Source organism: Paenibacillus thalictri (assembly GCF_004307995.1).
GTDB classification, from domain to species: domain Bacteria; phylum Bacillota; class Bacilli; order Paenibacillales; family NBRC-103111; genus Paenibacillus_AF; species Paenibacillus_AF thalictri.
In genome coordinates, this window is record NZ_SIRE01000036.1 from 1 (window position 1) to 57,671 (window position 57,671).

The following is a 57,671-nucleotide window of genomic DNA, read 5'->3' on the forward strand; positions in this document are numbered from 1 at the left end:
TCCCTTTCCTCCTGTATCCCTTGTTGTCTCAGCAACTCCAAGGTTACAGGAAAGTGATGCTCAGGTGGTCATTTTTTTGATGAGCGAACCCCTGCAGGGTGGTCACAATTTAGATTAGCATTCACACTAATGCAAACAAATCCATTGTCGGTTTTGGATCGGGATTCAATTGGAACTGCTCTGGGGCAGAAAAACCAAAGTTGGCCAATCGATCCTTCTTTTCAGTTTTAACTAGACGTTCATAGTGGTTTGGGTCAAACCAAGATATACCAAAATCGCTAACTACAATATCGTTGTTCTCATCTACTAGAATGTTTTGAGGCTTAATGTCTCTATGAACGATGTTGTTCTGATGAATGACCTCTATACAATAAATTAGCTGCTCAATCACATTAGTTAGCTCATTTAATTCAGACAAGTCGTTATGCTTCTTCCATTCGTTTAAAGTGCAAGGGTATTTCTTCATAACCATATATGGAAATGTGCTTTCTTCTATTGTTATCTCTCCGACATGATAAATGGGGACAACAGCTCGTGTTTGGGACAATTTGATAATCTCTCTAACCTCTGTAATGAATCTCAAATATCTTGAGGATTTCTTAGTAGAATCTTCAGCTAGCACCTTAACCGCAACCTCACCACTTCCCCAAACTGCATTGAATACTAATGCATTACCACCCTGACCTATCTCTTTACCAATCTCTATATTGCCTAGAAGCGTTTCAATAACACTATTGCTTTTGAGGAATCTTCGAACACTATTCTTATAGTCATCAGTTGTATCAGCCACACGTATCCCCCCACTCACTTCCAAAGTTTTTGAAGACAATCTCATATATGCTCTCCACGTTTCCTTGATTCAGTTCAATACCAAGGATGTACGATGATCTATTCTTCGTGAACAAATTCATGCCTTCTTACTTAGCTAAAATACTGATCAGTATCCTTCATTATTACTCCGACTTCAGCTTCACTGAATAACTCCCACACCCCAACAGAAGGCTTCAGTTCGCGTACCGTAGCCGAGACAACATTTATGATTCAGCTTTTTTTATTTTCATTCGCAATCTGCAAGCCGCTGGTAATAGCATTCACGTTAATTTGTACACGTAGCAACGTACACTTTGTTCCCCTCGGTTAGCACATATTCTATGATTAGGAGATATACAGCGATCACGCCGACTCCGTCCCCTCAAGTAACTCTAATTGGACTGGTTCGTTGAGTACTTTTTGTACTAAAGTTGAATCCGTATACTCTTTATATCTGTCGCCCAATTGTTCCTTAAGTCGGAATAAGCGTTGTTTCGCAGTCCGTACCAGTTGTCCATATGTCGTTGCTTCAACTCTACCCGTTTCGGGGTTCTCCCCTACTTTGCGTATTCGAGTGTTAGCAATCTTATTATCAATTTTGTGCCCTACAACGAAAGCATTAATAAATGGATTGCCGTCAAGGTAACCTGAATTCAACAAGTCCTCTACATAGTTAAAAGCTTGTGACATCTCATCGCGACCAATGGGAAACCCGCCGCGCTTTAACTCTATAATCAAAATACGCTTCATCTTAAGTAGGGCGCTATTGTCGTCAAATTCTTCTGAGCATACAGCAGATAGTGTAGAGTAGTCCTCAATTACTATAATGTCTGGACGATTGCGTGCATTATAAAAGGCATCTTTACTTGCCTTCTTGTTGAAAAGTTGTTTCATAGCTGTAGTCAAAGAAACATTCGATGTATACAGAGGCGAATCGAATTCAGGACCAAATAACCATCTCGCTTGGAGAACTAGAGGATGGAGTGTCTTTAGCTCATCTGTTGCTGAATCTTCTGAAAATCGCGACAATGCTTCTACCACCAGGAGTCTTTTATCGATCTCATCAAGTACAAACAATGCATCTTTGACGCTCCAATCATCTAACAATTGGTTTAAACCATCGATATCTTCTTCAGACAGCATCGATAGCTTGTGAATCAAACTTGCACCACTACGAGACTTCTCAAGTTGAATGACTGCATGAACAGCTGCGGATAGATGTTCAAGTTGAATTGTTGGATGTTCATCAGTCAGCTGTTCGACAAAATGTGAAACCTCAGATTGACCAAGTGCAGGCAATTGTGATAACTCTGTTCTGTGCTTTTGTAAGACAGCATACCGTGTTTCCGCTATTCTTTCCTTCATTGATTGTCTAAAGTAGGATTCTATATTGGAAGCGACTATCCTGTATACCTCATCGATGATGGGCAACCTCTTAAATGCAGACCAATCTGGTAATACTGCATTAAACAAATCATTCGTTTTTACAACAACAGTATGCCGCTTTGCGAAAGAAGTCCGCCCATCTATAGAATAGTCACCTAGTGTCCAACTTGGTTCACCAACAAGTCTATTACCTACCCAAAAGGCAACTCCATGTTGACGTGATGTTTTAGCCGCCTTAGATGAGTCGATTACCACGATCTCAAGAGAGACTTCTTCGGCTACTATTATTCTTTTAGTATCAATCAGTCCCTTATGTTCCATCATCTCGATAGAACAACCGTTGACTGTGATCTGGAATCTTGGGTCCTGAAGGAATCGAGCTGAGAGCAATTCACGAACCTTTCTAGCGTCAGGTAAATTGCGCTCTACTTTCGTTCTTAATATCGTCCCATGTCCATGTCTGTGTATACGCTCCTCTTTTTTAAGAGTAAAAGGTTGTTGTCCGCTTGAAACTGAAACAACAAACCCAGAACCAACACCACTTTCATGAACAGTTTCAACTAGATACTCATCCGAAAAGCAAAGCATCCCATGCCTGCCGACACCATTTCTTCCGAATGCGCGTCTGAATATCACATCAGCAGATTGTGGGAATTTCACTTGATCTCCCTGATACTTAAGACGATTGTATCCTAGAGTCATCCATCGCTTTCGAAATTCTTCTGGAGTGAGCCCACTGCCATTATCTTCAACACTAATCTCATCAAATAGTTCATTGGGTATCGTTATGTTTACTCGCGATGCACCCGCATCCCATGCATTAGCTACAAGCTCAGTAAGTGCAATATCTGGAGAGTTGGCAAGCGCCCCTAAAGTGCGCACTAAATAATCTTCTTCAAAGAGTGAACCATACAAATAGCTCATCTATTGACCACCACCCCATTTCTAATTATATTGCCCTAGTGTATCTGCATCTAGGATAGTTGCTACAACCCAGAAACTCGTCACCCTGCCTACTTTTCCTCTTTAGCTTTTTTGTACCACACTTACATGTCACAGTTCTGGTGGCCGCGATCTCCTGCTTGATTTTTGCTACCTTTGACTTTGCTGCTGTCTCAGCTCTTTTTTCTATGGAGCATGGTTTATTACTCATCTGCCATTTACCCCATGCTCTTAGCTTTTGCTCAACTAAAGCCCCATGCCAGTAATCAATCTTAAATTGCTTTGCTTCCTTCTTTGCGAGATTCGTTAGATCGGAAGTAGTGACTAAACAGCGTAAGATTGCAATCATGGTTCCTCTTCGCCACTAGAAGCTCATGTACAGTCCACTGTACTAGTTACGACTAACTTCAGACCAACTTCCTCATGCCCAGTATCATTTCTTCAGCTTAATAACTTTGAGAATCACTGCATCAGATCTAGATTCCATGAAACCCCGCTATATGCCCTCAGCCAATTTTCTTAATTTGAGTATTGCGGATTGAGTATTACTCTCTACAAAGGATTCAATATCGGTTACGTCCTCCCTATTGAACTCCCTTGTCTTTACAAAAATAAAAGCTTTTCCCTTATGTATATCAGCGAGTTCAGTACTACCAATAAATATTCTGTGATAAAAAGTACTGCCGTCCTCATAAAGCAATACTCGATGTTCATTACTCCCAGGCATGTTTATTACACAACTTGTATACATCAATCTAATGTCTTCAATTGTCTTAGAATTGTTCAATGCTAATGCTGCCGCTTCGGTATAGAAACCCATAACTTATCTTCTCCCTCATTTGCGTCTTAAATGGCAGCCTCTTGAATCATGTCATCTTAGTTGAAACTCTGCGATCAGTGCTGGCCTCTTAGCTAGCAGATTCTCAAGATGGCTCTCTGGCCACATTTCTATCGCAAGAGCAGAGTCTGATTGATTGTGTCTCTCAATTGAAGCAACGGCATCCGCTGTGAACCTTCCAGAAGTAGCAAACACAACCACATCTATACGCGGTGGCTCCCAAAGTTTGATCTGATCCTTGAGCAAAGCAACGTCGGTAGGAGTAATGCTTTTTGTAAGGTAATGCTTACACTGTAACAGCACTCTGCGTCTAATAACACCGCTCAAACCATCTTTAAGGACTCGTGTTACAGATAAGTCACGTCCTCGATCAGGTGCATTGGTGTGCATTAACCAGTCTGGGTTTTCGTAGCCGTCTTCAGAACTGATAAGGGAATATATCAATCTTTCAAACTCATCTGGAAGTAGCCTATCCCAATTTAGTTTTGTGACAACTGTGCCACTTGGTTTTTCTGCAACAAGATTGGATAGATCTTCAATACCTGTTGGGATTGGATCATTCTGATCGTAAAGACTCTTCATTAACGAGTCTTTTACAGTAGGCCAATCATGTCGGATAATATCTTTTAAGCCACCTAGTTCACCAGTAGAAAGATGTTTTAATAAGTCATTCCAGCGTTGTGGACGGGATACACTACTTCCAAGAAGAGTGTTAAGTTCCCTGACTCTATCATTAAGCTGATTCCATTCATGAGTATCATTAAGCTTTATGTAATCCTCTTCGTTTCCATAAGTCTCCTTTAGCTCAGCCAGAATAACATTTATCTCGTTAAACATCTTAGACACAGCATCTCGTATGAGTTTCCTTCTCTTAAGGTCAAACCTAAACCGATATTCTTTCAGCTCAGTCCCTGGCTCCTCAATCCATTGTTCAATTGAATAAATGGCACTTATCTCATCAATTTCCCTAGCATCAATTCGGTTCTGCAAAATACTGAAAAGATCATATGGCTCCGCGCTTGGTTTCCAATCATCGATCTTAGGAAGATGGCTTAATATATGACTGTAAGAACGGCGAAGATCATCATATTCCATGGGTGATGAATTAATCACCAGACCATCAGATATTATCCCGCGTACTTGTTCCCATATCCGCTCAAGCTTACCTAAGTTAGCTTCTGCCGCTTCAAAAGTACGGATAGCCCTATCTAATGAACTTGAAGATTGACCAACCATCTTTTCCCCCTTGTTTAATCATGATCTAAGTCTTTGCTCTACTGCGTCTTTCTTAGAAGGAAGTGCTAGATCAGATGTAGTGACACGCAACGACAATATGCAATCATGATCGTCTTGGCGACCCCAAGCTCACGCACAGTCATCACTGAAATTAAGTTATGGTCCACCTAGTTCCTAGCTTGAGCAGCGATTTTCTTGCCGCTGCCTCAATAATTACAAGTTCTACTTCACCATTATCGTCTACAACAACTTCTCTCACGTACAACCCTGATCACGAAAGTAAAGTACAATAATCCTCTACAATGCCTTACGATCAACATCAGCTTGAGCCAATCTATTAGCACTGTTCACCAATTCAGGCCAAATGGCATTTCTTCTAACCTTGATTTGATTTGAAATTTGCGTCAACTGTGACTGGCCTGCAAGCAATTCTTGTTCTAGCTTTTTTCTCTTCGCAGCAATTTCACGATCTACGTTAGCTATATCCGATTGAGGTATACCTAGCTTAGGATCAAACACAAAATTTCGTTCTACCCTATTGCGCCACTCGCTTAGCTTCCTTGTATACGATGGTCCAAACCCAGGTACTTGTCTTATCGCATTGACATTAATATCAGCTGCTGTTTCTATACCAAACGATTCAAGCGTGGCTTTTCTACTAGGACCGATACCTTCTATTTTGGCATCTTCAATTCTGAACCGCTGAAGATATGCATACAATTGTCTGTTCTTCTGCGTCGATTCGAGTTTCTTTATCCTCTCGTTCCTCTGACTGACAAGCCCTTGATATTCTCGCCTCGCATTCTCCAGTTCACTCATCTTTTTAGAAAATGCCTCGTATCCTGCTTCCCTCGCCCATCTTGTTGATAACTGATTCCAAGCTTGCTCTGCCTCTTTATACTTTTGGTTTAGTTCTTGCTTCAACTGACTACCGTCACTGTCTCTTAATGCTATTGTAAAAATAAAGCTTGCTAACACTATGAAAATCCATCCAGCAGGGTATAAGAATAACAGCGTTACACCTAGAATCGAAGGAACGACAGATAAGTATTTCTTTCTCTTCCTAGTTCTCGCTTGCACAACTACTGTTTGAGATGGATTTATACCTTTTATCGACACTATAGGTAAAGCAGGAGCCACACCTGGCGAAGAAACTGCTACAATTTGAGCCCATACCGTTTCCAATCTAAACGTACTGAGAGATTGATTGCTCAATGCTACAAGCGTTGGAAAAAGAACCACACCTGTCTTCCCTTCGAGTTCGCACCAAGGACACGAACCTAATATGTTAGGAAAGCTATGCTCTTCTTTGTGAGGGCATCTTTTTATCTGATCAGCCATACTACTAAGGGCTGCAACCCATTCTTTAGCGCTTGGCCTGCGCCCCTGCCCTGTACCTTCTGTAGAGAACGCTCTCTCAAATAAGGTTCCAATATTCGAGGGCATTGCTTTTAATGTGAGTGTGCCTGGAGGAGGCTGCATCATCTTTGCCGCGGCAGAGTTACTGTATGCAAATCTGAATTCCTTAATTGCTTTTTCAATCGGCATATCTCCTGGACCCAGATACCTACCTGAGAACGGATGCCTGCCCATGAATAACAGTAGAAATATAAATACTGCCAAGCCAAAATTATCATGATTGTACGTTCGGTCAACATCCCTAAACGAAGAGATACTCTGAAACTCAGGTGGTTGATACATTGGGATACCAACTTCACACTTGTATTGAGTCCCGTGAGATACAATCTGGAAACTATCGCAATCAACGATCATAACTGTACCCTTATCAGTTACATAAAAGTTCCCGTGATTGACATCACCAATAACATGACCACTTTCATGTACAGTTGCGAATGCACGAGCTAAATTGGCCGCAGTATGAATAAGGAACGGAAACGTCGCCTTAGGAAATTCATTCAGTCTAGTTTTTGGACTATACAAACTATGTATTGCTTTTCCTGCCAACCTAGGCATCAAGAATCCAATGATCTGATTGTTACTATTCCGAAGAACATCTACTGGCCAGGTGGTAAAGCCGAGTAGTGATTCATTCTTCAAGCCAACCATTGTCTTTATTTTCTCTTGCTTTAGCACGCTAATTGATTGATGATAAACTTTTGCAACAACTGTTGAGTCCGATTTCACTTCGTATACGGAGCCTTCTCCACCTCTGCCCAGTTCATCTCCTAGATAGACAGCTCTTCCGTTACCAATGATCGCGCTTGTGACTATCTTCATATATCAACTTTATTCGAAGAGAGGCTTCTTCGTGTAGCCAAAATAAGTGTTTTATCATCATCAGTACGATCATTAATTAGGTTTGACGAAAGGTACGCAGCTAATGATGTCACGAACTTGTCCATTTTCGCTTCTGTTTGTGTCCTAAGCGCATTAAAAAAAGGACGAAAGAATGGTGTATGAGCGCTCTGAGACTGATAATGGAGTGCTAAGCGTTGCAAGCCATCGGTGAAAAGCGAAACCTCATCAGTTACTTTTCCAGTATGGATACTGAACTGCAGCTTTTCTTTTGCCCTTGTTTCCGTTACAAAGTAAGTTGTATTTTCGTATTCACCCTGCTGGGGCCAAAACTCCCAAGTATACGTATCGATATCATCGGGTGAAGCTACAACAATTGCCCCGTCGCCAATCTGGGCAAACACAGCTGTCTCATTAGAAATTACTGTGGAGATAAAAGTACAGGCAAATTCACGGACTGGTAGTTCCATTGCCGTTGCTCTGGCATGTATTTCACTTTGGAACCTCAGTATCCATTCTTCATAAAATTCTTTCGTCAGTTTCTTTATCTCGTTCCCTGTCTCCAAATATGCTCGTAGCTCGTCCACAAACAAAGAACAGGCCAGAGCTGATCCAATGTTTGAGCATTGAGCACTTCCCGCACCATCAGAGGCTATGGCTACCAATACTTGTTCTCCATTCGAGTCATTCAGTACCTCACAAGCAGATGAGTCTTGGCAAGGTTTTCCGCTTTTTTCGTGAGAGGTCCCAATGACAGATACGTTGGCATACCTCCATGTTGCCACTAGATAGTCCCCCAGCCTTCTGGTGTAACTGGATTTTGAAGCTGGACCTGATCTCCTGGTGCTGAATGAGAAACAGAACTCAGTGAATTTGACAACCACGAGAACAAATCTCGGAATCTTAAACCTTTTAGCTTGATTGGATCTCTGACAGAAATTTTACTTAATGTACTAATGTCTGCGTTTTCCACGCCAACTGCAAAGAACATAAATGATTTCGAAGCTTCTCCTTCCTTCACTAATGAAGCAGCTCTTTGCCAATTATCCGTAGGTGCCCCATCTGTGATTAAAAATATCCAAGGGCGGTAGTAAGACACACCATTTTGCTTATATACTTCTTTACGATAATTCAACATGTCTACTGCTTGTTCAATTGCGCCGCCCATAGGTGTATTTCCATTAGCAATTAGTGTGGGTGGATAGTACAAGTCAGGACTTTGAAAATCCGATATAACCTGTACAGGACCAAATCCAACTACAGCTACCTCAACTCTTTTGACTGCCATACTATCTGCCATTAGTTCATCTTTAAATGCGACGAGTCCATTATTTAGCTCGTTTATAGGATTACCATTCATTGAGGCTGATGTATCTAAGAGAAGTATACAAGGGCATCTTGGCTCAGGGTTCTCAGCAAATTCTGCCGCAAAAGGTATTTGATCAAAATCAGACATAGGAGTGACCACCTTTATCAAATATTTATTAGTCTCAACTGGATGAACCTTGACTATGAAATAGATCGTCTGAGCTTATACACATTTACAAAAAGAAGAGTGCGCCATCAGGCAACACCCTTCCTTATGCCTATATTTGATTATAGGTCAAAATGCTTAATATTGGAATATCCTGCCGATTGTTGTTGAAAATCCCTAAAAATACATAGAGATCCGCCAACGGGGCGATTTTGGTCTGGTTTCACGGGTATACTGCCTGCCAAAATCATGCCGACTGTAATGCGGTCTTTCATCTGGTCTTATCTCATCACTGCCAGTGTGGTATGCGCGGTGTCCTGCAATGTACCGAAGTGTCCGAAAGCTTACTGCCATGCGGGTTTTCGGACTTCGGTCTGTCTTTTTGTATCTTTGAATATCCGTCAATAATCTAGGATTCGTGATCATGGATGTGATCACTAGCATTCCTACTGTATGGCTTATTCAGTCTTTCTTAAAGAAAGAACCTATCGAGACTAGATCAGCTAAACTTCTCATTCAATTTAAATACGATTTCACGTAACAACGGCTCAGTTGCACCCAGAACTTCTTGATCTCGCGGAAGTTCTGGTGTTTTAAACCCATGGAAGAGATTACATCTAATAACGTAAAGAAAATCAATCAATGCTTCTAAAAGTTCAATACCAAAACAATCGTTATTGTTGCTTCTAGCGATTGCAATAGAATCAACAAGCTTACTGTATTCTGTTATATTTATCTTGGCCTCCCGTATCCAATCTCGTTCATTGAATATTGGAGCAATACTGAGTAGTTTATCCAACTTAGTAGTATTAAACAATCGAGACCAAGTAGCATACTCAAGCTTCTTAGCACAGTACTTAGCCATACTGCGCTCAGATAAATCTTTGGATTTTTTGCCACTGCTAATCATCTCTGGTCGTAGCGCTTCGTACATAACGTTAAACGCCGACCATAGAGCAGTATAAGAATCAAACAAATCGTTCTGCGGCCGCTCAGCCCTGTTCAGATGCGAGTGAATACGCTGCTGGTCCTCTTCATTCAATAGTACGACCATTTGACACCTCCAATCAATGAAGATACCTACCATCATCTTCGGTAGCTACTAATTCTCGTTTCATACTCCATAAGCTTTTGTTCTGTAACATCCGCACCGCAACCTTGTGCAAAATACCTGATTAATTTATTTATGACCTCAACTGGATCGATCAGTTCTTCAACCTTGGTATCAACCCATGTAAGGATATGATCTCTTTTGTACTTCCATTGATAATTATATCCCCACTCCAAGCCGACTTGAATATTGTCATAAATGAGACCACGGGTCTCCAACCATATACGTAAAGGCCCATAGTAGCCATATTTTTCGTATAATTCATCAAAATATCTTAATGCTGAATACCACAGTTGATATAGTTCGAATATATGAATGGTATACTTGGCCGAAGTCGGGAATGTTTCTGACAATAGAAACTCACCATTTCGAAACAATCTGGTTAGAACCTCTATATTCTGGCCCATCCTTCGTTCTTCAAAGTAATCTACATTTGGTTGAAGAATGTTGGAACCACCGAACATACTAATGTACTTTGAAGTCGTAAGATCTTGTCCACGAATAGTAAGCGTATTTAACAACTCAATCCCAGGGACTACAGGCATTGATAACACTTTCCAACAAGGATATTGTCCATTATTCGTATCCAAGTCCATGTAACGTTGTTTTAGTGTCAGTTGACTATTAGAAGCATCACGGTACATATCCCTTACCTCTGATTCAGTCATTGGGAAGTTGTCCTGATTACGCCGAATGTAGTAGTCCAAGCGCTTTTCCCACACAATAGCATGCGGCCTAAATATACTCTGAGGTACATACACCAACAGATAATATCCACCATCTGTTGCAGGAATGGAATGAAAGTAAACTTCAAGTGCTGGAGAGATATGTGTTCTGACAACTCGATTGGCTATATCGATTAAGGCTGCGTCCCTAATGGGATTAAGACTTGAACCAATAGAACCTAAATCAGGATGTTTGCTTTCCTCTATACCATAAATAATAATACCGCCTGATGAATTTGCTAATGACGTCACATCCTTTAATAGTTCACGACGTTCACGCGGCGGATCGAGCTTTAGTTCTTTTTTATAATCTAGCCTTTGCGTTTCCGCAATTCGTTCGGAACAAAGGTATCGTAAGTCTTCTTCATTCCATACCTCGTACGGCTTTGATATTGGCAGTTGCACTCGAGTTCAATACCTTCCCTTTATATTCCTATTCAATGATTCGTTCAAACAATGATTTTTACAGTCCGTCTTGGGATTCGCTCTACCTAAGCTTTCAAATACATTTCCTTGATTCTATTTTCAGTAAACTTCCAGTTATCAGGTATCTTATCAGTTGTTCCCGCGCCGAACGCCCTATCAGTCCATTCCTTATACTCATACAGAATGGTCTCTCCACGACCATTTGCACTCTTCTTTAGATGGTCTGCAATATCTTGAGGAATAGCAAGATACACTCTCGGCATCTTCTCTATCGGAACATCTTTGAACTGAACGAGACAAACTATCGTGCGCGGCTTATGTTTTCTGCACCAGGCGTCTGCTGCCGCGTAGTAGTTCTTATCAGACATATAAGATTGTGTAAGCCCCCAACCGCCATCTTGACTGCCTTTAACAGAAACCTTAAGCATCTTGTCGCCTTTAGCTACCATCAAGTCGTATTCAGGTTGGTTTGCACCATACTGTACAGAAACATCATATCCAGCTCTTGCAAATAATGCTGCTGCTATAGCCTCCGCTGCTACACTCACCTGCCACTGATTCATACCAATAACTGTTTCAATCTTACCTATGTAAAGCGGTATATCTTTGGAAACAAACTTTCCACCTGGAAGATACAGTGGACCGATAAGCTCTCTAGTCGTAAGTGGATTACCCGTTAGCAAGTTTACAAATGACTGTAATGCTTCTTCATTTTGTTTTGCTTTCTTCGATGGTTTACCAAATGGTACAAACTCATGAATGATAAATATCGCTTGTGCTGCATTCTGATTCTTTGCTTCTATCAGCGTTCCTGCAACCGCATGGATAAGCTGATATCGAAGCAATCTTATATCAGTAGTTCCAAATATCGCAGAAGATAGTTGCTTGATGCGATCAGGTACTTTAGAGTTCGGATTGGATTTTATGCTTTTGGTAACATAATCATCCACGATGTCTCCAAACGTCTCATCGACTTTCGCTTCGACGGCAACTAGCGTTTTCTTCCCGTTCGCATTTCCTATGACAATCATATCGTGATTACGACCGCTGCCTTTGAAATCATCCAGCTTTGTCTCATATTCTGGAACGGCCCATTCTGGTTGAAAGCCATCAACATCTGGCTGTGACATAAACAGATCGGATAAGTCCAAGGGTATCCTCGGCCCATTAGTAGTCATCCATGCTTTAGCGAGTTCCTTTGCGCTGCGCCCATCCTTCCAGTGCAGTTCACCACGGGCTGGTGGTGCAAATGTAAACCAGTCGTCGAGAGAGAGTATAGGATTCCCATTGCTACTAGTAACCTTCATTCGACCACTCCTAACATAATGATTAAAGATTACTCTGGTTGTAAATCCCTCCACATATAACAGGCGATTTCATCAAGCATTTCCTCAGTATTCCATCTAGCGTCAACGAACGGTATGTATTTGATTTCGTCTGTTCCAACTGCTTTCCGAATTCTTTCATGTTCTGCGGATGGAGCGATTACAGCAAATACAGAACTTAAATTGAACCTTATTTTTCGTCTTACACGCCATTCCCTTTCCCAATGAAAGTCATGGCCTTTTTTAACGATATTGATAATTGCTCCCAAGGTAAAGAAATGTCCTAGGTCACCTTCATCGTTATAAGCCCTGATAAATTCGTCGTATTGCTGGTGCAGGTAATTAATCATAAGCGTGTTTTCATCATATACATACAACACTGGATTACCACGGGATTCTCTGATCTTATTTTTTTTGAACACAAGACCATATGCTTCCAGATCAACCTTCCTTCCTGATATGCTGGTCAATAAATGAATCTTATCCAAAGGTGTTTCCGTAAAGCACACGACGTTGAACCGATCTTGAAGAGCGATATCTTCTCTTCTAAGCTTTGGAGAGAAGAGACAATGATGGTTATAGCCATGAATAATCTCATCTTTGATAATTGACACAAGGTTTTGCCTAGCGCTTTTCCCGTCTCTAGCTTTTGTTAGATGGACTACATATTTAGAAATATCAGTTCTATGAGAAAGGATTTCTTCAATGCTACGCGACAAACATCTCACCTCCTATTTCGAACCTATCTTTCCTATGGTTTCAAGCTTTTTTTCCTTCTGAATGACTCTACAATAAATTCCTTTGCATAACTTAAGTCGCACTTAATAGCGTGCCTATATGGTTTTTGTATGTCTACAAGACGGAAACTTACTACATCCAAGAAACTCCTCACCCTGTTTGCTCAACCTTTTAACCATGAGAGCACCACATTTGCATGTCATCGAGGTGGCTGCCGCGGCCACTTCCTTATGAGCCTTCATAATATCCGATCTAGCTATAGACGCTTGCCGCGGAACCTTCTTCCCAGGTTGCCACTTCCCCCATGCCCTAAGCTTCTGCTCTACAAGCCCTCCATGCCAATAATCCACTTTGAATTGCTCTGCTTCCTTCTTCGCTGGCCTTGTCAAATCTGAAGTTGTTACCAACAGCGATAGAATACAGTCATGATTCCTTTTCGCCGCGACCAGTTCACGCACAGTTTGAACAGGAACGGAGTTATGATCGGCATAACACTTAGCTTGTACTGCTGTCTTCTCGCCGCGTCTATCAATAATGACCAAATCCACACCGCCGTCATTGCCACCGACTCCAACCTCATGAACCGTGTACCCTTGATCACGGAAGTATAGAGCAAGAAGCCGTTCAAATTCAGCTCCAGACAAGTCAGAAAGCTTGCTTGCTAGGATAGCTTCATCAGTTTTTGGATTTCTTAAAGTACGCCTTGGTACAGTTATCTTCTTAGTCGTTGATCTGCGCTTCTTTCGCTGCTGCTTCTTCCCTATAGTCGTTTGTTCCAAGATGGATACAATCACACTAAGAACAAGAATGCCTGTAAGCATCCAACCTACGGAGCCGAAGGGAAGCTTAGGAAACTGTATAGGACCAGAAGAAAGCCAATGAATAGAATGGTTAATCATATGCCACCTACCTAAATAAAAAAGGGATGCGCCGCCAGGCAACACCCTTCCTTATGCCTATATACGATTATAGGACAAAAATACCATTTTTGGAATCCTTGCTTCATTATTCCCTATGATTCAGCAAATTTCTTCCTTGGAAGAACAACTGGCGATATAGATACTCATCCATTCAATATCATTTCCTCGATCTCCTACACTCTCTTGATCGTTACGCCCCGCCGTTGTTTCACACCTAGATATGCTCGACTGATTGACCTATTTGCTTCTGCCCAGCATCATGTCTGTTCCCATATCGCTGGTGAAGCGAATACGGTTATCGTCCAGAAAGCGAATGATAGCTGGTACGCTTTTGTTACCATCCTTGTACTCAAAGAAAATGCTTGTATCATCGAAGGACAGAACCTTAAAGTCCATGCTTTCCGTACCGAATAGATTGGCACTGACCATAACTCCATTCTTCTTATCGCTTAGTTTAAATTCAATAGATACGTCCTGTAATAATTCGCTTTTGCTTGGCGGAGTATTCCACTTTCCTTTCAGTCGCGTCAACGTATCCACTTTATTGGCGTCAGAATACGTAAGCTTGTCAATCTTCCAGCCATACTTCGTTTTCACGAGAACCACCGTTGCTTGAACTGTATAGATTCTTCCTTCCACATTGCGTTCGATAGACTGAGTGATTGTAGCTGTCGTTTTATCATCCGATAGCTGCAAATCAGCTTTTGTATATGAAGGCAGTAGCCAGCGTGTGTCATCGCTTTGGCTGTACTTGGGAATAATGCCTTTACTGCCAGATGATTTGCCCATGTTATCATTCAGAAACTCATAGGTAAAATTATTAGAGAAGAATGGTCGCATGAACTTCCTCGCCTCCTGTTCGGACTTAGGCCCTGTCCATGACAATTGAAGTTTATATGCGGTCTGTAATATCTGTAGAGCCTTTTCAGGTGCCAATTCAGAAGTTTGGCCGCGTTGTGTATCCTGCATGCCATCCTCGCCAAACGTACTGGCATTGTATTTTTTACTTTTCTCGTCCCATTTAAAAACAATCTCATTGACGAAGCCTGCTGAGAGGGGAACCCTGTTTGAGCCGTTATCACTTTCATTTTCAAATCCTTTGAATTCCTCGTATCCATCCTGATCCACATCAGCTATCACGTTAGTGTCGTGAAATTGAGATGCTACGTGATCAATACTAACAATCTCATTCTTCTTAACCGTAAAGACCTCAGCCAGATAGCCACCATTTCCGTACATTACGACAGCAAGAGCCTTCTTGTACGAAGGATTGTTTATTTTGAATACCGATACTGCCGAACCGTTATCATCAAACTTTTTGGAAACAGTTCTGACTCCTGTCTGCGGATTATATACAGACACGTAGACATCTGCTTTATCCATCAACGTCTTCTTGACGGTGTATATGATGATCTCATCCTGACCGTCATTGTTCAAATCATAGAGGAGAGGTTCACCCACATTTGCTTCTGGAACCTTAAATTCCGATATGAAATCTTCTTTGGCCTTTTGCACGGCGATGATCTTTTCCTGCTCCGAAAGCTGCTTGCCTTGCTGGATAGAAGCTTGATTGGACAAACTCCCCTTTTGATCCGTCTCCTGACTGCATCCAGCAGCGACAGCCAAAATGACAAGCCCAATAAATACCTGTTTCAAACGTAATCCCTCCTGGTTCGCCTATTGTTTATTATTTTATTTAACGTCCCATAAGGGATAACATGATAACAACCACTATGGATATGAGCAACAGCAACCCAAAAAAAGCACAACCACAGCCACTCTTGAATTTCCCCATGGCATCATCTTCTTTAATGAAGACAATGAAGCATACTATGAATATCACAATGAGTCCAGATACCGTTAGCAGATGCCTGAAAACTCAGTGGTAGCAAGGCTTCAGCAACCACAACGTAGTAAGAAAACAAAAGGGGATGCCCTCAGCGGACATCCCTTCTGGTACTACTTATGGAGACGAGGGGAGTCGAACCCCTGTCCGAAGATAACGCCACACAGGCTTCTACGGGTGTAGTCACGGTTTTGATGTCACCCTAGAGACGCCCCGTAACCGGCTCCCCTTCAGGTCAGCCTGATTGTCTTCTTCCGGTAGACCCCAGGCGGAGACCTACCGGCGTATCCCACTAAAGTTGAGCCCCTATCCTAGCACATGGGCGATGCTAGGCAGAAGCACGCTCACAGGTTATTAAGCTGCTAAAGCGTAGTTTGTTGTTGTTTTCCATTTAATAGGCGTTAGCGTTGATGAAGCGGATGCTCCCCACTAATCATGTTCATATTTAATGCTCAAATTTTTAATTGTAATCTTCTCCATAAAACATAAACGAAATATCCTGGTCGTCATTTATTTTACAGCTAATCACATTGTATTCGTTTTCGTCAGATATATTAAAATCAATTTGAACTATCACAGGTATTAAAACATCGGTCTCGACTTCAAGTTCAACCTCCTTTTCAAAAAGATATTTCCCTTCTTCTTTATCAAAAATAGAGTTCTCATAATCTGTATAGGTCACTTCTGCCTCAAAGTTAACTCTTACTTCAAATTGAAGGGTTGCCTTATTTTTTCCCAATTCAATAACATTCACGTCATCTTCTAATTCAACACCCAAAACTTCAATATTTTCAACATAACCATCCTCATTTTCCACGGAGAATCCCCGATCAGGAAAATCACGACTAATAATTTCTTCAATATTTTCAAAGTGTTTTCCCACTAAATTCACAACAAAATTATGTCTGAACTCGTCAGTACTTGTCACTAGATTTAAAAATAAGTCAACAGTTTCTATATGATGCAAGTTTGAATTATTTTCGCAATAATTCGCCAAATCATTGTCTGAAGAAATTACATACATTTGTTCAGAGTTAATATTGCACCAACTATCTAGTGCCATTAAATTGATGGCATCAGGAAACTCCGATTTCTTTTTATCGCTGAATGGAGCAGTCCCTTGGAAATAACTATTCAATAGCTTACTTATCGACACAGAATCAACTGAAACAGTTGATATTTTTGAAATTTCCCTAAAATCATCAAAATTCTTTTCAATGACTGAGTTAATCGAGTTACTTAAAACACTGTTAAAGATTGCGTTATATTGTGATACATGACGAAGAATCATACCTTTTTTACGAAGTGATTCTAACGCTAATTTAACTTCTCTAGATTTTTCGTTTATTTTGTTCATTAATTCATTCACGACTATTTCTGTAATAAAGAGTCTTATATGATTTTCATTTGCCAACTTTGCTATTTGTCCAAGCAGTTGATCTTTGAAATTAAAGTTTCTTGAAATGTAAATCGATGAATCGATAAAAACATTAATTGGCTTCAACCCTTCCAACTCTCAACCTCCTACTATAATTCAACCGCTACCGTTGCACATCATAAAATAACATTCAACGAGTTACCTATTTACTCTTTCCAATCCACTAATAAATTGTTTACTTTTAGCATTTTTCAACAAAATTCCTTTTAGCGAATTCCAATAGCTAGAACCAACTGAACTCGCAATTGCGTTGCAAATGGCGAATGCCAATTGCTCCTCAAATTCATACCATTTATCGCTATATATTACTTGTGTTCTTGATGAGTTTAAATCAAGGTCTCTAATACCGCAAACATCAATCACTAATAGTACTGTTAATGGCCACTCTATTCGCACCTGATTTTTTTGTACTCTCCATGAATCAGGAAACAGCGTTGTTGGAATTTCGATTCCGTGCAAAGAAAGTCTAGACTTAGATTCTACTACACTTCTATAATTTGAGGTTTGCTTAATCTCATTTTCTGAATTCACTCCAATGGACGTCGAATGCATATCAATATCATTGCTACCCATAGAGTATGATTTTTTTAATTCATATGATTTTTCGTCTATTATTACTTTCTTTGTTAACAATTCTATTTGCTCTACTGGCTTTCCTTGATCCTCCAGAAGGTAGACTACAACAAGACCCACAATACCTATGTTGTCCTTATCGTCTATTGTAAACTCTATTCTCCGTATATTCTCATGCTCTTGCCAATCATCGTCTTCTATGGAGTCTACTTTTATATCTTTAAAGCTATTTTCGTCACGAGATTCTACTTTACTATTGCTCTGAATTATTATTTTAAATGGTGGATTCGGGACTACATTTACTACGGAATTTATAAATTCCTCATCGGTCATTCTATCCCATGGATTCTTATTTTTTCTTAAAACTAATTTAGTTGAAGTACCTGGAGTACGTCTCTCACCTTTCTTGATTAAAAAAATGCTTTCTTGTCCTTCAACAGTTAAACTAATCGGCTCACTAGAATCATGAGGTCCATAAATCCTTCTGGTATCAACAATAAGAGTATCACTGACCATAAAACACGACAATATCCCAATACCGAATCTTGAGGTAGGATTAAAATCCGCTTTCGTTTCAGCCTTCAAGTCGTAAAAATCTGATGATTTATAAAAGGATGAACCAACTCTTGAATAATATCTATCAATAATATCCTGATCCATACCAGTACCGTTATCTATTACTTCAAGTACATCTTGATGTTCTTCCTCGCTGTATTTTACGATTATCTCAGGAGAATAAAAATTCCCCCAACGTTTTTCTAATGCTTGTCTCAACAAACATGCATCAATAGAGTTTTGTATTAGTTCTCTTAGGGCAACTTCTGGATCGCCGTATAGTTTAGTTCCCATCAGTAAATCAATTACCTGGCTTTTACTAAGATTAAATTGAGTGTCTCTATACAAGTAGAGCGGCTTACCATAAATATCTTTTTTAGTTGTGATTTTAGTCCTATCAACACTAAATGGTATTTGCATCATTAGATCTCTATGCACACCACGATGAAACTCATTAATAGTAGATACGATATTATTACTTACGCTAAGCTCAAAATCTATTACATTGCAAAATGCATGTATCGAAGCTTCAATAGCAGGATGCGTGCACTTTGCATGGAATTGAATACATGTATTACTTATCAGCCAAGACTCGATTGCCCTGTGTTTATTCCATTCTTCTAAAGATACAGGGTGTTTAACTGCTAAGTGCGAATATAAAACTGCTGGAGTACGCTTAGCATCGAAATCTAATATATCAGCCAGTCTCAAGATAACTGCAACTAAAGGCAGGCATGCGTAAGCACCTTGTCCACACAAAAGCCACCTATCTAATTCCAGTAAAGACAAAGCATTTTCATTATGACTGAAGCATATCTCTGAGATTTCCCACGTTAAATCTGTATCCTTATACTTAATTTTGCCCGCCCAATCCCGAGCAATTATTTCTTTCGAACGAAACGAATGCGTTTCTCTAATATAATCAGATATTAAATAACCTTTTAATAAGTCTGCTTTACTGTAGTCTCCTTGGCCAACAAGTTCCTCTACTGTTTCCATTCTATCTGGTCTAGCCAAGGTAAATCTTTTAAACTGAGAATATTCTTTTTCTTCGCAATCGTTTTCAAACTTAGGGTTAACGTCCCATACTTTTCGCCATGAAATAACATGCTTTTCATCCGGTGCCATACCAATATCATGAAGAAACGCACTTAAAATGAGCAATAGCAACTCTGGAGTTGATAACTTAACGATGTTTTCTTCTGAGATAAGTTTCTCCATTAAACCTAAAACCCTAAATAGATGATCTCCATCGTGAAGTGTAAATTCACCCATATATCTGAGAATTGTTTTTGTTTTTTGATAAGAGTAGTGACAAACATCATCTACGAGGACGACAACATGATCCGTATCTTCGCTTCGGCACTTTGAAACTAGTGCTTGGTACAAGGCAGAATTTTTCAATCTCAATTTTGTCTCTTCACGCCAATCGTCTTGCATACAATATCCCGCCCTTGTTTACACATTCTTTTCAAAATACTACTTCATCCTTGAAATAGCCGTATTAAGCACAGACGCCAACCACAGCAATTCACCTGATCCAAATATAAGATGTGCCAGTGGCAGCTCGCCTTGATATCCCCGTCGATGGGACTCCGCGATCTCCAAATAAGCCTTGCCAACGCTTTCAGGAATATCCTTCGACTGCATCAGTGTACCTGCAACTATCTGGTCAACAATACGATTATTCTCTGCTATCGCTTCTTCAACCGTAAGCTGGAGTTGTTCCCATTCGAGCTCAATTCCTGAAATCCGCAGAAATCCATCATCTATCTTTGCTACCCACTGCTCGCCGTGCTCATTCTCGTAATATGAAAAGTATGATCCGCTTTGATCGCCTATTGCCCATACAGGCGGGTTTTTACCTTGAATATTTATACGAAGCTCAGCCGACAACCTTACCAGCCCCTCCATTATGAGATGCTTGACTCAATGATATGTTCTCATATCGATAGCTGGCTGTCAAAACGATTGTCGACTGAACAGCTTACAATTTATCTAAATTCTGTAACCAATATCTTTTCGTATAGTACAATATCACTTACCTTAAATTGAATCGTTAAAAACAGCTTTCCTGTCTCTCGCTGTATATATACAGTCGAAACATACTTCCCAACAATCGGATGCAACAACGCGGGATTCTGCACATCTGCATCCAGCAAACCAATCAGTGTCTGAATATCATATTTCACCGACGTAACATAATTCTCTGGCAAATTCACATGCTCAACCTGTGATGCCAGTACCTCACGCTCAATATGCTTATCCGCAAGCTCCTGGTTCATCTCCGCAAGCATTTCCTGATGGTACGGCTTCCCTTTGCCGGCCTGAACGTCCTGTTCCACTGATTGGATCCGCCGAGTTAGAAATGCAATTTCAGCATCGACATTAGAGAGCCTGACAACGACATGTTTGTTCTTCTCATTGTGATAATGTAGAATCTCTTCTTCAAGCTGGTTATCCATTGATAAACGAAGAAGCGTCGTACGCAACTTGTTCGTAACTATCTCTTCAACTCGTTCTTTTCGCCACGATACATAGGAACAGAACTCTTTACCCTTTCGTTGGAAACCGCCGCATACATAGTATCTATGACCGCCCGTTTTTGCTGATGTAACATTGCCGATCATCTTAGAACCGCACTTATCACATACCATGATTCCACGGAGCCAGTAGGGTGATACCGATGCAGTTCCAACTGCCGTATGAACCACGCCGCCTCCATTATGCCGTTTCTTCGACTTCTCCTGACATTCTTCAAATAGATCGACGGTAATAATCGCTGGATGGGCATTTTCCGTTACAACCCATTCTGAGCGATCACGCCACTTTACACCCTTCGTTTGATACTCTTGTTTGTTCCATACTCTCCTGCCGATGTACGATTCATTATGAATAATGGCTCGAATCGTAGAGGTTGACCACATTCGTCCTTTCTGCGTCGGCACTTTAAGCTCATTCAATGCGGAAGCAATCTTATGATAGCCCTTATCCTCAAGAGCGTATTGATTGAATATAAAACGAACAATATCTATCTCTTCACGCGGGCCGGGAACCCATACTGCCTTTGTCTTCTGATTTCCTAATGCAATATGTTCTGTTCGATAGCCATACGGAGGTGTGCCGCCGTTGCTATAGCCCTTCTTCGCATTCTGAGTCATTCCTTTACGAACTTCAACAGCCAGATTCGCATTGAAGAACTCCGATACGATTTCAAGCATTCCTTCAAGCAGCACATTTTGCGGCGTATTATCCTCTGTCTGCTCTGTCATTGAAATCACTTTAACCCCAATCTGACCAAGCAATGCTTTATAAAAAACATGGTCGTCGCGTTTCCGAGAGAACCTGTCGAACTTATGGACGACGATAGCGTCGAAATTACGATTGGCACGTTTAGCCATCGCAATCATCTTTTGAAACTCTGGACGATCATCCGTCTTAGCTGATTGTCCTTTCTCTACAAACTCATGAACGATAGTCCAGCCTTTTTCGCGGCAATACTGCTGAATAGCTTTCAATTGAGCGGGGATTGATAACTCCTTTTCTGCTTGACGATCAGATGAAACCCTAACATAACAAACTACTTTCATAGTAAACAACTCCTTCGTATTATGGTTTTTGGACATAAAAAAAGCAGGCATACCGTTAGGCATACCTGCGTCGAACATCATGCTACTCATTTCATGATCTTACGAGACTTCACTGCTGACTGTGCTGCAATCCATAACTTTTCATCAATAATCGCTGGATGACCATTTTTCTTGATAATCCAATCCTCCTTGGGATTCTTCGTTTTCGTTACCTCGCACTTCTTGTTCCAAATACGATGACCGCAGTAAGCGTAGTTATCAATAATTGAAAGCACAGTAGATGGTCGCCAAACCTTTACACCGGATTCATCTTGCTCGTTCAAGATACGTGCTATCTTCTTGCCTCCATTGCCCGCGGCCGCTAACTGAAATATTTGCTTTACGATACTTACCTCGATGTCCGGGCCAAGAATATAGTTCACTTTGCTGCCATTACGATGCAGACGATAACCGAACGGAGCTCTGCCGCCGCAATGGAAACCTTGTTCTGCATTCTCTCGCATGCCCTTTAGCGTTTCGAATTTCAAGTTGACGTTATACCACTCACTGATAACCTCAAGCATTCCTTCAAGAAGAACGCCGTGCGGAGTTTCAGGCTCAGTTGGTTCTGTTGCCGAAAAAACAAAAACACCCAACTTCTTCAGGAGGGCTTTGTAAACAACGTGATCTTCACGGCTTCGACTGAACCTATCAAATTTATGAACTAGGACGGCTTGAAACGTTCTGTCGGTTTTTTGGGCGTCGGCAATCATTCTTTGAAAATCAGGACGATCTGCAGTCTTCGCCGATCTCGCTTCATCGACGAATTCATCTACGATCCTCCAGCCCCTCTCCTCAGCGAATTTCTGCAATGCCTCACGTTGGGCCGGAATGGATAATTGCTTCTCTGCTTGTTGCTCGGATGATACCCTTAAGTAGATAACGACGTTCATTCTCTGCTCCCCTTTTAATATTTAGATTGCAATATAAAAAAACCGATCTAAGTCAGATCGATTTTCGACGTTGTGCCTCTCTATGAGAGTCGGTAGTCTTCCACTCCGATTTATCCATGCATCCTGGCTGCGGCGGGGTTTTCGTCCCGTACGAGTAAAATACGAGTTTTCTACAAAAGCTCTATCTCCGTGTGCTCGGTAGCCGATTTAGTCTTCTTCAATCGAATAGAGTATACGTCGTCGTCTCGCAGACCTGTACCTTCTAGGATCGCATAGTAGAAGATTGCCATGTTGTCGATGTCTTTGCTCATATCTGATAGTTGAAATGACATTTGAACTTGCATCGGCCCGCCGACAGCTATCTGCATACCATCCTTCTGTAACCCATCGATAATAGGATCGGTATATTGGTATTCGAGCGGAAAATAAGAATGACCCCAGTCTAAGAACAGCGGCTCGACCTTTGGCTCACAATAAAACCTTTCTCGCACACTATGAATAAGTTTTTGATTACCGCCGCCGCCCACCTCATACAGCTCAATCGTAACTAGGTCAGGGGACTGCGATATTGCTGTTCTTTTCGTAGATGCCTTGAAGGAATGCCCAATAGCAGCACTGTTAATAAATTGATCAGATGCTACGACAAGTTTGTTTATACCGTCCAATATTGATTTCATTATTAAAAGCAACTGGCGTCCATTAATGTTTCTTGACGATTCGATTGATATTTCAACATTATATATGCCGAGCAGCGGCAACTGGTACCCTACCTCTCTTATCGCCGATCTAAATATCATTGATATCTTCGCTTGAAAATCCATCATCGGGATGTATTGAAGCACGTTGATATCGTTCCAAACACCTCGTTCTTCATGTGGATACGATTGAGCTCGTGGTGCGTCGTATATCTTTAAATACGAAGAAGCGTCATGCTCAATCTTAACGCTGGTAGGGTCAATCAACACTGATAATGTGCGAAGAGGCTTTTTCATATGAACATCCTGCCTTTAATTTTCTTCATTTCTAAAGAGTCAAACGTATGCTTTATCAAATATTTGGGACGAAGTATAATATGCTCTTTCAAGTCAGGGTTTGGCTTACACTTTCCAACATCACCGTAGTACACGCCTCTAAGAAAGTAGCATCTCACCGGGACAAATTCACCTTTGCGTAGTAACCACTCCATCGTTGTCAGAGCTGCACTGGGAGATACGTTTAGATTATAGCAGAAACCTTCGTCTAAACTCATCTTCCCAGCAGGATTGATTGATACGATACGCTTATCTATCCCGCCGAAATATTCAATATGGCAATGAGCATACAACATTAAAAGAAATTTCAATCTACGATCATTCCACGTTTGCCTCGTACCAGGAGTGTTACGTAGTCGTTCCTTAGTTACAGCTTTAGTAGGGACCATGATGAAACCATGATTAATACCCTTTAGATTCGCATGATTGCATGGAATATCTGCATTACTTGTGAACTTCTGTGTTTGAGGATTATAGTCAGGAGCAGTTAACAAAGAGCATCTGAATGAAGACCGAATACTAATTCCTCTTCTTTGAATAAAATGTTCTGCTTCCAAGCTATCCAATACAGCATCAACTATTGGTGAGTAGTTATTCAACTTCGTCGAATTAGCGGCTAGTGTCGCATATCCCAAGTCAACATTGATCTTTTGTTTACTCAACATAGAGAGATTATCTTTCACACTATAGAACTTACACAGGTACAAATAGATTCTAAACCTATCTTTATCATCAAAGAAGTTGCCGTATAAATCAAAGAGAACCTTACGTTGAAAAGTAAACCATTGTTTTACAACCTCAAACGATGGCTTCCCGTGGAGATTATAGATGAATGCTGATACGTCTATCGTTGTTACCATGTTAGCCTCCATTGATCTGTAGTATAAATGTAGTGTAAAGCCAATGATCGCTTAGGTGAAGAAGATCACTTGTTCGATGTTACTCAAGTCATGTCAACCCCGAGCAGAGCGAGTGCATTTTAGGGTTGATATGACGACTCATCACGCTGACACTGAATATTGTCCTTAGCGTTAGCTAAGGGCTGGCTCACGCCGAGTGACGGGAATGCAAAGGGTGGTAATCCTTTGCGTCTCCCCTTTAGGGGACGGAAGGGGATGTTTTCAGAACTAGCACATCAATCGACGCTAATCGAGGTTCTTAACAATCAGGAAAGAGCCTCCAGCAATGGTAGCTCCTTGTAGAATGTTGCGAACAAGAAAATCGACGCCAACCATATTTTCGTATTCAATATAGTGATTCTAATTCAACTTCTTGACTGTCAACTGAATGGTTTCCATAGCGACCAGAGCCTCGCGAATTTCTTTTGGCATCTGAATTTCTAAATGTACGCCATTGAACCGGATCATCACTTCAATTGCGTATAATGGCAACAAAGCATCAACTATCGCCATAAAACTGAAATTTGCAGTTCGCAAGAAAATTTCATTGTCGCATGTAATGAGAGAAACATAGAAATCATTCGCAGACAGCTTAAATGATGCAGGTAAACGCAGACCATTTGTAGTAATCTTGGCTGAGATAGTTTCGTAATGTTGAACAGAGAAAGGAAGGGTGGTTGACCACTTTATAACGCTCTCTTGAAGCTTCTGAATGGCTGATGATGTATCATGAATGATTGTATCAGCCATTTGTTTCAACAACTCGATAAACTGTGTAAAAGACAACCGTAGAAGGTCACTGCGGAAATATATTTTCTTATGAATCTTATCGAGCAACAGAAGAGGGCCGGTAGTCAATAATGAATCAAATAACCTGACTTTCCATCCGGTGATTCGCTCGAACCAATTAATCCAGATGGATTGTGTTGAATCATGTTTATTGTCGCTAACGACGATAACATATTTGTGATTTCCGTCTATTGAGTCCAACTCAATGATTTCTTTACTTAAACGTGCAGACCATGGTAGCATAGATTTCATTTGTACCAATCGTGTCTCAATTACTTCAACGACTACAGGTAGTTGACGATCTTTCATAGTGAGAATCAATCCTTTCAAAATGTATTTATGGGAATAATATTAAGACGGTTGATCGAAAGTCATTTGTAAATGGATGGGTGTGTATGGTGGATAGCATGGCGATGCCATATTTCAGACAATCGTCGCCATCGCTATCCATCACATCACATGTCACAACTGTTTCGATAAGCGATTTTTGTAATGGTTTGTCACATTAGCCCTTGCTCTTTCAAACTAAGAAATCGATTATCGCCAATTATGAGAGAGTCCAAAACCTCAATCCCGACAACTTCCCCAACCTCGACGAGACGTTTTGTTAAAGAAATATCCTCTTGTGAAGGGCTTGGATCGCCGCTTGGGTGATTATGTGCCAGTAAGATAGAAGCACTGCTTCGTTTTATTGCAGCACGAAATACTTCTCTTGGATGAACAATCGCACTGTTCAAAGTTCCAATAGATATGATGTCTTTTTGTATCAGATGATTCTTGGTATTTAGATGAAGAAGGCAGAATCGTTCCTGCTGAAGATACCGCAATTCAGGCATTAAATAATCAGCGGCATCTTTCGGACTGCGGATGATGAACGGAGAACCGGATGGTATATTTAACCTTCTTGCCAATTGCAGAGCGGCCATGATTTGATGGGCTTTGCGAGGGCCAACGCCTTTGATGTTCAGCAATTCTTGCTCCGTAACATCCATCAACTCAGCAAGAGACGGGAAGCGGGAGAATATTTCTTCAATGATATAGGAGCCGGTTTTTTCTGCGAGTGTTTCAGCGAACAGGGATTTGATTGATGACAACTCATATGAATTCATTTGGGCAGCCTCCATTAATAAATGCAAAAAAGAGAAGCCGCGGCGACTCCTCCAGTTGCAAGATTTGGTGAAATTGGATAATATAAATACAATGTTATTTTTTCTTAGTCGCTCCGTTATCGGGCGGCTTTTTCTTTTTGTAGACTGTCGATATCAAGCTGAATTAGTGCAGTACGGACTAGAATCTGACAATAGGTCTTCCCTTCTTCCGTATGAAGTGGGGCATCTTTATCCATCGACTTCATCAATGATCGCAGAAAGCTTCTTTTCTTCATTAGTTCATGCATCTTTGCCATGCTTATCACCTCCCTTCATACAATGGAACTTAATCCCAATAAGCGTTATACTGCAGCACATCACAAGCACCGTCTGATCGATGTCAAACAACGTCGCCTACCTTCGGATTTGAGCGGTAAAACTGATAAGAACAGTAACCTTCGAGTTCTGCAATGCGACGACAGCATACTTTTCAGCGTCAATCGGAACGCTGTAAATGTATCCTTTTTGCTCACAGAATCCGAGATACTGCTTCTGGCTGTTGCATTTGAATGTTTGAAAGTTCATTGTGGATTCGCCTACCTCCATGACTCTACTGAAATAGAACAATGTATCAACCTTTTGTTTTTGCAACCTGCATCTGATGCCGTTGTAACTGTTGTGGAAACTCCCGATGAAAGTATGCCGTCATCCATCGAGCCGCTGTACTATCATCAACCTGATAAATCCGACGACAATATGAGTACAGCAATATGCCCGCCATACGAATGCCGCCGTTCATCACAAGTTGTTTCAAGACAGTTGTTAATTCCTCAGGCAATCCGCATTTTTCAACCATGTGCTCACCTCCTTTCACTGCTCCGGTTAATCTCACAACCGATGAATTTATCACTGTCAAATGCAAACACAAATAACCCGCTTTAATGCAAGCAGGCAGTAACGGTTTATCGATAGACTAAAAACTAGGATTTCAATCGTACGGCAAACCTGAGACAATTCAACTGCTCACATACCAACTCTCAAAATGTATCGCGACCAATCGCCTACAACAGCGGCAAAACAGCAACACGAATCTCATACTGCATGTGCCAGCCTGCTTCTTCCAATTCAGCTACCATTTTGTCGTAATCGATGAAACGCGTTATACCGGCAGGAACGCAGCCGTAATATCCTAACCGCACCAATTCATCAGCAACATCACGAAGACTACCCACATCGTAGTACACAACGTAATGTCCGCCTTTCAAGATGTGAATTACTTGATCCACGCCTTCAGTACACCCGCACAACGCATATACAAGCCGATAATCATATTGACCGAGCACAGCGGCGGCATCATTGATTGCAAATACATCATCGTATCTATCAATGATGAATGGAGCATCGAAATCGACTATCAGGCATTTTGTATCGTTATCTTCAATGCGTTGCATAGCCTGTTCCAATTCATCCCGACTCACGGGAAGAGTCAGCCATGTTCCCTCTATAGTTGTCCGACCGCATGTTCTTTCTTTTGCCAAGCAAATCCTAATCTGCATCCAAAATCTCCTCCATCAGCAATTTGTACTGCTCTCTCGAACATCACCGCAAACTCAAATACAACGACGATAAGTGTAATATTTTAATTGTTCATCTGTATTCACCTCACTTTCAATCAGGACGCCTCTCACCATCCATTTCCTCGCTGTCAAACAAGGTAATAGAAACAAAAAAGGGATGCAACCTGTCTGTTACGACAGATTACATCCCTATTTGACCCGGGTGGGGCATGAAACGCCAACCGGGGGTACTTCAATTATGTATGGAGGTACCGAGAAAAATTATATATGATTTTTTTGCCATATAGGCAAATTGAGCAGTATTCATCTCATTGTGACCGTATTCTCCGATCAACCGTATTCGTAAATTCCTGTGTCATTTTTATGATGAAGTCCACATCTTCAACTGGACGATTGGCGAGTAACGCATTCAAGGATTCGATTTTGGTACGTGTAACGTCTGCACCAGAATGATCTTCAACATCCTCGGTATTTTCGAACAACTGGGCAGGCTTGATTCCTAACGCGATAATAATGCGACCCAGCGACTCCAGAGAGATGTTACGACTCGACCTTTCAACATCACTTATATACGTAAAGCTAAGGCCGGATAGTTCGGCTAATCTTTCCTGTGTCAGTCCTCTGGTTTTCCGAATACTGCGAATTCGTTCACCAACCATTTTTTTGAAATCAAACATGACGATCACCTCTACTAAAGATTAGTAGAGAATGAATGGGACTCGAATACTATCATCGTTGAAATATAAACTTAACGTATAAGAGTAGTGTGTAGTATAATAGTCGCATTGGAATGAACTTCCACTTAGTACAACTTACTCAATGAGAGGGTGACTGTATTCAAAAGCACATGGATTGCGTCAGTTACATACAAGGAGATGATTGCTTAACCGGAAACAATAAATATGATTTTTCACCGCGACATCATTGTAAATTATTGATTTCACATTCTATACTACTTGGGGGAAACCACATGAACAAGAAAAAACTTGCATCAGCACTTATGACGGGTGTACTGACCATTGCATTGACCGGACAAGCGTTATCCGCACCAATTGAGTATGGAGAAGAACTTAAAAATGCACCTCAATCAACCCCATATGTGACATTTACCGATTTGCCACAAACGTATTGGGCTTATAATTATATTGCTAACATGGTTCAGAAGAAAGTAATCGAAGGCTACGTAGACAATAAATTCAGACCGGAAAATACAATCACGCGAGCTGAATTTGCTACGATCATCGTCAAAGCATCTGGCATCAAACCGGCTAAAGTCAACTACGCTTCATTTAGTGATGTTCCTGTTTCCAATTGGGCAAGTCCGTTCGTTGAATCTGTAAAAGACTATATGACCGGCTACCGGCTGGCTAATAGTCAGTATAACTTTAACCCAGATACTCCTGCGACCAGAGAGGACATTACCGTTGCCATCGTCAGGTTAAAGGGATACGACACTCGACTTGCCAATCGGGCGGCAGTAGAACCGATGTTCAAGGATTTCGAGAGTATTAGTGAAAGTGCGAAGGATTATGTTGCAATCGCCGTCAAAGAAGGACTGGTTAGCGGTTACCCCGATGAAACATTCAGAGGACAGGCAACCATAACTCGGGCAGAGGCATCAGCTTTGCTTTACAGAGCTTTTCTGTATGGGAATGATAATAAGGGAGTCGGAGGGCAAGGAGGCTCTTCCACAACGCCTACAGCACCTGTAACGCAACCATCGACGAATCCGCAACCGGCTCCCAAGACAACCACGCCGACAACTACGAACCAATCACAACAACCATCACAAGCGGCTAAGTTTAGCGTTGATACCCTTGTAGGCGGCACAGGAACGGGTGATGTGGATGGGCCTGTTTATCAGGCAAAGATTAATCAGGTTGACAACATGGTTGTCGATAAGGACGATAATGTATACGTTCTTGATAGTAGCAAGAAAAAGATTCGTAAGTTTAACAAATCAAACGGAACTCTTGAGACATTCAAGACTATCGATAGTCAATTCAATTGGGAGTACTCGCAAGAGGGGAAGAATGTAATTCACTTCGATTACACCAAATTTCAGCCGACCAGGCTTGCTTATAATATCACCAGTAACAAGTTGTATTTAATGGGAATTACAAAATCCTCTGATAGGGAGTATCGCTACCATCGAAACATTTTCGAGATCAGTCCTTCCGTTCATAGCGTCGTTTATAAATTGAATTCTATTGAAACGAGCACTTCAGGATGGATCAGCGATTATAGTAATTTTGTTGCCTTCAGTGATCCCAATACCATGTTCTTCAAAGAAATCGGATTTGGTGATTTTATTTACAAAAGCTCTCTTGATAGTCATACATCCGATGTAATCGCAAGTAGAAATGATAAAACAGGTGTTGACCTGAGTGGAGTAGCAGAAGGCATTATTACAGAAACAGATATCTTCACTTTTGGAACGGGTAATAATACCCTGTCTAAAGTTCATCTCTTCCCGCGTCAAGTTGAGACAATCAAGACGATCGGCAATATAGAATTCGATACTATCAGTACCAATAAGGGCAAGTTTTATATTTCCAGCGGCACAACCATTTACGAACTAACTACTGATGGAAAACTGACAACCTTCATCGACGGCAAAGACTTGACTTACAACGACGGCATCCCCATCAAGAAAATCAGTCAATTGAGCTTCGACAGTCAAGGCAATATCATTGTGTATGACGACGAAAACAAGGCGATCCGTCGAATTAACTTATAAGGGGCGGAAAGCATGTACTGTCCAAAGTGCGGTAAGGAAGTGCAAAATGACGATATCTTTTGCCGTTCGTGCGGAAACCGGATTCAAGTTGAAGCGAATGACATTTCGCAAAGTGCAAGTTCGCCCAATACAAACAACAATATGAATCAAGCTTCCAGATACAATCAACTGTCGAGTGAGGAACAGGAGTTTCGTACATTTATCGGAAGAAATGCGGATTTTTACCTAAAGAAATGGAAGCTCAGGGATAAAGGATGGAACTGGGCGGCTTGTTTCTGTGGATTTCTCTGGTTAGTCTATCGCAAGATGTACCTTAATCTACTGATTGTCTTCCTTGTCCATATTCTTTTAATCCTCATAGGTTTAGTAATTATTACTTATAGTTCAAGTGAAGCAATAAGTGACCTTTTGCGTAAATTTTTTCCTTTTGCTATATTTTCGATCTCACTTTTTGTGATTCCACTTGTAATGGGCTTCTTTGGAAACCGCATGTACTACAGCCACGCAAAAGGGAAGATAGAGCATGTAAAATCCAAAATATTAAACGAAGCGGAACGTGAAAAACGAATACGTCAGCAAGGCGGCATTGGTGTCGTTGGTTTGCTTCTCACAGTATTCATTACCATGGTCATAGTAGTGTTAGGTGAAATATTGGATATATTAGAGATGCTCATGTAGAGTCCATGTAAAAATAATACAGACGGATAAGAGTGTCAGTTTAATCGACGCTCTTATCTTTGTTCTTCCAGATAATATTTATTCTCATTTGATATTTACAGAGTAGGTTTACAAAATAAAGGATGGTTTCCTTGTTATAGAGTTAATCCTGTGGGATCGCTGAACAATCATTCGTTCGATGCCTAAATCCATTGTTCATTGGCATGTTTGTTGGTGCAAGGCAAGAATGAACTGAAAAGTAAGAATGTCAGCCCTTTCTCAGAAAAATTGCAGAAATCGATAGTCACATCAAGTGGACAGTGTATAGTTCATGGTACGCTGTATCTTTTCTTTTTATTAGCCAACACGCCGGTAGGTGGGGTATCGTACAAAAAACACTCTCATCGCTGTAATTAATATTAGCAAAACAAGGAAGAAGATAAACAAGCTGACAAAGAGGAAGCCGGTTACGGGGCGTCGCTTTGGGGACATCAAAACTGGTGACGATGGAGCTAACCCCAATGCATAGTGTCCGAAGTTTTATGTATTCAAAGCCAGAACAGCAACAAACCCTTTAGCATCGCGGTTTCATGAACCACCATGTATACAAAAAACAAAACGACAGCGGCTAATGGCTGTCGTTTCGTTCATTTTAAATGGAGACGAGGGGAGTCGAACCCCTGTCCGAAGATAACGCCACATAAGCTTCTACGGGTGTAGTCACAGTTTTGATGTCACCCGAGCGTCGCCCCGTAACCGGCTACGCGTTGGGTCAGCCTGATTGTCTTCTTCCGTTTGACCCCAGGCGGAGACCAAACGGCGTATCCCACTAAGGTTGAGCCCCTATCCTAGCACATGGGCGATGCTAAGCAGAAGCACGCTCACAGGTTATTAAGCTGCGAAAGCGTAGTTTTGTTGTTGTTTGCCATTTAATAGGCGTTAGCGTTGATGAAGCGGACGCTCCCCACTACCCGCTACTCATGCTCGAACTACCCCCGTCGAATCCAAAAACGTCCCCGAGATAGAAAGAGCATCATAGCTACTGTCGTCATGCCAGCTGCAAATTTGATGCTTACTTATTATATCACAAGTTGAGCCGCTGTACAGATCAACCTGATGGCAAACTTGGCAAAAGAAAACCGGATTACCGCGCCACCTTCTGCTTCTCGCGAAGCGCCCGTTGGATATCGCGCTGCGCATCCCGCTTTGCTTCCGTTTCGCGTTTGTCGAACTGCTTCTTCCCGCGTCCTAAACCGAGCAGCAACTTCGCATAGCCGTTGCGGATGTACACCTTCAGTGGCACTAGTGTGTAGCCCTGCTGCTTAGCCAGACCAAGCAGCTTGCTGATTTCCCTCTTCTTCAGCAGCAGCTTTCTGGCCCGCGTAGGATCGCTCGGATTGTGGCGATTCCCCTGCTCGAATGGGCTGATATGCATATTGTGGACAAATGCTTCGCCATTACGAATCGTCGAGAAGCTGTCGCCAATGTTCGCTCTGCCCAAACGCAGCGATTTGATCTCCGTGCCGGTCAGCACCATGCCGCATTCATAGGTTTCTTCGATGAAATAGTCATGGGAAGCCTTTTTATTCTGGGCGAGCACCTTGCCATCCGCTTTCTTGACCATGAAACCACCCTCAATCAAGTCAAATTTGGATTGGAGTAAATTGTATCAACTGCCGCCCAATAAATCAAGCTCTTACGCCGGACAATTTCATTATAAAAAAAGACTCAATGGCCAAGCCTTGCACGGCGCGTACATTTGGAAGTCATCGGCTTCGGGCAACGGCCGGCAACGATACGAGAGTATCGCATGGCGGTGGTCGGACCACGACTCACTGCAGTTACCATAATACGAAGCAGCACCATATTATTTCGATAGAACTCTAGATGCAAACCAGTGGCCGCAATCGATTGAGAATATCCCGGATCGGATTGAATTAATTGAGATTCTTCCGACAACCTTCCAGCCACCAGTAGATCGTTCTTTAAATCCTGTAACTCAAACCCTTACTTTTTCTTCTTCCTTACAAAAGCGCCGATAAAATCTTTTTTCCCGCTTTTGCTTTGGCCTCTCCGGCCGCCGCCGCTTTTGCCCGCTGCATCAGCCGCGCCTTTACGTCTGCCTCCGGGTTTACCGGACGCTGCCGACAGCCTTGTACCGGCACCGCCGCCCTCACGCGGGGCGTCTTTGCCTGCTCCCGCCGCATATTCACCGCCGCCGCTTCTGGAAGCTTTGCCGCTGTTTCGGCGGCCTTTAAATTCCCCGGCTGCAGCGCTTCCTCCGCTCCGGCTGCCGCCTGCGCTTCGGCCGCCGCTTGTACTTCTTGCGCTGCGGCCATTGCGAGCTCTATCTCCACCCCGTTGAGCCTCACGCACCGGTTTGAAGGTATCGCCGCCGAACCCGAAACCGACTTTTTTCTGCCGCGGCTTCATATCGACCATCTCAAAATCGATCGTATGCTCATCCATGTTAACCCGGGCTATACGTACCTTCACTTCGTCGCCGAGCCGGTATATTTTCGAAGTGCGCTCGCCGATCAAAGCATGCTGCGCTTCATGGTAGTGGTAATAATCGTCGGTCAGATCGCTGAGCCGAATTAACCCCTCCACCGTATTCTCCAGCTCTACGAAAATGCCAAAGCTAGTCACACTGCTAATAATGCCTTCAAACTCTTCTCCGACTTTATCGAGCATGTATTCCGCCTTCTTCAGCGCTTCGGTCTCCCGCTCCGCGTCCACGGCGATTCTCTCACGCTCCGACGATTGTTTGGCATAATCGTCCATACGTCCGGCCAAATAATCGTAATGCTTTTCCGACAAAGAGCCTTGCTCCAGCACCTCACGCATTACACGGTGAATAATCAGATCGGGATATCTGCGGATCGGCGAGGTGAAATGCGAATAAAATTCCGCGGCAAGTCCGAAGTGCCCCGTATTCTGGGCATCGTATTTCGCCTGCTTCATCGATCTCAGCATCACCGTGCTGATCACCGTCTCTTCTTTCGTCCCTTTGATTTCCTCCAGGAGCGACTGAAGCGCCTTCGGCTGCAGCGTGTTGCCTTTGCTTTTCACGATATAACCGAAGTTCGTAATGAACTCCATAAAATGCTGAAGTTTTTCCGTATCCGGATCCTCGTGAATCCGGTAAAGGAACGGCACCTTGAGCCAGTGAAAATGCTCGGCAACCGTTTCATTGGCGGCCAGCATGAATTCCTCAATAATTTGTTCCGCGATCGTACGGTCCCTTTTGACGATATCCGTCGGTTTGCCGTTTTCGTCCACAAGAATTTTGGATTCTTGAAAATCAAAGTCAATCGCGCCGCGGCGCATCCGCTTATGCCGCAGTTTCCGCGCGAGCTCCTCCATCAGACGAAAATCATCCAGCAATGGAGCATACCGCTCCATCAGCTCGGTATCTTCGCCTTCCAGCAGAATGCGCACATTTTTATAAGTCATCCGTTCGGTCGTTTTAATCATGCTTGTAAAAATGTCATGCCGAACCACGTTGGCCCCAGCGTCAAATTCCATCTCACACGACATGGTGAGCCGGTCCACTTGAGGGTTCAGCGAGCAGATTCCGTTAGACAGACGATGCGGCAGCATCGGTATCACCCGGTCCACCAAATACACGCTGCAGCCCCGGTTGTACGCTTCACGATCAAGCGCCGAATTCTCGCGAACGTAGTAACTGACGTCGGCAATATGCACCCCGAGCACATAATTCCCGTTAGGCAGCCGCTCCACATTGACCGCATCGTCCAGATCCTTCGCATCTTCGCCGTCGATCGTGACAATACGCTTATGCCGCAAATCCCTTCGGCCGCTCAAATCAAAATCGGGTCCGATCGACTCCGGCACCGTCTCCGCTTCTTCCATCACCTCGTCGGGAAATGCCTCCGGCAGCTGGTACTTACGAATAATCGAGATAATATCAACGCCCGGATCGTTGCGATGGCCCAGAATCTCGATAACTTCCCCTTCGGCCGCCGCCCGTCCTTCCGGATAATGCACAAGGTTAACGACGACCTTATGCCCGTCCATCGCTCCATGAAACTTCTCCAGAGGGATAAAAATATCTCTCACAATCCGTTTATCGTCGGGTATGACAAAAGCATACGTATCGTGGTTCTGGAACGTGCCCACCACTTGCGAATTCGCACGGTTCACCACCCGCACGACCTCGCCCTCCATCCGGCCTCCGCTCGCGCTTTTCGACGTAATCCGAACCAGGATTATATCGCCGTTCATGGCTCCGGCCATATCGTTGGCGTGAATGTACACATCCGGATAATCCTTATCGTCGGGCAGCAGAAAGCCGAATCCTTTGGCATGCGCCTGCAGTTTGCCGCGCAGCAGGTTCATACGCTCCGGCACACCGTATCGCTCATTGCGGGTTCTTAAGATAAGCCCTTCATTCTCCATTTTGTTCAGCAGCTTTAAAAACTGCTTAAATTCCTCTGCGCTTTCAATGCCAAAATGCTTCTCTAGCTCTTGATAGGTCATCGGCTTATACGCCGTCTCGCGCATAAAGCTAAGAAGCTGTTCATCATCTATCACAGGGTCACCATCCTTCTTTATTCAATTAACGTTCACGTTTCACGTGTTTTATGATATGTGCAAGCATATGCAATAATGTGGGCCCGGACCGATAGTATTAACAGTATAACCGATTTTAGCGAAATCAAAGCCTGGCCCTTGCCGTGGAATAAAAAAACAGCAGGAGCCATTGTCCTGCTGTCGTTTCGTATAGAATCAGATGATATGCCTGAGGCGCTAACCATCTAATCCGCAAGAAAAGCTTCCTGTATGGCACGAATGCGCTTCGTTAAAAGGGCTTCGATCAGAAGTTTTCTTATTTTTGCGGTGTTGCTGTCGCCGGAGGCGTTGTTGTTCCCGCTGCCGGAGGTGTCGTCGTTGTACCGGTTGCCGGTGCAGGCGTCGCCGCCGGAGGCGTTGTAGTGGTTCCTGTTGCTGGCGGTGTCGTTGTTGTACCTGCAGCTGGTGGCGTAGTTGTTGTGCCGGCTGCCGGAGGCGTCGCTGCCCCAGTATCCGGGGTTGACGCTGCCGGAGGTGTCGTAAGATCGATCGACGACTGATTCGTCGGCACGAAATAGGCGACAAGAACGGCTAATATGAAAAATGCGGCGGCTAAGCTCATCGTCAAACGAGACAAAAACAGCTCCAGTCCACGCGCTTTTTGTTTACCGAACAAATGCTCGGCGCCTCCCGAGATAGCACCCGATAAGCCCGCGCTTTTTCCTTTTTGCAAAAGAACTGCAGCAATCAAACCAAGCGATGCTATAATCAAGATCACTTTCAATGCGATTTCCATTATGTTCCACCCCCTAGTGCAGAAGAAGTCCCTGAAAACAGACAGTATTCACATTTTATCACATTAAATGGACAAACACAACTTGTACCATCGGGAAAAACTGGATGTCACGCCAAGCGTCACATCCACCGCCAACGAACCCCTTGCAATAACGTTCCGGTCGGCGCGGCTATCCTCTGGCCCCCTGCGAGCTCTGCGTTTTCCTAGTGCCGGCAAACGCCTGAATCGCCAGCTTGGCGCACCATAAAGCGAACAACGAGAACAGCACCGCCCACGCGATCGAAGGAATTCCCGTCATGCGGCTTAAGTTGGAGGCATCACCCGCCTTCGCCGGGTTCGTCGAGGCGTACAATACCAGCGACAACGCCCCGAAAACGGACTCCTCAAGCGTTAGAAACGAAAGCAACAGGTAATAGAAGTTGCGGATCCATTTGGCCCCAAAAGCCAGGACAAGCACATTAAGAATAATAAAGCCGATCAGCCACAACATGCCAAATTGATTACGCACGAACAAAATCAAGCTGATCAGGGCAATTAACGTCATAATCTGCAGCCCGAGCCGCTGCTTTCCTTTGGCGTAGGAGTGGAATAGGAACACGGCGAAAAGCGAAGCCGTCATGTACCCGGCAAGCGAAATCGGAATCAGACTCCAGCTGGAGGAGACAGACGAATAAGTGACACCGCTATGATCGCCGTACAGCTCGATATACATCACTTTGCCGGATAAGGCAAGCGTAACGACAGCATGGCCGAATTCATGTACCATTGTGTCCAAATTGCGAAAGAAAGATGAGAAAGGGATGAAATGCGTCAAAAAGGCGGAACCCAGCAAAAATAATATCGTCTTCAGCCAGTTGCTCATTCCTTGGTTCATCCCCTCGCCGCCGGAGCGCTGCCGACGCATACTAAAAATGAGAGGGGACGTTCGTCATCCCCTCTCATTCCCATTATCTATATTATTTAAAGTTTTTCAAGTTGTAGAACGCTTTTTTGCCGGCATATTGAGCAACCGATTGAAGCTGGTCTTCGATGCGGAGCAATTGGTTGTACTTCGCTACGCGGTCCGTACGGGATGGAGCGCCGGTTTTGATTTGGCCAGCGTTGGTTGCTACGGCGATGTCGGCAATCGTGCTGTCTTCGCTTTCGCCGGAACGGTGCGAGATCACCGCTGTGTAACCAGCGCGTTTCGCCATTTCGATCGCGTCAAACGTTTCCGTCAAGGAACCGATTTGGTTTACTTTCACGAGGATCGAGTTGCCGATGCCTTTTTCGATACCTTGGGACAAGCGCTCGGTGTTTGTTACGAACAAGTCGTCGCCAACCAATTGCACCTGGCCGCCCAAACGGTCGGTCAGCAGCTTCCAGCCTTCCCAATCGTCTTCGGAACAGCCGTCTTCGATCGTGATGATCGGATATTTCTCTACCCAGGAAGCAAGCAGATCAACGAACTCGGAAGGAGTAAACGATTTGCCTTCGCCTTCGAGGTGGTATTTGCCGTCTTTGAAGAACTCCGTGGAAGCAACGTCCATACCAAGGAATACGTCAACGCCCGGTTTGTAGCCTGCACGTTCGATTGCGGAAATGATCGTTTGGATCGCTTCTTCGTTGGAGCCCAGGTTCGGTGCAAAGCCGCCTTCGTCACCAACAGCCGTGTTAAGGCCTTTTTCCTTCAGAACGGATTTCAGGTTGTGGAAAATTTCCGCGCCTGTACGAAGAGCTTCTTTGAAGGAAGGAGCGCCTACCGGAAGCACCATGAACTCTTGCACGTCGACGTTGTTGTCGGCATGCGCACCGCCGTTGATGATGTTCATCATCGGAACCGGCAATGTTTTGGCGTTAAATCCTCCGAGGTATACGTACAAAGGAATGTCCAAAGCTTCAGCCGCTGCGCGCGCTACGGCCATGGAAACGGCCAGAATCGCGTTAGCGCCGAGCTTGGCTTTGTTTGGCGTGCCGTCGAGCTCGATCATACGTTTGTCGATGCCGACTTGGTCCAATGCGTCCATGCCGATGATTTCCGGTGCGATTTGATCGTTCACGTTCTCAACGGCTTTCAGAACGCCTTTACCAAGGTAACGGGACTTGTCCCCGTCGCGAAGCTCAACGGCTTCATATGCTCCGGTCGATGCGCCTGAAGGCACAATCGCGCGTCCGCGTGCACCGGACTCCAGCGTTACTTCTACTTCAACAGTCGGATTGCCGCGGGAATCCAATACTTCCAGGGCATAAACATGAGAAATGATGGTCATGAAATGTACACTCCTTTAATAGTTAGTTACTTAAAATGATTTGTGTTCTCGAAGCCGTGATTGCCCGAACCATACTCGATCAGATCAGCGAAGAGCCGGTCATCTCAGCAGGCTTGTCAACCTGCAGCAGCGCTAGAATCGTCGGAGCAATATCTGCCAAAATGCCATCGTTCCTTAGTGTAACATCTTTTTTGGTCAGAATGAAGGGCACCGGATTTGTCGTATGCGCCGTATTGCGCGTTCCGTCCGGGTTCGTGACGACATCGGCATTGCCGTGGTCGGCTGTAATCAAGACCACTCCGCCTTTGGCCAGAATAGCTTCAACGACTTTGCCCAAACATTCGTCCGTCGCTTCCACCGCTTTGATCGTCGGCTCAAGCAGACCGGAGTGTCCAACCATATCCGGGTTCGCGAAGTTCAGAATAATCGCGTCTTGTCTTTCCGCTTCGATTTCTTTCACAGCGGCTTCAGCCACTTCATATGCGCTCATTTCCGGCTGCAGATCGTAGGTCGCCACCTTCGGCGAATTGATCAGAATCCGGGTTTCACCCGGCAGCTCGACGTCCCGCCCACCGCTGAAGAAAAACGTCACGTGCGGATATTTTTCCGTTTCGGCGATACGCAGCTGCTTCAGGTTGTTCTGAACGAGCACTTCGCCCAGCGTGTTGTCGAGGTTTTTCGGCTTGTAAGCGACAAATCCGTCAACCGACTCGCTGAACAACGTGAGGCATACATAATACAGTTGGCTAGGAGCTTTGTCTCCACGATCGAAACCGCGGAAATCACTGTTTGTAAATACTTGGGACAGCTGAATCGCACGGTCCGGCCGGAAGTTGAAGAAAATGACGGCGTCGCCCGACTCAACAAGGCCAGCCGGCTTACCGTCTGCTCCCACGATGACCGTAGGCATCACGAACTCGTCAAATACCGACTTTTCATACGACTCGACAATCGCCTTCATCGGATCGGTATATTGCGGGCCTTCGCCATACACCATAGCGCGGTACGATTTCTCGACCCGTTCCCAACGTTTGTCGCGGTCCATGGCATAATAACGCCCTTGCACGGTCGCGATACGGCCTACGCCGAGCTCATCGATTTTGGCCAGCAGCTGCTCCATATACCCTTTGGCGCTGTCTGGAGCGACATCACGTCCGTCCAGGAACGCATGGATGTACACGTTCTCGAAGCTTTCCTTTTTGCATGCTTCAAGTAGTGCGAACAAGTGAGTGATATGACTGTGTACGCCGCCATCGGATAAAAGGCCGTACAAATGCAGCTTTTTGCCGTTCGTTTTGGCATGACGGATCGCACCGAGAATCGTTTCATTATCGAAAAATTCGCCGTCGCGAATCGATTTGGAAATTCTCGTCAAGTCCTGATATACGATACGCCCTGCGCCGATATTCAGATGACCCACTTCGGAGTTGCCCATCTGGCCTTCAGGCAAGCCGACCGCTTCACCGCAAGCCGTTAACGTCGTATGCGGGAATGTCGACCAATACCGGTCGAAGTTCGGTTTTTTCGCTTGTGCTACCGCATTGCCTTGAAGATCTCCGCGTAAGCCAAAGCCGTCCAAAATAATCAATGCTACCGGTTTTGGTCTAGCCATCTTACTTGGCCCCCTCGACCAGCTGAATGTAGGAAGCAGGTTCCAGGCTCGCTCCGCCTACAAGCGCCCCGTCAATGTGCGATTGCTGCATGTATTCGCGGATGTTGCCCGGCTTGACGCTGCCGCCGTATTGGATGCGAATCGCGTCGGCAACGGCTGCGCCGTATTTGCCGGCCAACTGCTCGCGGATGTAACCGATGACTTCATTAGCGTCGTCGGCTGTCGACGATTTGCCTGTACCGATCGCCCAAATCGGCTCGTATGCAACGACAACTTGTACCGCTTGCTCGGCGGATACGCCTTCGAATGCGCCCAGCGTTTGTACGCGGCAAACGTCTTTTGTTTGGCCGGCTTCGCGCTCTTCGAGCTTTTCGCCTACGCAAACGATCGGAGTCAGACCGTGCTTGAACGCTGCGAGTACCTTTTTGTTCACGATCTCGTCGGTTTCCGCGAAATAAGCGCGGCGCTCGGAGTGCCCGATAATGACATACTCCACGCCAAGCTCCTTCAGCATCAAACCGCTGATTTCGCCGGTAAACGCGCCGTTGTCTTCAAAATGCAGATTTTGCGCGCCGACCTTCACTTGTGTTCCTTTTAAAGCTTCCACCAAAGCAGGCAAGTTCGTGAATGGCGCGCAGATCACGCTGTCCACTCCGTCGACTTCCGCTTTGCCTTTTACTTCCGCCGCGAAAGCAAGAGCCTCCGGAACGGTTTTAAACATTTTCCAGTTGCCGGCAATAATCGGTTTTCTCATAGCTTGGATCCGTCCTTTCTATATTCAAATTCTCTCAATCGATTACTTATCGTTTAATGCAACAACGCCCGGAAGCGCCTTGCCTTCCATAAATTCGAGCGAAGCGCCGCCGCCTGTGGAGATGTGGTCCATTTTGTCGCCAAGATGGAACTTCTCAACCGCTGCCGCGGAATCGCCGCCGCCGATGACCGTGTAACCGGAAGTAGCCGCACAGGCCTCAGCCACCGCAAGCGTGCCTTGTTTATAAGGCTCGAGCTCGAATACGCCCATCGGTCCGTTCCATACGACAAGCTTCGAATTAGCAATCGTTTCGGCATACAGCTCACGTGTTTTCGGCCCGATATCGAAAGCTTCCCAGTCTGCAGGGATCTGGTCAACCGGCACGATATTCGTATTAGCGTCGTTGCTGAACGCGTCGCCAACCACGACGTCAACCGGAAGCAGGAAGTTCACGCCTTTTTCTTTGGCTTGACGTTCGAACTCTTGAACCAGTTCCAAACGGTCGTTATCGACGAGCGATTTTCCGATTTCTAAACCTCTTGCTTTGAAGAACGTGTAGGACAGGCCGCCGCCGATGATGATGTTGTCCGCAATTTTGATCAAATTCTCGATAACCGAGATCTTATCCTTTACTTTCGCTCCACCCACGATAGCTGTGAACGGACGCTCCGGGTTGCTGAGCGCTTTGCCAAGCACATCGAGCTCTTTCTCCATCAGCAGACCGGATACGGCCGGCAAATGGTGAGCGATGCCTTCTGTCGAAGCATGTGCGCGGTGAGCTGCGCCGAAAGCATCGTTGACGTACAGATCAGCCAGCTCGGCAAAAGCTTTGGCCAATTCCGGATCGTTCTTTTCTTCGCCCGCATAGAAGCGAACGTTTTCAAGCAGCAGCACCTCGCCATCTTGCAAAGCCGCTACTTGCGCTTTAACCGCATCGCCAATCGCCTCGTCGGCTTTGGCTACCGGTTTGCCCAGCAGCTCGGACAAACGTGCCGCTACAGGCGTTAAGCGCAGCTCCTCGGCAACTTGTCCTTTCGGACGGCCCAAGTGGCTGGCCAAGATCACTCTTGCGCCACGCTCGCTCAAATATTGAATCGTCGGGAGCGTCTCCCGGATACGGGTATCGTCTGTAATTTTACCATTTTCCAACGGCACATTAAAATCAACGCGCACAAATACGCGTTTGCCGGATACTTCTACATCGCGAACGCTTTTCTTGTTCATAGAATCCCCTCCATCGTTTATGTAGCTGTGTAACAGGGTTTTGGTTTTTGTGGGCCTAGCAGAAGGTAGCTGAAGGCGAATGGGGGTGTACCGGAGAGCGGAGCGTGCTTCTTTTGAAATTTTTTTCATACCGCTAAAGATTGAAGTTCATATGAAAAAATTTCAATTGGAAGCCGGAGGTATACCCCCATCGCCCCCCAACCGCCGAAGGAGCACAATTCACCAAACCCCTGTTACAGGAAAAGGGAGAAGTCGCTTCTCCCTTTTTCAACCAGCATATGACAAATCTATTATAGACCTTGTTTAGCAACAAATGCAGCGAGGTCAACGACACGGTTGGAGTAGCCCCACTCGTTATCGTACCAGGAAACCACTTTCACCATGTTGTCGCCTACAACCATAGTCGACAAGGAGTCGATCGTCGAGGAAGCAGGGTCGCCGTTGAAGTCGCTGGATACGAGCGGCTCGTCAGTGAAGTTCAAGATGCCTTTCATTGCGCCTTCGGAAGCTTCTTTCAACGCTGCGTTCACTTCGTCGATTGTTACGTTGACTTTCAGCTCGGCAACAAAATCCGTAACGGATACGTTTGGAGTCGGAACGCGGAAGGAACCACCGTTCAGCAAACCTTTCAATTCCGGCAGTACCAATGCTACAGCTTTAGCGGCACCCGTTGTGGAAGGAATGATGTTCTCAGCAGCAGCGCGAGCACGGCGCAAGTCTTTGTGCGGCAGGTCAAGCACTTGCTGGTCGTTTGTATAGGAGTGGATCGTGGACATCATGCCTTTCACGATACCGAATTTTTCGTGCAATACTTTAGCGAATGGAGCCAAGCAGTTTGTCGTACAAGAAGCGTTCGAGATAACCGTGTGTTTGGAAGGATCGTATTTGTCTTGGTTAACGCCCATAACGATCGTGATGTCTTCATTGGTAGCCGGAGCGGAGATAATAACTTTTTTCGCGCCGCCTTTCAAGTGAAGTTCTGCTTTTTCTTTCGCTGTGAAAATACCAGTCGATTCAACGACGATTTCAACGCCGTATTCGCCCCATGCGATAGCTCCTGGGTCGCGCTCAGCGAAAACTTTGATGTTTTTGCCGTTAACGATCAATGCGCCTTCAGCAACTTGAACGGTACCGTTCAATCTGCCATGAGTGGTGTCGTATTTCAACAGGTGAGCCAGTGTGTTAACATCAGTGAGATCGTTTACTGCGACAATTTCCACATCCGGATTGTTCAGCGCTGCGCGGAACACGTTGCGGCCGATACGGCCAAAACCGTTAATACCAACTTTTACTGCCATGATTGGTTTCCTCCTAGGAAAATATATTATATGTCAAGACAGGCAATGAAGCCTATCATGATGAACCGTATTTCAAAATCTCCAAAGCGGCGGCTTCATCGGTAACAAGCGCATCCTCGTGCCCAAAGCGGAGCACTGAAGCAATCGCCTCTCCTTTACTGCGGCCTCCGGCTATGCCGATTACCGCATCCATGCTCTGAATGTCTTCAATACGCAGCCCCAGCGTCGGCATCTTATGAATGATGTTCCCCCGCTTGTCGAAATAGTAGCTGAACGCTTCGGCAAGCGCGCCTTTTTCCTGCAGACTGCTTGTTGTTTCGGGATCTACATTCCGACGCCTAGCCATTACCATAGCGTCCCCGATCCCATGCACCACAATACGGGCTTTGCGGATAAAATCCAGCAGCTCGCGGATCATTTTGTCCTGAATGAGCGACTGGTAAGCTTCTTCGCCGAGATGATCCGGCACATGCAGCAGCCGGTATTCGGCGCCGGTCCTCTTGGCCATCGTGGAGGCAATCGTATTCGCCTGAAGCTCAACGCTTTCCCCAAGTCCGCCCCGTGCGGGCACAAACCAGCAGCCTTTCATCGACGTCGACGACGTCAAATGCTCTGCGACTTGAGCCATCGTGGATCCGCCAGTAACAGCGATCACTTCGTCTTTGTTGACCAGCTTACGGAGTAAAGTGGCTCCCGCTCGGCCAAGCTCTTTCTTGGTGTGCTGCGAAACATCCGAATCGCCGGGTACAATAACGACCTGCTTCAGGCCAAACTGCCGGGAGATTCGTTCCTCCAGATCGGTAAGCCCAAACAAATCCTTGACCAACGGTTCGATCCGTTCCAGCAGCTGCCGGCCGGCCTCGCTGATCCGCATACCCGAGCTTTCCACTTCCAGAAGACCTTGTTCCTTCAAAAAGTCAACCTCGCCGCGAAGAATCCGCTCGGTCGTCTTCATAATGCCGGCCAGCGTACGGCGCCCGATTAATCCGGAAACCATAATGTGATGCAGAATGGTGTACCGCTTCTTCATCACTTCCGTCAAATCGGGGAGCAGTTGCTTTTGAATATCGAGAATTTCTCTCATAGCACACTCCGTGTTGCTTTTATCGTTGCCGTGGCCCCCGAGTTAACAGCATAACCATTTGAGAAAGCTTTTAACCTCTCGTTGGTCATTTTGTGTCCCGATACTGCATTTTAGGTCCCACATCATCCAAAAAAATAATTGCTAACTCTTTTAGCAACTTTTTGTTACGGTTTTATTATAGCTAACTGAAAAATAATTTGCAATGAAAGTGCACATTTTCACAAACAAATGGGCTGCCGCTGCAGATTCATTGTTAGTGCAGAATTATGCAATTACAGATTTATGCTTGCATTTTTATTAGGCTTATCTTATAATTACTTTTGCTGTCACAAATTTTCACAGAACATGCGCCCGTGGTCCAATGGATATGACGTAGGCCTCCGGAGCCTGAGATTAAGGTTCGATTCCTTACGGGCGCGCCATTACTTTACACTTAACAACGAAACCAGCGTAAGCTGGTTTTTTTATTTTGCAAATAGTATAAATCCCTGGCCGAAAGCCCAAGCTTCTGAATAAGACAAGCAATTTGGCTCAACCCACTCGAAATGCATGCCAACACTTAAAGCTTCAAGCAGAAGCTTTTCTTTTTCGACATGGTTTGACCTTTCTTGACCTTTGGATTTTTTTTCGGTATGATAAGTGCATCACCAGAAATCAACCTTTTTACACCATACACCCCTATCAAGGAGGACGCCGCTATGAATTTCATTCCAATGGTTGTTGAGCCGGACGCAAGAGGAGAACGTGCATACGACATATACTCCCGCTTGCTGAAAGACCGTATCATCTTTTTGGGAAGCGCGATTAACGATGTCGTCGCCAACTCCATTATTGCCCAGCTGTTGTTCTTGGCTGCGCAAGATCCCGACAAGGATATCCACTTGTACATCAACAGCCCTGGCGGCTCGATTACTTCCGGCATGGCGATCTATGACACCATGCAATTCATTAAACCGGATGTATCTACCATCTGTGTAGGTATGGCTGCCTCGATGGGAGCGTTCCTGCTCACCGCCGGCGCAAAAGGCAAACGGTTGGCGCTGCCTAACAGCGAAGTCATGATTCACCAACCGCTCGGCGGAGCGGAAGGTCAAGCCAGCGATATTGAAATTCGCGCTAAGCGGATTTTGAAAATGCGCGACAACTTGAACAGAATTTTGGCCGAGCGTTCCGGACAACCGTTTGAACGGATCGAAAAAGACACGGACCGCGACAACTTCATGTCGGCGGCCGAAGCGAAAGAATACGGCTTGATCGACAAGGTGATCGAGAAAATTTAAGCCAGGCCACAATAACAAATCCCGGCGTTCCATCAACGGAGCACCGGGATTTTTATATGGGTCAAGGCCGTTACTTATATTTGTCTATATAACGTTTGGGAAATTTCTTTCAGCTGGACGATTTCGCGGTCTACTTCCTTAGAGGAACTCATCTGCGCTTCACTGACGGCAAACAATTGCTCCATAGCAGCGACACTTTGCTGCGTAACGGCAGAAATACTGCCCACCTCGCCTGAAATCTTGGAGGAACTGAATTCGATCTGCGCGATGGACTCGTCCAGTTGAGTCATCAACTGAATGATCTGGTCCAAGTCCTGGTTCATCCGTTCAAACCCGGCTATCGTTTCCTGAGCTCTTGTCACCGACAGATCGGTTGCCTGCTTGCTTTCTTCAATCTGCTCCACCGAAAATGCGCTCTCCTCTTGAATCGTTGACAAAATCTCTTGAATATCTTGGGTAGCTCGGCTGCTGCGTTCCGCCAGCTTGCGAATTTCCGTGGCCACAACGGCAAACCCTTTGCCCTGCTCCCCGGCCCTTGCCGCTTCAATAGCGGCGTTAAGCGCCAGCAGATTGGTCTGGTTGGCGACCTCCTGGACGGTGGCGATAATGGTTTCTACCCGCTGGGCCGAATCGTTTAATGCCGATATGGTCGTTTTGACAGATTGGGTCACGTTAGCAACAAAGACGATCTGCTCGAACAACGTTTTCATACTGCGGTCATTATCCGAAACCATCGCTCCGCTCACTTCCGCCCGCTCCTTCATCTCCTTGGAGGCATAGGCCGTCTGGGCAATCATCCGGTTGATGCCTTGCAGATTATGCTCAATGCTGCCGATGGATTCGCTTTGCGCCTCCAGCCCGCCGGTGACTTCTCTAAACGACATGTTCATTTCTTCATTCATGCGAATCGTTGCTGCCGATTTTGCCGAAACGGTCACCGACGAGCGTTCCAGCTCATTAGAGAGGATCTTGACGCTATCCAGCACCTTAACCAGCCTTCCCTGCTTCTCTTCCCGATCCGTTTCCAACGCTCTTGTGATCTTCATTTTGGATATGATCTGCAGCGAGGTAGCCAGTGAGGTCAATATTAAGAAAACGGCGTGTACCGCCAGCATCATAAGTGAGACCGAAGTTCCGAACACTAGCTCCGGAAATAAAAAGAACCCCGCGATATGATGAACGGCAAACAATGAGGTCATCAGCATCACGAGTCGAATGTTGTCGTAATAGGCAATAGTCGCAATCACCATAAATATGGAAAAATGAAATTCCGTGCCGCCGCCGCTTCCGGCAATAATCGAGATACTGGAAAATGTCATTCCCGCCGCGATCAGGTAAGGAATAGCCGGGTGATCCTTTTGCATGCGGGCGTACAGGAACAAACAGCTCCCATAAAGCGCTGCCGGCACAATGAGCAATATGTTCAACACAACCGGGGACATGCCGGCGCTCGCATGCACCGTATGCAGTCCGGACGTATTGTGATAATCAAAAAGGCCAAATCCCCTTTCAAGAATGTGGACAATGAAACTTAAGAGCACAGCAAACAGCGATAACCAGAGCATAAGTCTGTTTTTTCTTGGGTGCATATGATCTTCCCCCTGCTTATGTACAATTCACTTTATATGATCGGCTATGTGTATAACCGTTGTTTGATGCGCTCCGCTCCACCCTTGTATCATCCATGATGATGGGAATCTTCTCGCCTCTGACCTATTATAATCGGGACTTGGCCTTAACGTCAGTACCTGCCAGCAAATTTGAGCGATTCTTTAGAAATTGGGCTGCCGCCAATCTGTACGGAAAAGGCTGTCCTTGTCCCAAAAGTGTCCGCATGTCGTTGAAATGTTGCGATTCTCAAACGAAAGGACCGCAGTTTCCACTATAAAAGCGGAGACCGCGGTCCTTTTATCGAAAAAATCGGTTCTACTAACTTATGATTCCGTTGGCGCCGCGGGAGGCTGCACCTGATCTGGCGTCGTGCGGGTTATCGTCCGCTCCTGCGGCTGCGTCAGCCGCTTCATCAACTGCCCGACATCGATGCCGCTGACGTCCTTAACCATCTCCGGCGCGGTAGCCATCAACGACGTGACGTAGTTGCTCACCCGGGCGGCTCCTTCTCCGTGACCGGTATCTACGACGGTCAGCTTGTCGATCGAGCGGATCGGATCGGCGATCCGTCCTGCAAGCTCCGGCAGCATCTTCACGATGATATCGAGCACGGCCGCTTCGCCGAACTTCTCGAACGCTTCGGCCAGCTTCTGCTTCGCTTCCGCTTCCGCCAGACCGCGCAGGCGTATGACTTCCGCTTCCGCCGTACCTTTGGCCCGCTCGGCATCCGCGATCGCCAAACCTTCCAGCCGCTTCTGTTCGGCCATCGCCCGCGCTTCGGCTTCAATGCGGTACTGATGCGCATCCGCTTCGCGCAATCGTTTGGCTTTCTCCGCTTCCGCCGCTTGCTCCACCGCATAACGGTCGGCGTCGGCTTTTTTCTTGACTTCGGAGTCGTATTGCTTCTCGCGGCGCAAAATTTCTTTCGCCTCCAGATCGATCTCCCGCTCCTTTCGCACCAACTCCACCTGCATCTGTTCTTCCACTACGCTTTGCTTGGAGCGAGCTTCTTGAATATAGTAAGCTTGGTCCGCTTCCGCCTTGGCCATGTCCTGGTCTTTTTTGAAAGAAGCGACTTTAAGCTCCTTCGCCTTTTGCGCTTCGGCAATGTTCGTATCCCTGAGCAACTCAGCTTTCTGGCCTTCTTCCTCAGCCCGCGCTTTCTGGATCCGGGCGTCCCGCACCGCTTCCGCTTGCGCAATGTCCGCATCCCGCTTAACGGCGGCAATACGCGGCTTACCCAAGGAATCCAAGTACCCGTTTTTGTCGCGAAGATCTTTAATTGTAAAAGAGACAATCTGCAGTCCCATTTTCTTCAAATCCTTCGCCGCGACACTCTGCACCTCTTGGGCGAATTTATCCCGGTTCCGGTATACTTCCTCCACGGTCATCGATCCGAGTATCGCACGCAAGTGCCCTTCCAGTACCTCCTGCGCTTCTCCTTTCAGCGCTTCCGTAGGCTTACCCATAAACTGCTCTGCCGCCGTAGCAACGTCCTCTACGGCTCCGCCGATCTTTATAATTGCCACGCCGTCGGCCATAACCGGAACGCCTTGCTCCGTGTATACTTCCGGAGTCGATACATCGAGCTTATGGGACAGCAGCGATAAAAATTGAGACTGCTGAAAAATCGGAAGAATGAACGCGCCTCCGCCCCGGACGATTTTAATTTTGCGTCCCGTGTCATCTGTCAGCACATTGCTCGATCCAAGAAACGAGCCGGTCACAATCATGGCCTCGTCCGGGCTGACCGTTTTGTACCGGGCCCAGAAGGCCAGGCCAAAAACAATAATAACTGCAACAACGACGATAGGAACAAATAACGCATCTGGTACCATCTGCACATCATCTCCTCTTTTCTAGTATCCTCACCAATTTCGTTAAAACAGGTAATTCCTATGCGTGCTGTTCAAACCGGGTGACATATACGACATGATCCTTCACCTCAACGGTGACGACCCTCGCCCCGGATTCAATTTCATCCCCGTCAAAACTTGCGGCGATCTGGTTCGTTCTTGTGCTGCCCAGAATAAAAATAACTTCGCCACAGCCTTGTGCAGGGACGGGAACGGAGATCTCGCCGATTTGCCCCACCAGGTCGTTCAGCGAGAACCCGATCGAGCTTTCGCTGCCGCGCATAGGTTTGACATACAGGAAGTACACAAGCGAAGACACGGCTATCGCACTTGCCGCCGATAACAGCACTACCGGCACCGCCGTAAACACGCTGTAACGGCTTAATAAAATGCCCGCGCCGCCAAACACCGTGATCCCTCCGAACAGCACCATCGGCTGCATGACGTGAAGATGGTCTCCCGACATAAAGTCGAGCATGCCATGCAGCGCATTGCTGAGCACATCGCCGAACAAGACGGTTGCAACCGCAACAAGCGCACCAACGGCCAAACAACTCCAATACAGCTCCAGCATATCAACACACCTCCACCTACTATTAAGACGGTTAATATTGTAAAAAGGTTGCACTTTAGCCGTATTAAATTTTTATTACAATAAAAAATCCGGATACTGCACGTCGGCGGCATCCGGAACGATGTTATTCTTTATCTTCAAGCGGGTAAAAAATCAAGTCAATCGGGAAAGCGGAGCCGGCCGGCGGAGAAAATTCAATATCCAGCGATTTCTCTTTACCGGTCGTTTTGGCTAAGATCTGCATGTTGTCAAACGGCGTCAGCACTCCCGATTCCGGGACAAGCCGGATTTCTCCGTTAATCTTGAACGGCCCCTTAAACACGCCGCCTTTGGCCAAAATCATGATCGCCATTTTACGCGGCTGGTCGGAGTGGATTTTGTATACAACCCCGTAGTTTCCGTCGTTGGTCACCTTCTGATTGCGCTGCGGGTCGAAGCCCGGCTGGAACGGATCGGATTTATTATCCCCAATCACAAGCCGCGACGGCTTCGTAAATGAGGTGGCGTCGATGTTCCAGTTCACCTGCGATACCGGGAAGGTGCCGCGCACATGGCCGGTAAACGGCAGCAGCGGCAATGTTTGCAGCGTAGTGGCCGTTATCGCATCGGTCGCAACAAACGACATCTGCAGCTCGCCGTCGGTTTCCACATCGTAGAACAGGTTAATGCCTTGACCCGGGTAGAAATCCGGGAACTGTTTGAAAATAAACGTTTGATTGACCGGCACGGTAAGCGACTCTTTGAGCGGATCATTCATCAGGAAATCTACCGTCGCTTCGTTGCCAATCAGATTCGCGTATACCGAAGGCCATACTTCGCCTTTGTTGGTCGTTTTGATCGTAACCGGTTTATTCGTCTTGTTGGTGGCCATAATCGCCAGCGTCAGCTTGTCCTTCGTCCCATTCACATGATCGGCGTACAGACGCGCCTTGCCGTTGATTTTATCCTGGTACAAGATACCCTTCTCCGTAAACTCCTCCGGACTGTCGCTGACGAGAACGGGGCGTGTGGCATCTGCGGTAGCCGACTTCGGCAGTTCGGGCAAATCCCAGAAATGCCCCCACAGCATGCTCCAGTCGGTCTTAATAAACGTTCCCGGCGGCTTCATGTAGATCGGATACTCAACCGCGCTCAAGAATTCCTTATCTTCAATCACAATATTGCGGGTGTATGTTTCGCTTTTATTGCCATGCCCGTCCGTAACGGTTAATGAAACGGGGTATGTGCCTGCCTGGAAGAACGCTTCTTGATTGCCGGTCCATTCGTATTTGGCGATGCCCTCGGCATCCGGATCATAACTTAAGTCAACATATTTGACCGGCTCGCCCATACGGTAAGATTCTTTGGCAAACGAAAACTTGGCGACCGGTTTGGACTGGTTGGTCGCTGTATTGTAAATCGAGGTTGGCGCCTTCGTATAAATAATATCTACACGTTTGAGCTCATCGTTATAGGTATAACGTGCGCCCATATAATCCGCAAGCCAAGTCAGCTTAACCATCAGCCTGCCGTTTACAATCGCCGCTACATCGTCGAATGGCGTCATCAATCCGTTAATCCACACCGACTTCTTATCCGCATTCAACACGATGTTGAAGCCTGGCGTAGCCATGGTAATGTCGCGCGATGTCTCGTTCCATTCCACCTTCATGCCCATCGTGTCGCCCAGAAATTTCGCCGGCACGAACATCTTATCCTTTAGGATCGTTGCAGGCGCATCCAACGTAACTTTCTCGCTGCCTACAAACGCATCCGCCTTATTGACGTACAATACAATATAGGTCGTACTGGATGAGACCGCCGCTTGAGCCGCTGGCATTCCATACATCAGCGTAAGCAAGCAAATAATCATGATGACCGACAATTCCCGCTTTAATTGTTTCACTACACTCTTCTCCTTAAGATCGGCACGTTTTATACGCGCTTCTATCTGTGGTCATGAAAAGCAAAAAGACAGCGTCCGACCTTTTTCTACTTTAACGACCCGCATTAATAGACGCGGTGTTATGAAAAAGGTTGCGCTGTCTTGAAGCTTTTCAGACATGAATAAAATGGCATTGGTCCAGCTAGAAAAAGCTTCCACAAGGAAGCTTTCCGGATGTCCTATTGATTCTCCAATTCCTCTTTGCTGACAAGTGCGACTAAAGCGTTTACAGCCTGATCTGAGTCCGAACCTTCCGCACTAATGTAAACTTCCGTACCTGTGCTAATCGCAAGGCTCATGATCCCCATGATGCTCTTCGCGTTTACTTTCTTCTCGTCTTTCTCTACAAAAATCTCCGAAGAAAACTTGTTCGCCTCTTGGACAAAGAGCGCCGCTGGTCTTGCATGAAGACCTGTTTTCAACTTCACGACAACTGGGCGTTTCGACATGCCGTATATACCCCCTACGTTACTTAAGTAGCTTTTGACAGATTAACTATATGCTTAGGTGCGTTTACCACGAATAAAGCGAATTTTCATCTATTATAGCATTTTTCCGAGCAATACACTAGAAAAAATGAGCTCAGACACAAAATTTTGCGGTTTTTAGAAAAATTTAAGGCTTTCGCAGCTTTTCCGCCAACTCGTCGATTTTTCTCAGCCGATGATTGACTCCCGATTTACTTACGGCTCCCTTAAGCATGTCGCCGACCTCTTTCAAATTCAAATCGGGGTACTTCAGTCGGATTTCCGCCACCTCCCGAAGTTTATCTGGTAAGTTGTGCAAACCGTATTCCTTCTGAATCAGCTTGATGTTATCAATCTGCCGGACAGCGGCCCCGATCGTCTTATTGAGATTTGCGGTTTCGCAGTTCACCAGCCGATTTACCGAGTTGCGCATATCTTTCATGATCCGGACGTCTTCAAACCGCAGCAGCGCTTGATGTGCCCCGATCAGGCTTAAGAACTCAATAATCCTCTCGCCTTCTTTAATATATAAAATAAAGCCCTTCTTCCGTTCGATGCAGCGGGCGTTCAAATCAAACTTGTTGACCAGATCGCACAGCGCCTTGCTGTGCTCCTCATAGCTGGATGCGATTTCGAGGTGATAGGAGGACCCTTCCGGATTATTTACCGAGCCCCCAGCCAGAAATGCGCCCCGCAAATACGATCTTTTGCAGCATGGGCTTTTAATAAGCTCCTTGTCGATACCGGGTGTAAACATGAAGCCCTCGGATACAATTTTCAAATCCGATAAAATTTCCTGTACCTTGCCGGGTACCCGCACGATGTAGACATTATTTTTTTTGAGCCGCATTTTCTTCCGGACAAGCAGCTCCGTATGCACTTCAAACTTCTTTTTCAGCAAAGAATAGATGCGCCGGGCGATAGCCGCGTTTTCCGTGGAAATGTCGAGCACAATCCTTTGATTGGACAGCTGAACCGTCCCGTTCATCCGGATGAGCGCAGCCAGCTCGGCTTTTTCGCAGCAGGCTTCCGCCTGGAATTGTGTAAGCTCTTTTTTCGTCTGAGCTGCGAAAGACACACGAATCACCCTTTCTTCAGCATCCAGCTCTCCACCAACTGGTAAATATGATGGCTTAATTTATCCGCATCGTGACGCAGGTAAGTGCGGAATAAAACAAGCTTGTCGGCGATGACCTTATACCCCTTCTTCGTCACCTCATCAAGATCGAGATGCACCACGCGAGCGCCTTTCTCGGCGTAACGGTCCTGTACCTGCGGCGGGATTTCCCCGTTGTTAACGATCACATAATCGAACAGATCGCATCCGACATGGTCCCGGACAGCCCGCAAATGATCGCTGACGGAGTAATTGTCCGTCTCTCCCGGCTGCGTCATGACATTGCAGATAAACACCTTCACCGCCTGCGATTCCATGATGGTCTGTGTAATTTGCGGAACAAGCAGGTTCGGGAGGATGCTTGTGTATAAGCTCCCCGGACCGACCAATATCGCATCGGCCTCCTGCAGTGCCTCCACCGCTTCCTGCAGCGGCGATACGTCCGGAGGATCGATAAACACACGTTTGATGGCGCCCCCGGCCAGCGGGATCTTAGACTCGCCCTCTACGATGTCGCCGCTTTCCATCTCCGCTTTCAGCACAATCGCATGGGAGGCGGCAGGCAGCACGCGCCCGCGCACGGCAAGCACACGGCTTAATTCCCGAACTCCGGTAGCAAAATCGCCGGAAATATCACACATTGCCGCCAACATTAGGTTGCCCAAACTATGGCCGGCTAAACCCGTACCGGCAGGAAATCGGTATTGGAGCGTCTGCGCGAGCAGCGGTTCCGCATCGGCGAGTGCGATCAGCACGTTGCGAATATCCCCCGGCGGCGGCATCTGCAGCTCGGAACGCAAAATGCCGGAACTGCCCCCGTCATCGGCCACGGTAACAATCGCCGTAATATCGATCGGGCGCTCCTTAAGACCACGCAGCATGACGGACAGTCCGGTGCCGCCGCCGATGACGACGACACGCGGCCGCCTTGGCTTACTTGGCGGCCGGCTCATTTCTTCACCTCGACTCGGTCGCGCTCGGCATCACGATGGCTCACCCGCACGATTTCGGTTTCGCTGCTGCCCAGCACCTTGCCCAAATATTCGGCAATCGCCACAGAGCGATGTTTGCCGCCCGTGCAGCCAATCCCTACAACCACCTGGCTTTTACCTTCCTTATGATACTGCGGCATTAGAAATTGCAGCAAATCGACAAGTTTCGTCAAAAACTCCTGCGTTTCGCCCCACTTCATCACGTACTCATATACATCCGAGTCCTGCCCCGTATTCGGGCGCAGCGCCTCCACATAATGCGGGTTCGGCAAAAAACGCACGTCAAAAATCAAGTCTGCGTCGATCGGCACGCCGTACTTAAAACCAAAAGAAATGACATTAATGGAAATGACGTTGGATTCGAGATTCGTAAACCGGTTCGTAATTTTCCCTTTCAGCTGCGCTGGCGCCAAACTGGAGGTGTCGATGACCTGTGTCGCCAGACCCTTCAGTTCCTCAAGCAGTCTCCGCTCCTGCTGAATACCTTCCAGCGGGGCTCCCTGCGGAGCCAGCGGATGCCTGCGGCGGCTTTCCTTATAACGCTGGACAAGCGTATTGTCCGTAGCGTCCAAGAACAGGATTTCGTAAGTAAGCGTGTAGTTCTCTTTCAAGTAACGCAACGATTCGGACAAGGAATCGAAAAATTCCCTGCCTCGAAGATCGATAACAAGCGCCACTTTGCCGATTCTGCCTTTCGATTGCTCGATCAGCTCGGCGAATTTGGGAATAAGCACGGGAGGAAGATTGTCGACGCAGAAAAAACCCATATCTTCTAGACTTTGCACGGCAATCGTTTTTCCCGCTCCCGACATGCCCGTGATAATAACCAGCTTGCCTAAAGAATGTATGTCTTCCATTGTCCGGTTCCCCCATTATTCAATGTGATAAGTCGGCGAGAAGCCCGAAGGGAGGGTGATGCGGATGAATATTTAGTCACGGGGTTAGCCATGCAGATTTAAGCCGGCTGCGCCGACAATCCCCGCATCGTTGCCCAAGATCGCCGGAACGATATCGACACCTTCGGTGGCCGCTTCTTGTGTAAACATATGAAAATATTTGCGAATCGCCTCAAACAGTATATCTCCGGCTTTCGAAACGCCGCCCCCAATGATATAGCGCTGCGGATTGACAATAACGGATACCAGCGCCATCGATTTACCGATGTACAGCGCCGCACGGTCGATGATGCGAAGCGCAACCTCGTCGCCCGATTTGGCCGCGTCAAATACGTCCTTAGCCATAATATTCGGCACAAGCGCCAGCGATGTATGATCGCCGCGTTCTACGGCTTCCTTCGCCATCCGAATGATGCCGGTTGCCGAAGAAACCGTCTCCAGGCAGCCCTTCTTGCCGCAGCCGCACTCAATGGCTTCAATGTCCGGTACAATCATCATATGTCCGAGTTCGCCGCCCATACCTGTGAAACCTTGCACAACGTGCTTGTTAAAAATAATGCCGCCCCCGACGCCTGTGCCCAGCGTATAACATACAACGATCGGCACGTCTTTGCCCGCTCCGCTCCACGCTTCTCCAAGCGCAGCCACGTTGGCGTCATTGTCTATTTTTACGGTTTTACCGAGCTTTTCTTCCAATATTTGTTTCACCGGCACGTTGCGCCAGCCTAGATTAGGAGATAATTTGATGAAGCCTTGGGGGATGTCCATAAAACCTGCAATGCCCGCGCCAATGCCCGCAATCTGCTCCCATTCGTATGGCGATTCGGCCACCAGCTTGCGCACATATTGTGCGATGTTCTCGAGCACCACTTCGGAGCCGTGTTCGGTCCCTGTCGGTCCTTCGTAGGTTTGCAGCAGATTACCGCCTTCATCGCAAATACCTACTTTAATGGTGGTTCCACCCAAGTCAACCCCAACAAAAATCTTTTCTCCCATGACAATGGTCACCTCATACATAATAATCGCGTAGTACTCCATTACCAACTATAAGCTTAAGATTTGGGGCAGTCAAGATAACTTCCTGAAAACGCCAGCGGCGCCACCGCACAAATCTGGAAAGTTCTGTTTAATCTGCTCGCTGCCGCAGCCGATGCTCTTTCGTAAACCACAGACGGTAGCTGACTAAAGCGAGCAAAATGCTGGTCATCGCCGCGGAGGAGGACAACACAAACATAATCAAAATTTGGTAGCGCACAGCCTCCACCGGGCTGGCTCCGGCTACAATCATACCCGTCATCATTCCCGGCAGCTGCACAAGGCCAACCGTCTTCATGCCGTCGATGGTCGGGATCATGCTGAATTTGACCGAACGTTTAAGCGACTCGTGAATGGCCTGCCGGGGTGTAGCGCCAAGGGCCAGCAGCGCTTCGATCTCCCCTGAAACCGACTGAACCTCGCGGTTCATCTGATTGATGAACAATCCCGAAACAATCATCGCC

General features: G+C 45.6%; 49 protein-coding genes, 1 tRNA gene, 2 other RNA genes and 1 pseudogene (1 of these 53 running past the window's edge). 5 read left to right on the forward strand and 48 right to left on the reverse strand.

Going from position 1 to position 57,671, the window contains the following annotated elements; all coding sequences use genetic code 11:
- Nucleotides 1–121: 121 nt before the first annotated feature.
- The 25 genes from EYB31_RS34960 to EYB31_RS35080 form a co-directional block, all read right to left on the reverse strand.
- Entirely contained in the window at nucleotides 122–835 is a 714-nt protein-coding gene (locus EYB31_RS34960; protein ID WP_131018228.1) for a protein kinase domain-containing protein, read from the reverse strand.
- Nucleotides 836–1,173: 338 nt separating this feature from the next.
- Nucleotides 1,174–3,120, reverse strand: coding sequence for an ATP-binding protein (locus EYB31_RS34965; RefSeq protein ID WP_131018229.1), 1,947 nt, complete (start codon nucleotides 3,118–3,120; stop codon nucleotides 1,174–1,176).
- 25 nt (nucleotides 3,121–3,145) lie between these two features.
- Complete coding sequence (locus EYB31_RS41630; protein WP_131018230.1) at nucleotides 3,146–3,487, reverse strand: topoisomerase DNA-binding C4 zinc finger domain-containing protein; 342 nt, start codon at nucleotides 3,485–3,487, stop codon at nucleotides 3,146–3,148.
- Between the two features lie 147 nt (nucleotides 3,488–3,634).
- A complete protein-coding gene (locus EYB31_RS34975; RefSeq protein ID WP_131018231.1) occupies nucleotides 3,635–3,958 on the reverse strand; it encodes a hypothetical protein in 324 nt (107 codons plus the stop codon).
- 51 nt (nucleotides 3,959–4,009) lie between these two features.
- On the reverse strand, nucleotides 4,010–5,212 hold the full coding sequence (locus EYB31_RS34980; RefSeq protein ID WP_131018232.1) for a restriction endonuclease: 1,203 nt from the start codon (nucleotides 5,210–5,212) through the stop codon (nucleotides 4,010–4,012).
- 297 nt (nucleotides 5,213–5,509) lie between these two features.
- A complete protein-coding gene (locus EYB31_RS34985; protein WP_131018233.1) occupies nucleotides 5,510–7,450 on the reverse strand; it encodes a protein kinase domain-containing protein in 1,941 nt (646 codons plus the stop codon).
- Nucleotides 7,447–8,253, reverse strand: a complete 807-nt coding sequence (locus tag EYB31_RS34990; protein ID WP_165452780.1) for a PP2C family serine/threonine-protein phosphatase — start codon at nucleotides 8,251–8,253, stop codon at nucleotides 7,447–7,449. Before EYB31_RS34990 ends, EYB31_RS34985 begins: the two co-directional genes overlap by 4 nt.
- Nucleotides 8,253–8,924: a vWA domain-containing protein gene (locus tag EYB31_RS34995; RefSeq protein ID WP_131018235.1), complete on the reverse strand. Its 672-nt coding sequence runs from the start codon at nucleotides 8,922–8,924 to the stop codon at nucleotides 8,253–8,255. The genes EYB31_RS34990 and EYB31_RS34995 overlap by 1 nt, the downstream gene beginning before the upstream one ends.
- Nucleotides 8,925–9,441: 517 nt before the next feature.
- Complete coding sequence (locus tag EYB31_RS35000; protein WP_131018236.1) at nucleotides 9,442–9,996, reverse strand: hypothetical protein; 555 nt, start codon at nucleotides 9,994–9,996, stop codon at nucleotides 9,442–9,444.
- Nucleotides 9,997–10,028: 32 nt separating this feature from the next.
- The gene (locus EYB31_RS35005; RefSeq protein ID WP_131018237.1) at nucleotides 10,029–11,183 is read right to left on the reverse strand and encodes an AlbA family DNA-binding domain-containing protein; all 1,155 of its coding nucleotides are present in this window, start codon (nucleotides 11,181–11,183) and stop codon (nucleotides 10,029–10,031) included.
- An 86-nt stretch (nucleotides 11,184–11,269) separates the two neighbouring features.
- Nucleotides 11,270–12,511, reverse strand: coding sequence for a DUF6946 family protein (locus EYB31_RS41110; protein ID WP_240763169.1), 1,242 nt, complete (start codon nucleotides 12,509–12,511; stop codon nucleotides 11,270–11,272).
- 29 nt (nucleotides 12,512–12,540) lie between these two features.
- Nucleotides 12,541–13,248, reverse strand: a complete 708-nt coding sequence (locus tag EYB31_RS35015) for a hypothetical protein (RefSeq protein WP_165452781.1) — start codon at nucleotides 13,246–13,248, stop codon at nucleotides 12,541–12,543.
- Between the two features lie 114 nt (nucleotides 13,249–13,362).
- On the reverse strand, nucleotides 13,363–14,166 hold the full coding sequence (locus EYB31_RS35020; protein WP_240763170.1) for a restriction endonuclease: 804 nt from the start codon (nucleotides 14,164–14,166) through the stop codon (nucleotides 13,363–13,365).
- Between the two features lie 258 nt (nucleotides 14,167–14,424).
- Nucleotides 14,425–15,843, reverse strand: coding sequence for a hypothetical protein (locus tag EYB31_RS35025; RefSeq protein ID WP_131018239.1), 1,419 nt, complete (start codon nucleotides 15,841–15,843; stop codon nucleotides 14,425–14,427).
- Between the two features lie 307 nt (nucleotides 15,844–16,150).
- Nucleotides 16,151–16,487: a transfer-messenger RNA gene (ssrA, locus tag EYB31_RS35030) on the reverse strand.
- Between the two features lie 6 nt (nucleotides 16,488–16,493).
- Nucleotides 16,494–17,546, reverse strand: a complete 1,053-nt coding sequence (locus EYB31_RS35035; protein ID WP_131018240.1) for a PIN domain-containing protein — start codon at nucleotides 17,544–17,546, stop codon at nucleotides 16,494–16,496.
- 63 nt (nucleotides 17,547–17,609) lie between these two features.
- On the reverse strand, nucleotides 17,610–20,039 hold the full coding sequence (locus EYB31_RS35040; protein WP_131018241.1) for an HD domain-containing protein: 2,430 nt from the start codon (nucleotides 20,037–20,039) through the stop codon (nucleotides 17,610–17,612).
- Between the two features lie 39 nt (nucleotides 20,040–20,078).
- Complete coding sequence (locus tag EYB31_RS35045; protein ID WP_131018242.1) at nucleotides 20,079–20,495, reverse strand: hypothetical protein; 417 nt, start codon at nucleotides 20,493–20,495, stop codon at nucleotides 20,079–20,081.
- 98 nt (nucleotides 20,496–20,593) lie between these two features.
- Nucleotides 20,594–22,189 carry a recombinase family protein gene (locus EYB31_RS35050; RefSeq protein WP_131018299.1) on the reverse strand — a complete coding sequence of 532 codons (1,596 nt, stop codon included), beginning with the start codon at nucleotides 22,187–22,189 and terminating at the stop codon, nucleotides 20,594–20,596.
- 86 nt (nucleotides 22,190–22,275) lie between these two features.
- Nucleotides 22,276–23,121, reverse strand: a complete 846-nt coding sequence (locus tag EYB31_RS35055; RefSeq protein ID WP_131018243.1) for a recombinase family protein — start codon at nucleotides 23,119–23,121, stop codon at nucleotides 22,276–22,278.
- A gap of 170 nt (nucleotides 23,122–23,291) precedes the next feature.
- Complete coding sequence (locus EYB31_RS35060) at nucleotides 23,292–24,113, reverse strand: hypothetical protein (RefSeq protein ID WP_131018244.1); 822 nt, start codon at nucleotides 24,111–24,113, stop codon at nucleotides 23,292–23,294.
- Nucleotides 24,110–25,012 (reverse strand): hypothetical protein, encoded by a 903-nt coding sequence (locus tag EYB31_RS35065; RefSeq protein ID WP_131018245.1) that lies wholly within the window; start codon nucleotides 25,010–25,012, stop codon nucleotides 24,110–24,112. The genes EYB31_RS35060 and EYB31_RS35065 overlap by 4 nt, the downstream gene beginning before the upstream one ends.
- Nucleotides 25,013–25,411: 399 nt before the next feature.
- Nucleotides 25,412–26,149 carry a hypothetical protein gene (locus tag EYB31_RS35070; protein WP_131018246.1) on the reverse strand — a complete coding sequence of 246 codons (738 nt, stop codon included), beginning with the start codon at nucleotides 26,147–26,149 and terminating at the stop codon, nucleotides 25,412–25,414.
- Between the two features lie 191 nt (nucleotides 26,150–26,340).
- Nucleotides 26,341–26,949, reverse strand: a complete 609-nt coding sequence (radC, locus tag EYB31_RS35075) for a RadC family protein (protein ID WP_131018247.1) — start codon at nucleotides 26,947–26,949, stop codon at nucleotides 26,341–26,343.
- A 116-nt stretch (nucleotides 26,950–27,065) separates the two neighbouring features.
- Nucleotides 27,066–27,245: a hypothetical protein gene (locus tag EYB31_RS35080; protein ID WP_131018248.1), complete on the reverse strand. Its 180-nt coding sequence runs from the start codon at nucleotides 27,243–27,245 to the stop codon at nucleotides 27,066–27,068.
- On the opposite strand from EYB31_RS35080, the gene EYB31_RS40495 reads away from it, so the two are divergent.
- Nucleotides 27,244–27,870: a hypothetical protein gene (locus EYB31_RS40495; RefSeq protein WP_165452782.1), complete on the forward strand. Its 627-nt coding sequence runs from the start codon at nucleotides 27,244–27,246 to the stop codon at nucleotides 27,868–27,870. The genes EYB31_RS35080 and EYB31_RS40495 overlap by 2 nt on opposite strands.
- Nucleotides 27,871–27,989: 119 nt before the next feature.
- On the opposite strand, the gene EYB31_RS35090 is transcribed toward EYB31_RS40495, so the two are convergent.
- Together EYB31_RS35090 and EYB31_RS35095 are read right to left on the reverse strand one after the other, a co-directional pair.
- Nucleotides 27,990–28,484 (reverse strand): antirestriction protein ArdA, encoded by a 495-nt coding sequence (locus EYB31_RS35090; RefSeq protein WP_131018250.1) that lies wholly within the window; start codon nucleotides 28,482–28,484, stop codon nucleotides 27,990–27,992.
- A gap of 329 nt (nucleotides 28,485–28,813) precedes the next feature.
- On the reverse strand, nucleotides 28,814–29,182 hold the full coding sequence (locus EYB31_RS35095; RefSeq protein WP_131018251.1) for a helix-turn-helix domain-containing protein: 369 nt from the start codon (nucleotides 29,180–29,182) through the stop codon (nucleotides 28,814–28,816).
- A 293-nt stretch (nucleotides 29,183–29,475) separates the two neighbouring features.
- Between EYB31_RS35095 and EYB31_RS35100 the strand changes: the two genes are divergently transcribed.
- Together EYB31_RS35100 and EYB31_RS35105 are read left to right on the forward strand one after the other, a co-directional pair.
- Complete coding sequence (locus EYB31_RS35100) at nucleotides 29,476–31,245, forward strand: S-layer homology domain-containing protein (protein WP_165452783.1); 1,770 nt, start codon at nucleotides 29,476–29,478, stop codon at nucleotides 31,243–31,245.
- A 12-nt stretch (nucleotides 31,246–31,257) separates the two neighbouring features.
- Nucleotides 31,258–31,923: a DUF2628 domain-containing protein gene (locus EYB31_RS35105; RefSeq protein WP_131018300.1), complete on the forward strand. Its 666-nt coding sequence runs from the start codon at nucleotides 31,258–31,260 to the stop codon at nucleotides 31,921–31,923.
- Nucleotides 31,924–32,556: 633 nt separating this feature from the next.
- Here EYB31_RS35105 and ssrA (EYB31_RS35110) read toward each other — a convergent pair.
- The 11 genes and pseudogenes from ssrA (EYB31_RS35110) to EYB31_RS35160 all read right to left on the reverse strand — a co-directional run bounded on the left by ssrA (EYB31_RS35110) (nucleotide 32,557) and on the right by EYB31_RS35160 (nucleotide 45,455).
- Nucleotides 32,557–32,920, reverse strand: a transfer-messenger RNA (tmRNA) gene (gene ssrA, locus EYB31_RS35110).
- A 126-nt stretch (nucleotides 32,921–33,046) separates the two neighbouring features.
- A complete protein-coding gene (gene smpB, locus EYB31_RS35115; RefSeq protein ID WP_131018253.1) occupies nucleotides 33,047–33,526 on the reverse strand; it encodes an SsrA-binding protein SmpB in 480 nt (159 codons plus the stop codon).
- Between the two features lie 383 nt (nucleotides 33,527–33,909).
- Nucleotides 33,910–36,459, reverse strand: a complete 2,550-nt coding sequence (gene rnr / locus EYB31_RS35120) for a ribonuclease R (protein WP_131018254.1) — start codon at nucleotides 36,457–36,459, stop codon at nucleotides 33,910–33,912.
- 547 nt (nucleotides 36,460–37,006) lie between these two features.
- Nucleotides 37,007–37,234, reverse strand: a pseudogene (gene secG, locus EYB31_RS35125) (preprotein translocase subunit SecG); the annotation flags it as partial.
- Between the two features lie 169 nt (nucleotides 37,235–37,403).
- A complete protein-coding gene (locus EYB31_RS35130; RefSeq protein WP_131018301.1) occupies nucleotides 37,404–38,096 on the reverse strand; it encodes a M50 family metallopeptidase in 693 nt (230 codons plus the stop codon).
- 94 nt (nucleotides 38,097–38,190) lie between these two features.
- Entirely contained in the window at nucleotides 38,191–39,483 is a 1,293-nt protein-coding gene (gene eno, locus EYB31_RS35135) for a phosphopyruvate hydratase (RefSeq protein WP_131018255.1), read from the reverse strand.
- Nucleotides 39,484–39,562: 79 nt separating this feature from the next.
- Nucleotides 39,563–41,095 carry a 2,3-bisphosphoglycerate-independent phosphoglycerate mutase gene (gpmI, locus tag EYB31_RS35140; protein WP_131018256.1) on the reverse strand — a complete coding sequence of 511 codons (1,533 nt, stop codon included), beginning with the start codon at nucleotides 41,093–41,095 and terminating at the stop codon, nucleotides 39,563–39,565.
- Between the two features lies 1 nt (nucleotide 41,096).
- On the reverse strand, nucleotides 41,097–41,849 hold the full coding sequence (gene tpiA, locus EYB31_RS35145) for a triose-phosphate isomerase (protein ID WP_131018257.1): 753 nt from the start codon (nucleotides 41,847–41,849) through the stop codon (nucleotides 41,097–41,099).
- Nucleotides 41,850–41,891: 42 nt separating this feature from the next.
- The gene (locus EYB31_RS35150; RefSeq protein ID WP_131018258.1) at nucleotides 41,892–43,073 is read right to left on the reverse strand and encodes a phosphoglycerate kinase; all 1,182 of its coding nucleotides are present in this window, start codon (nucleotides 43,071–43,073) and stop codon (nucleotides 41,892–41,894) included.
- A 290-nt stretch (nucleotides 43,074–43,363) separates the two neighbouring features.
- Entirely contained in the window at nucleotides 43,364–44,371 is a 1,008-nt protein-coding gene (gene gap, locus EYB31_RS35155; RefSeq protein WP_131018259.1) for a type I glyceraldehyde-3-phosphate dehydrogenase, read from the reverse strand.
- Nucleotides 44,372–44,426: 55 nt separating this feature from the next.
- Nucleotides 44,427–45,455 carry a sugar-binding transcriptional regulator gene (locus EYB31_RS35160; protein WP_131018260.1) on the reverse strand — a complete coding sequence of 343 codons (1,029 nt, stop codon included), beginning with the start codon at nucleotides 45,453–45,455 and terminating at the stop codon, nucleotides 44,427–44,429.
- Nucleotides 45,456–45,802: 347 nt separating this feature from the next.
- On the opposite strand from EYB31_RS35160, the gene EYB31_RS35165 reads away from it, so the two are divergent.
- Nucleotides 45,803–45,877 (forward strand) — tRNA-Arg (locus tag EYB31_RS35165).
- A 276-nt stretch (nucleotides 45,878–46,153) separates the two neighbouring features.
- Nucleotides 46,154–46,735, forward strand: a complete 582-nt coding sequence (gene clpP / locus EYB31_RS35170; RefSeq protein WP_131018261.1) for an ATP-dependent Clp endopeptidase proteolytic subunit ClpP — start codon at nucleotides 46,154–46,156, stop codon at nucleotides 46,733–46,735.
- A 74-nt stretch (nucleotides 46,736–46,809) separates the two neighbouring features.
- On the opposite strand, the gene EYB31_RS35175 is transcribed toward clpP, so the two are convergent.
- From EYB31_RS35175 to EYB31_RS35220, 10 genes are all read right to left on the reverse strand, one after another.
- A complete protein-coding gene (locus EYB31_RS35175; RefSeq protein ID WP_131018262.1) occupies nucleotides 46,810–48,324 on the reverse strand; it encodes a methyl-accepting chemotaxis protein in 1,515 nt (504 codons plus the stop codon).
- 345 nt (nucleotides 48,325–48,669) lie between these two features.
- On the reverse strand, nucleotides 48,670–50,184 hold the full coding sequence (locus EYB31_RS35180) for a flotillin family protein (RefSeq protein ID WP_131018302.1): 1,515 nt from the start codon (nucleotides 50,182–50,184) through the stop codon (nucleotides 48,670–48,672).
- A 58-nt stretch (nucleotides 50,185–50,242) separates the two neighbouring features.
- On the reverse strand, nucleotides 50,243–50,776 hold the full coding sequence (locus EYB31_RS35185) for an NfeD family membrane protein (protein ID WP_131018263.1): 534 nt from the start codon (nucleotides 50,774–50,776) through the stop codon (nucleotides 50,243–50,245).
- Nucleotides 50,777–50,900: 124 nt separating this feature from the next.
- Entirely contained in the window at nucleotides 50,901–52,661 is a 1,761-nt protein-coding gene (locus tag EYB31_RS35190; RefSeq protein WP_131018264.1) for a stalk domain-containing protein, read from the reverse strand.
- A 218-nt stretch (nucleotides 52,662–52,879) separates the two neighbouring features.
- The gene (locus EYB31_RS35195; protein WP_131018265.1) at nucleotides 52,880–53,149 is read right to left on the reverse strand and encodes an HPr family phosphocarrier protein; all 270 of its coding nucleotides are present in this window, start codon (nucleotides 53,147–53,149) and stop codon (nucleotides 52,880–52,882) included.
- A gap of 166 nt (nucleotides 53,150–53,315) precedes the next feature.
- Entirely contained in the window at nucleotides 53,316–54,245 is a 930-nt protein-coding gene (gene whiA, locus EYB31_RS35200; protein WP_131018266.1) for a DNA-binding protein WhiA, read from the reverse strand.
- Nucleotides 54,246–54,250: 5 nt separating this feature from the next.
- Nucleotides 54,251–55,237 (reverse strand): gluconeogenesis factor YvcK family protein, encoded by a 987-nt coding sequence (locus tag EYB31_RS35205; RefSeq protein ID WP_131018267.1) that lies wholly within the window; start codon nucleotides 55,235–55,237, stop codon nucleotides 54,251–54,253.
- A complete protein-coding gene (rapZ, locus tag EYB31_RS35210) occupies nucleotides 55,234–56,133 on the reverse strand; it encodes an RNase adapter RapZ (RefSeq protein WP_131018268.1) in 900 nt (299 codons plus the stop codon). Before rapZ ends, EYB31_RS35205 begins: the two co-directional genes overlap by 4 nt.
- An 84-nt stretch (nucleotides 56,134–56,217) precedes the next feature.
- On the reverse strand, nucleotides 56,218–57,168 hold the full coding sequence (locus EYB31_RS35215; RefSeq protein ID WP_131018269.1) for an ROK family glucokinase: 951 nt from the start codon (nucleotides 57,166–57,168) through the stop codon (nucleotides 56,218–56,220).
- A gap of 130 nt (nucleotides 57,169–57,298) precedes the next feature.
- On the reverse strand, nucleotides 57,299–57,671 hold the 3' end of the coding sequence (locus EYB31_RS35220) for an ABC transporter permease (RefSeq protein ID WP_131018270.1). 383 nt of this gene lie beyond the right edge of the window; only the last 373 of its 756 coding nucleotides appear in the window; the start codon falls outside the window, past its right edge; the stop codon is at nucleotides 57,299–57,301.

Excerpts from the sequence above, each read along its gene's own strand:
- EYB31_RS40495 (WP_165452782.1), top strand. The coding sequence starts at position 27,244 with ATGCTTATCACCTCCCTTCATACAATGGAACTTAATCCCAATAAGCGT.
- EYB31_RS41110 (WP_240763169.1), bottom strand. The coding sequence starts at position 12,511 with ATGAAGGTTACTAGTAGCAATGGGAATCCTATACTCTCTCTCGACGAC.
- gpmI (WP_131018256.1), bottom strand. The coding sequence starts at position 41,095 with ATGGCTAGACCAAAACCGGTAGCATTGATTATTTTGGACGGCTTTGGC.
- EYB31_RS35095 (WP_131018251.1), bottom strand. The coding sequence starts at position 29,182 with ATGTTTGATTTCAAAAAAATGGTTGGTGAACGAATTCGCAGTATTCGG.
- EYB31_RS35130 (WP_131018301.1), bottom strand. The coding sequence starts at position 38,096 with ATGAGCAACTGGCTGAAGACGATATTATTTTTGCTGGGTTCCGCCTTT.
- EYB31_RS35070 (WP_131018246.1), bottom strand. The coding sequence starts at position 26,149 with ATGAAAGATCGTCAACTACCTGTAGTCGTTGAAGTAATTGAGACACGA.
- EYB31_RS34960 (WP_131018228.1), bottom strand. The coding sequence starts at position 835 with ATGAGATTGTCTTCAAAAACTTTGGAAGTGAGTGGGGGGATACGTGTG.
- EYB31_RS34985 (WP_131018233.1), bottom strand. The coding sequence starts at position 7,450 with ATGAAGATAGTCACAAGCGCGATCATTGGTAACGGAAGAGCTGTCTAT.
- EYB31_RS41630 (WP_131018230.1), bottom strand. The coding sequence starts at position 3,487 with ATGATTGCAATCTTACGCTGTTTAGTCACTACTTCCGATCTAACGAAT.
- EYB31_RS35150 (WP_131018258.1), bottom strand. The coding sequence starts at position 43,073 with ATGAACAAGAAAAGCGTTCGCGATGTAGAAGTATCCGGCAAACGCGTA.
- EYB31_RS35180 (WP_131018302.1), bottom strand. The coding sequence starts at position 50,184 with ATGGTACCAGATGCGTTATTTGTTCCTATCGTCGTTGTTGCAGTTATT.
- EYB31_RS35205 (WP_131018267.1), bottom strand. The coding sequence starts at position 55,237 with ATGAGCCGGCCGCCAAGTAAGCCAAGGCGGCCGCGTGTCGTCGTCATC.
- EYB31_RS35090 (WP_131018250.1), bottom strand. The coding sequence starts at position 28,484 with ATGCAGATTAGGATTTGCTTGGCAAAAGAAAGAACATGCGGTCGGACA.
- EYB31_RS35040 (WP_131018241.1), bottom strand. The coding sequence starts at position 20,039 with ATGCAAGACGATTGGCGTGAAGAGACAAAATTGAGATTGAAAAATTCT.
- smpB (WP_131018253.1), bottom strand. The coding sequence starts at position 33,526 with ATGGTCAAGAAAGCGGATGGCAAGGTGCTCGCCCAGAATAAAAAGGCT.
- EYB31_RS35185 (WP_131018263.1), bottom strand. The coding sequence starts at position 50,776 with ATGCTGGAGCTGTATTGGAGTTGTTTGGCCGTTGGTGCGCTTGTTGCG.
- EYB31_RS35175 (WP_131018262.1), bottom strand. The coding sequence starts at position 48,324 with ATGCACCCAAGAAAAAACAGACTTATGCTCTGGTTATCGCTGTTTGCT.
- EYB31_RS35020 (WP_240763170.1), bottom strand. The coding sequence starts at position 14,166 with ATGATTAACCATTCTATTCATTGGCTTTCTTCTGGTCCTATACAGTTT.
- rapZ (WP_131018268.1), bottom strand. The coding sequence starts at position 56,133 with ATGGAAGACATACATTCTTTAGGCAAGCTGGTTATTATCACGGGCATG.
- EYB31_RS35080 (WP_131018248.1), bottom strand. The coding sequence starts at position 27,245 with ATGGCAAAGATGCATGAACTAATGAAGAAAAGAAGCTTTCTGCGATCA.
- EYB31_RS34980 (WP_131018232.1), bottom strand. The coding sequence starts at position 5,212 with ATGGTTGGTCAATCTTCAAGTTCATTAGATAGGGCTATCCGTACTTTT.
- tpiA (WP_131018257.1), bottom strand. The coding sequence starts at position 41,849 with ATGAGAAAACCGATTATTGCCGGCAACTGGAAAATGTTTAAAACCGTT.
- gap (WP_131018259.1), bottom strand. The coding sequence starts at position 44,371 with ATGGCAGTAAAAGTTGGTATTAACGGTTTTGGCCGTATCGGCCGCAAC.
- EYB31_RS35065 (WP_131018245.1), bottom strand. The coding sequence starts at position 25,012 with ATGGTAACAACGATAGACGTATCAGCATTCATCTATAATCTCCACGGG.
- clpP (WP_131018261.1), top strand. The coding sequence starts at position 46,154 with ATGAATTTCATTCCAATGGTTGTTGAGCCGGACGCAAGAGGAGAACGT.
- EYB31_RS35000 (WP_131018236.1), bottom strand. The coding sequence starts at position 9,996 with ATGGTCGTACTATTGAATGAAGAGGACCAGCAGCGTATTCACTCGCAT.
- EYB31_RS35100 (WP_165452783.1), top strand. The coding sequence starts at position 29,476 with ATGAACAAGAAAAAACTTGCATCAGCACTTATGACGGGTGTACTGACC.
- eno (WP_131018255.1), bottom strand. The coding sequence starts at position 39,483 with ATGACCATCATTTCTCATGTTTATGCCCTGGAAGTATTGGATTCCCGC.
- radC (WP_131018247.1), bottom strand. The coding sequence starts at position 26,949 with ATGAATTCATATGAGTTGTCATCAATCAAATCCCTGTTCGCTGAAACA.
- EYB31_RS35055 (WP_131018243.1), bottom strand. The coding sequence starts at position 23,121 with ATGAACGTCGTTATCTACTTAAGGGTATCATCCGAGCAACAAGCAGAG.
- EYB31_RS35160 (WP_131018260.1), bottom strand. The coding sequence starts at position 45,455 with ATGAGAGAAATTCTCGATATTCAAAAGCAACTGCTCCCCGATTTGACG.
- EYB31_RS35050 (WP_131018299.1), bottom strand. The coding sequence starts at position 22,189 with ATGAAAGTAGTTTGTTATGTTAGGGTTTCATCTGATCGTCAAGCAGAA.
- EYB31_RS34995 (WP_131018235.1), bottom strand. The coding sequence starts at position 8,924 with ATGTCTGATTTTGATCAAATACCTTTTGCGGCAGAATTTGCTGAGAAC.
- EYB31_RS34975 (WP_131018231.1), bottom strand. The coding sequence starts at position 3,958 with ATGGGTTTCTATACCGAAGCGGCAGCATTAGCATTGAACAATTCTAAG.
- EYB31_RS34965 (WP_131018229.1), bottom strand. The coding sequence starts at position 3,120 with ATGAGCTATTTGTATGGTTCACTCTTTGAAGAAGATTATTTAGTGCGC.
- EYB31_RS35215 (WP_131018269.1), bottom strand. The coding sequence starts at position 57,168 with ATGGGAGAAAAGATTTTTGTTGGGGTTGACTTGGGTGGAACCACCATT.
- EYB31_RS35060 (WP_131018244.1), bottom strand. The coding sequence starts at position 24,113 with ATGAAAAAGCCTCTTCGCACATTATCAGTGTTGATTGACCCTACCAGC.
- EYB31_RS35195 (WP_131018265.1), bottom strand. The coding sequence starts at position 53,149 with ATGTCGAAACGCCCAGTTGTCGTGAAGTTGAAAACAGGTCTTCATGCA.
- EYB31_RS35105 (WP_131018300.1), top strand. The coding sequence starts at position 31,258 with ATGTACTGTCCAAAGTGCGGTAAGGAAGTGCAAAATGACGATATCTTT.